The organism is Paraburkholderia sp. SEWSISQ10-3 4, from assembly GCF_030464785.1.
Taxonomy (GTDB): Bacteria; Pseudomonadota; Gammaproteobacteria; order Burkholderiales; family Burkholderiaceae; genus Paraburkholderia; species Paraburkholderia aspalathi.
Window position 1 is genome coordinate 1 of the sequence record NZ_JALPRI010000035.1, and the last position, 50,488, is coordinate 50,488.

Here is a 50,488-nt window from a genome sequence, read left to right on the forward strand (position 1 = left end):
ACAGGGGCAACGCTAATAGACCACTAACAATTCAAGGAAAGGCACCAAAGCCAGATCAAGGAAAGGCCAACGCCCTAAGAACACAGACAAAAAGCGCCGCGAAGGCTACAACACCCTCGCGATCAGCGACAAAACCATCGAAAGAACAAGCGTCGACATAAACGGAAACGGATACTCCCGCCCGAAGAGGCGCAAAGTGACATCCCCAGGCATCCGCCCAATCCCAACCTTCTTGAGCCACGGCCAGCAGGCCGACAACACCGCCACCGCAACAAACGTAGTCAACAGCCAGCGGATCATCGCCAACCCCTAAGGCAAAAAATCACAACGTATGTGACCGGTCGCCGCTCGAAAACGCCTGCAGCGTGTCATCCAGCCCGCGCGAAAACGCGATCACCTTGAACAGCTCACCCATCTCCGCCTCGGACAACAACTTCTGGACCGCATTCGCCGCCGGCAAAAACTTCGCCGTGTCCGAAGGATCGAGCGCCGATAACGTCTCGGTAATCCCCGCGTTCAACAAGAACCGCGCTTGCGAAGTGAAGCCCAACAAATCGGCGCCAGCCTCGACACCGGCTTCGGCAATGCCGGTAAATTCCACGTGCGCGGTAATGTCCTGCAATCCCGGATAAACAAACGGATCACCATGCGCCCGGTGCCGGTAATGGCACATCAACGTGCCCTGCGCACGCTGCTCATGGTAGTACTCGTGGCGCGGAAAACCATAATCGATGAAGAACGCCGCGCCACGCGCAAGCATCGTGCAAATGGTCCGCGTGAATGCCCGGGCGGCGTCGTGCGTTTCGGTCACGTAGTCGTCGCCGGCAGTCTCAATCTCAGCCAGAAGCGCAATGTCCGCAGCCTCCGATACCAACCGGTCGTCGAACGCAAAGGCCTCGTCGCGCCACGTCACGCCGCGTTCATGCCAGGCGCCGTCGGTAAATGCGAACAGCCGCACCGGCATCGCGTCCAATACCTCATTGCCGATCACCACGCCTTCGAATTGCTCCGGCAATGCGTCCAGCCAGCGCACTTTCGCGGCCAGCGCCGGTGCCGCGGCTTCGATCGTCTCGCGTTGGCGTTCGCGCAATTCACCGGACAAATCCACGATCGAGTAGCTGTCGAATTCGACGCCCAGCGCGTCGAGCGCATTCAGCAAGCCGGCGGCGAGTTTGCCCGTGCCGGCGCCGAATTCCATCAGATCGCGCGTGCCGCTCGCCTCCAGGGCCTCGGCGAGCGGGCGCGCCAGCGTCGCGGCGAAGAGAGGCGACATTTCCGGCGCGGTGACGAAGTCGCTGCCGTCGTCACCGCGCAGGCCGAATTTGCGGGCGCCGCCGCTGTAATAGCCGAGTCCCGGCGCGTAAAGCGCGCGCTCCATGTAGCGGTCGAATGGCAGCCAGCCGCCGGCTGCTTCGAGCTCCGCGCGGACCTGTGCGACCAGCGCTTCGGACTGCGCAAGCGCGCTCGGGCCGGGAGCAGGTAAACTATCGGGTTGGTGAGCTTTCGGATTCATCCCCGCATTGTAAATGACCGCCTCTATGGACAACGCCGCCGCCCGCGCGCCTGAAACGCCGCGCATCGTGCTGATTACCGGCGCCGCCCGCCGCATCGGGCGCTCGCTCGCGCTTGGCTTCGCCGCGCGTGGCTGGGACGTGGCGGTCCATTACGGCGCGTCGCGCGGGGAGGCTGACGAAGTAGTCGCGGAAATCGTCGCCATGGGCCGCCGGGCGGTGGCTTTGCACGCTGAATTGGGCGACGAGGGCCAGGTCGAGCAGCTTCTGCCCGCCTGTATGGCCGCGCTGGGTCGCCCGTCGTGTATTGTCAACAACGCCTCGCGCTTTGAGGAAGACACGGCGCAGAACGTCGGTTACGACCTGCTGCTGAAGCTGACCGCGATGAATCTCGGTGCGCCGCTCGTGCTGGCGCGTATGCTGTTCGAGGCCACGCCGGAAGCCGCGCGCACCGATGAAAGCCAGCGCGGCGTGGTCATCAATGTGCTGGACCAGAAGCTGTACAACATGAACCCGGACTACCTGTCCTACACGCTGTCGAAGGCAGCGTTGCAGACAGCGACGGTCGCGCTGGCGCAAGCCTTGGCGCCGAAAGTGCGCGTGGTCGGGCTTGCCCCTGGTCTGACGATGCAATCCGGCGATCAAACGCCGGCCGGTTTTGAAGAAGCTCACCGTGCCACACCTTTGGGCCGCGCGTCGCGGCCGGAGGATATTGTCGCCGCCGCGTTGTATCTCGCCGATGCAGCGGGCGTCACCGGAACGACGCTGGTGGTCGACGGCGGGCAGCACCTCGTGCCGCTGCCGCGCGACGTTATGTTTTTGACGGGCGCCTGAAGCGCCCACTTGAGTGCTCCGCACTCTTTTTTCGACTGGAACGAACATGTTTGCCGCTCTTTCGCATCCCCGGCTCGCCGATTGCCGCCGGCTCTTTCTGCGCAATTACGAAGTGCACATCAACATCGGCGTGCACGACTTCGAAAAGCGCGGCGAACAGCGCGTCGTGATTAACGTCGAACTGTTCGTGCCGCTCGCGCTGTCCACGCCGGTTCAGGACAAATTGAACGAAGTGGTCGACTACGACTTCATGCGCTCGACCATCGCGCGCCGCGTCGATCAAGGTCATATCCACCTGCAGGAAACCCTCTGCGATGACCTCGTCAAGGCGCTCCTCGATCATCCGCAGGTGCGCGCCGTGTGCGTGTCGACCGAAAAGCCGGACGTTTATCCCGACTGCGACGCCGTGGGCGTCGAAGTCTTCCGTATCAAAGAGGATTGAGCCATGAATGCTCAGGAAATCCTGAACGACACCGCGGCCCCAGGGGCCGCACAAGCTGCGCAGGCCTCGGCGGTAAAAGCGCCGCTCACGCGCCGCGAGCAGAAAGAAGCCTACGAGAACAACAAGCTGTTCAAGCGGCTCGCGCGCCAGGTCGGTGAGGCGATCGGCGACTTCAACATGATCGAGGAAGGCGACAAGGTGATGGCGTGCCTGTCGGGCGGCAAGGACAGCTACGCGATGCTCGAAATCCTGATGCGGCTGCGCGAACGCGCGCCGATCAACTTCGACATCGTCGCGGTGAATCTCGACCAGAAGCAGCCGGGCTTCCCGGAGCATGTGCTGCCCGAATACCTGAAGCAACTCGACATTCCGTTTCACATCGAGAACCAGGACACCTACAGCATCGTCAAGCGGCTGGTGCCGGAAGGCAAGACCACCTGCTCGCTGTGCTCGCGGCTGCGTCGCGGCATTCTGTATCGCGTGGCAGGCGAGCTCGGCGCGACCAAGATCGCGCTCGGCCATCATCGCGACGACATTCTTCAAACGCTGTTGCTGAACATGTTCTACGGCGGCAAGCTGAAGGGCATGCCGCCCAAGCTGCAATCGGACGACGGCAAGAATATCGTGATCCGTCCGCTCGCCTACGTGAAGGAAACCGATCTGGAAAAGTACGCGGAGCTGCGCGAATTTCCGATCATTCCGTGCAACCTGTGCGGCAGCCAGCCGAACCTGAAACGCACGGAAATGAAGGCGCTGATCCGCGATTGGGAGAAGCGCTTCCCGGGCCGCATCGAGAACATGTTCAACGCGTTGTCGAACATCGTGCCGTCGCATCTGATGGATCACAAGCTGTTCCCGTTCGCCGGCCTGCGTGCAAGCGGCGAGGCCGATCCGCAAGGCGATATCGCCTTCGACGAAGAGCCGTGTTCGACCGATTCCGGTGACGGCGCAACCTTCAACGGATCGAAGCCGATCTCGATCGTTCAGTTCGACGATATGTAATCAGGCCGTGAAGTGCCCTGAAATCAAAGGTTTCCGGGAGTTTCAGCAAGGTAATAAGGCCGCGTGAGCGGCCTTATTCGTTATGGCCTGCATGATAGAATCGTCGGCTCCAAACTTGTCTGATTGCCGACGCCATGAACATCGTGATTTTGGCGGCAGGCACCGGTAAGCGCATGCGGTCCGCGCTTCCCAAGGTGCTCCATCCCCTGGCCGGCCGGCCGCTCCTCGCTCATGTCATCGACACTGCTCGTGCGCTCAAGCCCACGCGTCTGGTCGTGGTGGTCGGTCATGGCGCCGAAGCCGTGCGCCAGGCGGTAGCCGCGCCGGACGTCCAGTTCGCCGCGCAGGAGCAGCAACTCGGCACGGGCCACGCGGTGCAACAGGCGCTGCCGCTGCTCGATCCGTCCGAACCTACGCTTGTGCTGTACGGCGATGTGCCGCTTACGCGCGCCAGCACGCTGCAGACGCTGACCGATCGCGCGGGCCGAGGCGGCTACGGCGTTCTCACCGTCACGCTTGACGACCCCAGCGGTTACGGGCGCATCGTGCGCGATCAGCACGGCAAGGTGTCGCGCATCGTCGAACAGAAAGACGCCACGCCCGAGCAGCTCAAGATCGCCGAGATCAACACCGGCATCATCGTCGCGCCGACCGAGCGTCTTGGCGGCTGGCTCGCTGCGTTGAAGAACGACAACGCGCAAGGCGAGTTTTATCTGACCGACGCGGTCGAGATGGCGATCGAAGCCGGACTCGAAGTCGTCACCACGCAGCCTGACGAAGAGTGGGAAACGCTCGGCGTGAATAGCAAGCAGCAGCTTGCCGAACTCGAACGGATTCATCAGCACAATGTCGCCGAGACCTTGTTGGTGGCCGGCGTAACGCTTGCCGATCCGGCTCGAATCGACGTGCGCGGCACGCTCGAATGCGGCCGCGACGTCTCGATCGACGTGAACTGCGTGTTCGAAGGCCGCGTCACGTTGGCTGACAACGTGACGGTCGGGCCGAACTGCGTGATCCGCAATGCGACGATCGGCGCCGGAACGCGCGTCGATGCGTTCACGCATATCGAAGGCGCTGAAGTCGGTGCAAACGTCGTGCTCGGCCCTTATGCGCGGCTACGTCCGGGCACGTCGTTGCAGGACGAGTCGCACGTCGGCAACTTCGTCGAGGTGAAGAACTCGGTGCTCGGTCATGGCTCGAAGGCGAACCATCTGACGTATATCGGCGATGCGGATGTCGGGGCGCGCGTGAATATCGGCGCGGGTACCATCACCTGTAACTACGACGGCGCGAACAAATTCCGTACGGTCATTGAAGACGACGTGTTTGTCGGTTCGGACACGCAACTCGTTGCGCCCGTGCGCGTCAAGCGCGGCGTGACGATCGCCGCGGGCACCACGGTCTGGAAGGATGTCGAAGAAGACATGCTGGTCCTGAACGATAAGACTCAAACAAGCAAGTCGGGCTATGTACGCCCGACCAAGAAGAAAGGTTGATGGGCGTGACGCGCACGTGAAGCGCGCTCCCTGAAACCCAGCACTGAAAAGGAATAAGCCATGTGTGGCATTGTCGGCGCGGTTGCGCAACTTAACATCGTTCCCGTCCTGATCGAAGGGCTGCGTCGTCTCGAGTATCGCGGCTACGATTCGTGCGGCGTGGCGGTACTCGGTAATGACGGGCCGCGTCGTGCGCGTAGTGTCGCGCGCGTGGCGGATCTGGACGAGCAGGTGAAGGAGAGCCACCTCGAAGGCATCACGGGTATCGCGCATACGCGCTGGGCGACACACGGCGCGCCGGTGACCGACAACGCCCACCCGATCTTCTCGAAAGACGCCCTCGCGTTGGTACACAACGGCATCATCGAGAACTACGAGTCGCTGCGTGAAATGCTGCGGGGTAAGGGTTATGTGTTTGTCTCGCAGACCGACACGGAGGTTATCGCTCACCTGATTCATAGCCTGTATCGCGGCGATCTGTTTGCCGCGGTGCGCGAAGCGGTTGGGCAATTGCACGGCGCCTACGCGATCGCGGTGCTGCATAAGGATCAGCCGCATACGGTGGTCGGCGCGCGGCAGGGTTCGCCGTTGGTAGTGGGGCTCGGCAACGGCGAGAACTTCCTCGCGTCAGATGCGCTGGCGCTTGCCGGCAGCACCGAACGTTTCATCTTCCTCGAGGAAGGCGACGTCTGCGAACTGTCGCTCGAGGGCGTACGTATCACCGATCGTGACGGCTACGATGCGCAGCGCGAAGTGCGTCAGGTCGCGGCGTATGGCGGCGCGGTCGAGCTCGGCCCGTATCGCCACTTCATGCAGAAGGAAATTTTCGAGCAGCCGCGTGCGATTACGGACACGATCCCGCAAGGCGATTCGTTCGACGCGGCGCTATTCGGCGAGGGCGCCGGCAAGGTGTTCGCCGACATCGACAACCTGCTGATTCTCGCGTGCGGCACGAGCTACTACTCGGGACTGACCGCGAAGTACTGGCTCGAGTCGGTCGCGAAGATCCCGACCCAGGTGGAAATTGCCAGCGAGTATCGCTATCGCGAGTCGGTGCCGAATCCGAAGTCGTTGGTGGTGGTGATCTCGCAGTCGGGCGAAACGGCCGATACGCTGGCGGCGCTCAAACATGCGCAGTCGTTGGGCCATAAACATACGCTGGCGGTGTGCAATGTCGGCACAAGCGCGATGGTGCGCCAGACGGAATTGTCGTTCCTCACCCATGCGGGTCGCGAGATCGGTGTGGCGTCGACCAAGGCATTCACGACGCAACTGGTCGCGCTGTTCGTGCTCGCCGCGACGCTTGGGAAGCTGCGTGGGCAGGTGAGTGCGGAACAGGAAGCCGTGTATCTGAAGCAGTTGCGCCACTTGCCTGCGGCGTTGAATAGCGTGCTGGCGCTGGAGCCGCAGATCATCGCGTGGTCGGAAGAGTTTTCGCGCAAGGAGCATGCGTTGTTCCTCGGGCGCGGGCTGCATTACCCGATCGCGCTCGAGGGCGCGTTGAAGCTCAAGGAGATTTCCTATATCCACGCGGAAGCGTATCCGGCCGGCGAGTTGAAGCATGGGCCGCTGGCGCTCGTGACTGAGGCGATGCCGGTGGTGACGGTGGCGCCGAATGACGCGCTGCTGGAGAAGCTGAAGTCGAATATCCAGGAAGTGCGTGCGCGAGGCGGTGAGCTTTATGTGTTCGCGGATGCGGATACGAAAATCGTCAATGACGAAGGCCTGCATGTGATCCGGATGCCGGAGCACTATGGCTTGCTGTCACCGATCCTGCATGTGGTGCCGCTGCAGTTGCTGGCGTATCACACGGCTTGTGCGCGAGGCACGGATGTGGATAAGCCGCGAAACCTGGCGAAGTCGGTGACGGTGGAGTGAGGGTGAAAGTCTAGCCTCACGCCAGAAAAACCGGTCGCCCGAAGGCGGCCGGTTTTTTGCCTCAACAGCTCACCTCACTTCCTCACCACCTCCACCGCAGCCGCCGACACAAACTCCGCGCGCACACTGTCCCCGACTTTCAACTGATCGAGCGGAATACTCTCCGCCGCCCTCAGTACTTGCTGATGCTTTGGCCCACGCAGCGTCACCATCCGGCTTTTGCGATCGATCTTCATCACCGTCGCGACAACCTGCACCCTATGCGCCGACGATGCGTACCCCGCTGAGGCAGGTATCGCCACGGTCGTCTCGATGCGTTCACGCACGCCTTTGGTGGTCACCTTGTCGACTTGAAGCAACAGTGCCTGCTGGTATGCAACGTTCAGTTTGTCGCCGACCCGCAGTTTCCTGACGTCGGCCAACTGGGGGTTGACGTCGACATCCGCAAGATTGCCGTGCGGACCGCGTAGCGTGACGCTGTTGGTGGCCGGATAGATCGCTAAGACATGGACCTGGGCGTGAACGACCTCGGCTTTGCCTAGCGCGGTCTGACCGGCATCGGCATCGGCGTCCGACGTCTGAGCGAAGCCGGATTGACAGAAAGCGGCCATCAGCAAAGCGGCACTTCCCACAACAGCGGCCGATGAGCCCATTTTGCGCAGACGAAGCATCCGTTGCTCCCGAAGTGATCACCTCAATTGACGATCCCGAGTAACTAACCCAAGCAACCCGCCAAAGGGACCAAAGCGCACCTGCCACGCGCCCGCGCTTACAACTCCGGACGCGCCAGGTCGCTGGTCACGATGTGCTCGCCATACACCTGCGCCGCCGCGACGGCTTCCAGCTTGGTCGCGTAAGGTCCGAGTTCCGGCGCGCCGTCGAATGGGAACAGCACGCGGCCATCGGTGGTTCGAACTACTTTCAACACGCCGAAAAAACGCCGGTAGCCGGCGAGTTTCGACGTCGCCGACACTTCGAAATCCTCCTCCGACGTCGCGGGGACGCTGGGAATGAATACGGTCTTGCTCATACCTGAAAACATCTCTTGTTCAATGGGCCGACGCCTGCTGAAAAGGTCAAGGCGCGCCCGGTTGTCCCGGGAAGACATTCACCGGAGGCCTTCATTGTCTCAAATCCCGGCGCATCGAGCCGGATGCCGGATCAGCAGGCCGCTCAGCTGGCCAACAGGTCAGGCGCCAGCACCGCTGATCGCCGCGCGCAGCATTCCCGGCAACCCGCTCGCAACATCAAGCCCCTTTGACCGCCGCTTCATGCTCGGCCGCCAGCGCAGCATCCCGCTCGCTCACCTTCACGAAGCTCGGCCGCGAGCAGACGCGCTGGGTGTACTCGAGCACGGCCGACGTCTCAGGCACCAGCTTGAACATCATCCCCCAATGCAGCGCGATGCCCCACAAAATATCCGCGGCCGACATCTTGTCGCCGAGCAAATAAGGCGACGCCTGCAACTGGCTCGTCACGGTCCCAAGCATTGAATCGAAATCGCCGTACGGCGACGTGGCGAGCGGCGCCGGTTCTCGCTTCATCGCCTTGTCGACCAGCCCCGGTTCGTAGCAGGCCGCGTAGTACACCAGCCAGCGCAGATACGGCCCGCGCGACGGATCATTGAGCGCCGGTGCGAGGCCCGCTTCGGGAAACAGGTCGGCCAGATAGATAAAGATGGCGACCTGTTCGGTGATCAGCGCGTCGCCGTGAAGAATCGCCGGCACTTTGCCGAGCGGATTGATCGCAAGATACGGCGCCTTGCGCTGCTCGCCGGCCTTCATGTTCAGCACCTTCAGCTGATACGGAGCGCCGAGTTCCTCGAGCAGCGTCAGTGCGCTGACGGAGCGGCATTGCGGCGAGTGGAACAGCGTGATCGTGCGGTCGGTGGTCATGGGGGAGCCTTTTGAGTGAGCGTCTCGTTGGAAAAGCCAGCGTCCATCTGGCGCCGGGCGTCCCCATCCTAAGCGCGCATACCTGTCAGTTTGTGTCAGGTATGACTACACTTGTCCGCATGAGAGCCAGCCGCCTCCTTTCCATCCTGATGACCCTGCAAGCGCGCGGACGCGTGACCGCGCAGTCGCTCGCTGACGAATGCGCGGTCTCCCTGCGCACGATCTATCGGGACATCGACGCCTTGAGCGCCGCGGGCGTCCCCGTCCAGAGCGAACGTGGTGCGGAAGGCGGCTATCGTCTGCTCGACGGATACCGTACGCGTCTGAACGGTCTGTCGTCGCAGGAAGCAGAGGCATTGTTCCTCGCCGGCTTGCCGGGGCCGGTGCAGGCGCTTGGGCTCGGCGCCGTCATGGCCGGCGCGCAAACCAAGTTGCTTGCCGCGCTGCCGGTCGAATTGCGTTCGACCGCGGAGCGCATGCGCTCGCGTTTTCACCTCGACGCTCCAGCATGGTTTTCCGACGCGGACCAGCCCGCGAATCTGCCGTTGATCGCGAGCGCGGTGTGGGAACAGCGTCCGCTGCAGATTCGCTATCAGAGCTGGAAGGCCGAAAAATTTCGGCGGATCGAACCGCTCGGCATCGTGCTGAAAAGCGGCGCGTGGTACGTGGTCGGGAGGGTCGGCGCGGACATCCGCATCTACCGTATTTCGCGCATCCTCGAATTGAGCATGCTGGACGAGACTTTCGAGCGGCCACCCGCCTTTGATCTGGCGGCTTACTGGCAAGACAGCACGCAGCGTCTGTCCGAAGAGATGCATGCGAGCGAGGCAACGCTGCGCCTGTCACCATGGGGCATGCAGATGCTCGAAGCCTTCACGTCGCCGTTCGCACGCTCAGCCGCGAAAATCGGCGAGCCGGATCCGTCCGACGGCTGGTGCACGGTCACGTTGCCGGTCGGTTCGATAAGACAGGCATGCGCGGAGTTGCTGCGCTTCGGCGCTGAGGCCGACGTACTGGCGCCGCCCGAATTGCGCGCCCGTTTCGCGGAAGTGGCCGCCGCCTTGCATCGCCGCTACGCGCAATGAGCGCGTCGGTTCACAGCCTGCTGTAGTTTCACCGGGTGCACTGCTGCGCAACTGGGTGGCCCGACCTGCGCTCGCAAAGCACTTGCGGACGCACCAGCCAGCCACCTTTCCTCAGACGAATTTTGGCCTTTTGGTGCCTCTTTTGGGGGCAGAGCTATAATGCGCACATCCCCTTTCTTTTCCGTCCTCCGTTATGAGCCGGTTACTTTGCCTGATCGTGCTTTCGCTCGGCCTGATGCAAACCGCAACGGCCGATGAAAACAATGACCGCATGTCCGCGTATCTGACGCAGAAATTCGGTCTGGCAAAGGAAAAGGCTCAAAAGATTTCGGACGCGGTTCAGTCCGCTGCTTCGAAATACTCACTGCCGCCAGCACTGTTGCTGGCGATCATCTCGATCGAATCCCGCTTCAAGGAAAAGGCCAAGGGCGCCAACGGCGCGACCGGGCTGATGCAGGTGGTGCCGGGCGCCCATCGGGGGATGTTGAGGAACGTCAAGGACCTCACCGAGCCGACCACCAACATCGAGGTAGGCTCGGCGATCCTGTACGGCTACATGCGTTCGGCCAACGGCGACATGAACGCCGCGCTCAAGAGTTACGGCGGATCGCAGGCGTACGCGAAGAAGGTAAGCTTGCGCGTCGAAGATTTCGCCGACGTCGCCGGGGCGCAGAACATCGCATCGCACGCAGGCGCGCAAACCAGCATGTGCGAAGCCGACCGTTGCCCGACGCCGGACAACTGGGCCGACGCTTTTACGATACCGGCCGGCAACGCCGCTGTGGCGCTGCCTGGCGCATCGCCTGCCATGCTGCACTGAGCGGCAGCTCCGTCGTATTCTCCTCGTTGTCATACTCCCGCGCCTGAAGGCGTGGAATTGAGCCGTCACGCTGTGTGAGGCGGCGCAGCGCTGCGCACTTTTTACGCACACCTTGGCAACCGCTCTACAATGCATTCCCATTCGAGCTCACGCAGCGCCTCTTCCGATCGATCATGTTCACCTCGTTTTCCAAAGCCACTGCCGCCACGCTTCTCGGCCTGCTGACACTTGCCGCTTGCAGCAGCGCCCCGCAACCGAAATTCCAGCAGGAATTATTCGAAACGGGCGCGAGCCCTTACGCCCGAAATTTCAATTCGAGCGTCACGGATACCTGTGAGGCTGCACGTCGCGCACTGCTGAGTCAGGGCTATCTGACGACGCTGACGCGTACCGATACCGTCGATGGAACGAAAAATTTCCAGCCGACCGGTGATACGCACGTCGTCGTCGAGTTCCATGTGGTGTGTACGCCGGGGGAAGAGGCGAGCGATACGAGCATCGTCTACGTCAATGCTGTGCAAAACGGCTTTGCGCTGAAGAAAAGCGATACGTCGGCGAGCGTCGGACTAAGCGTGCTGGGTTCGCTGTCGCTGCCGATCCGCTCGAACAGCGATGCGATGGTCAAGATTTCAAGCGAGACCATTCCGTCGGGCAAGTTTTACGATCGTTTCTTCGGCCTTGTCGATCACTATCTGCAAACGGTGGTGCGCACGCAGCCGGTCGTGAACAATCGCATCGAAACGCGCCTGTTGCCGTTGCCGGTCGAAGCGACAGTTCCAGCGCCGCTTCCCGACTTGCCTGATGCGATTGACAAAGCAGCTGCCGTGCAACCTGCAAGCGGACCGAGCATCGCGCCTTGATGCATATACCGATGCAACGGGTTTCGGCTGATCAAGCGCTGATCAGCCTTTGAACTCATCACGCTGCGCTACTTATCCTATGTCTTTTACTTCATACGTATACATATGTAGTAATAGTTAACAAGGGTTAACCCCGTCTGTGGATAACTATCAAATCCCCCGTCACATCAACGTCATGCGAAACCCATAACCCTGCGGAACACGACGGTAGAAAAACTACAAAGCTGGGATAACTTTGACAGGGCTTGCCCGGCGGCGCGTCTTATCAAGATTTCGCACACAGGCTGTCCGATGCGCTTTCCCGAAGTTATTCATAGGCAATTGTGGATAACTTGCCGATCCGGGCCTCAGCTGCCGGGTGGCGCCCCGGTTTTTTCGTCAACGTCATACGCTCGCCAGCGTACAGACCGCGCTTCCCCGCGCGCGCACATTGAAGCTGGAAGGTACAAAGATTGCGTCTATGTTTTTGCAAGCGCAACTGTTGCTATTTAGTCAAAATCATTTCAGCAACGCCCTATCCAGGCATAGAGTTAAAGTGTTTTCTGAGGTTATTGGTGCAGTGCGGGGGTGTGCAATGAAACGCAGAACAGCACGACAATTAGTCCGTCTTCTCTCGGACATCAGGCATGCCAGCCACTGCACGACGTTGCGGGCGGCGGCCACTAATCGGGCCATATCTCTCGCATCCACCGAGCATGATGAGGAAGGCGCCGAAAACGACGAAAGCAACGACGCCACGCGTGAGGCCAGCCAGGACAAGCCGGCCCGGAGCGGATCATGAGAGCCGCAAGCGAACAGTCGCTACGTTTTCTGGTCGAGAAATGGCTGGCGCCGGGGCCTTTGGTGCCGGTTCACGTGACCGAATTCAGCCGCACCCGTCTGGGCGGCAGGCGTTATGTGCGGGTCGAGACTTCTCAGGAAGGTGGATCGCGCGGTCTCTTTTTCTTTCGACACGACGACGGCTGCTGGTGTGTGTTTCCGCCCACTGCTGATACACCCAAACTCTTCGCGCTGCCGCGTGCTGCCTAGCGGCCGAGGCGGTCACTCGCGCGACTGGCCAAGCCCTCACGCTTCATGAGGCAAGCGATCACGTTCACTTCCGCGTCGCGAGGCTGGCCCCACCTGACACACGATCAAACCCGCGAGCATCAGCGCGCATCCGAATAGCGCGCGCGTCGTCAGCGTTTCGCCGAGCACGAGCCACCCCGCGAGCGCGGCGAACACACCCTCCATACTGAAGATCACCGCAGCATGCGCCGGCGCCGCGTACTTTTGCGCCACCACTTGAATCGTATAGGCGACGCCCACCGACAGCGCACCGCCGTACAGAATCGTCGGCGCGGCGCGCTCGATCACAGTGAGACTGACCGGCTCGATCACGAGACCGATGGCCAGACACACGAGCCCGCAAGTCACGAACTGCACGAGCGCCAGCATGAGTGTGTCGTGTCGCAGCGCGAAGCGGCCGACCAGCATCATCTGCACGGAAATCACCAGCGCGCCGGCCAGCTGATACCAGTCGCCGTACAGAATCGAGAAGTGCTCGTTGACGCTCAGAAAGTACATGCCGATCGCCGCCAGCGTCGCACCGAGCCACGTGCCGAATCCCGTCCGATGACGAAACAGCACGCCCAGCAGCGGCACGAGCACCACATACAACGAACTGATGAAGCCGGCGTTGGCGACCTTCGTGTATTGCAAACCGATCTGCTGCAACGAAATCGATGCCGATAGCACGACGCCAAGCAGTACGCCGGCACCGAGCAGTTCACGTGTGCCGCCGGGTTCGCGCTTCGTTAGCTCAGCTAGTGCGGAGCGCCGCACGCAGACGATCATCGTCAGCACGACCAGCGCGCCGAGCAGGAAACGCAGTCCGGTAAACAGGAACGGTCCGATCGCATCGAGGCTCAAGCGTTGTGCGACGAATGCGGAGCCCCAGATCATCGCCGCGATCAGCATCAGCAAATTCGCGCGAAGGTGTTGGCGTGTGTCAGGTTTCAAAGGCGGTTTTTCGAATTCGGTTGTTCTAACAAGGCGTTGTATCAGGCGCCGATTCTATCCGCGCGCACGCGTGCGGGATACGCAGCGGACATTCGCGAACACTTGAACACAATTGTGCACACATTCCCCCAACTTCAGGACAGACGCGCCGAAGCAGCATCCCTAGACTGCGGCTTCCGTCCCAAAAAAAGTCCTGACCGTGCGCAAACGCTTCGCTTGTCTGTGTGTTCCGCTGTTTGCCCTGACCTGCTCGTCGACGGTCTACGCCGAGAATTTCTACATGTTTTCGCTCGCTGGCGGCGTGGCGCCGCGCTATCAGGGCAGCCGCGACTACCGTCCGTTCGTCGCGCCGCTCATTGCCGCCGAGTTTAGCAACGGCATCTTTCTGAGCCCGATGGAGGGCCTCGGCTACAAGCGCACCTTTGCTAACGGCATGTTCGCCTCGGCGGCGCTGAGCTACGACTTCGGTCGCACCGATCGCAATCGCGCCGACTTGCCCGGCTCCGACTACCTGAAGGGCATGGGCCGGATTCCCGGTTCGGTGATGCTGTCCGTGCAGGTCGGGGCGCATCTGTTCGGTCCGTCGACCATCAGCATCACGTTGGACCAGCCGGTGACGAACACGAGTCACGGGACGAGCGGGCACGTCGATCTGACCGTGCCGGTGCTGCAAGGCGTTGACAACGAAATCAGCATCAAAGGCAGCGTGCATGCCGGTAGTGGCCGCTACACGCAGACCTTCTTTGGAGTCACCGATGCGCAAGCGGCCGCGAGCCGTTTTCAGCCGTATGCGGTGAAAGGTGGATTCGAGAGCGCGAAGGTGTCGGCTGCGTGGACGTACATGTTTTCGCCGCGCTGGTCGGTGCATACCGAAGGCGGCGTGACGCGGCTGTTGGGTACATCGGCGAACAGCCCGATCGTGCAGTCGAAGAACAACTACTTCGCGATCTCGGCGCTGACGTATCGGTATTGATGCGCTGGCTGATGCGCCTGTTGTTGACTGGTTGTCCGGATCGACACTTTGACGATCTCACGTTCCCGCAAGGAGCTCGCGATGTTTGCATGGCAAACCCCTTTGTCCAACGCCTGGCAGGACAGCCTGATATCGTCGGCGCGCGCGCAGGCGATGGGCGTCGACAGTGTGCTGCTGACCGGTGCGACCGGCTTTATCGGCGGTAATTTGCTGGTGACCCTGATCAACGCCGGCCTGATCGAGCGCATGGTGTGTCTGGTGCGCGGCGTCAGCGTGGCCGACGCGCTCGCGCGGCTGCGCGCTTCGGCGGTGCGTTGCGGGCTGCCGCATGCTCGCGCTCAGCGAATCACTGATAAGAACGTGATGGTCGGCGAACTCGGCAGCGCGTTTTCGGAAATCGATCTGGCGCGGCTCGGCAAGGCATCGCACGTGATCAACTGTGCGGGGCTCGCGTCGTTCTCGACGCATCCGCAAGTACTCGATACAAATGTGCACGATACCTTGCGCTTTGCGTCGCGTTTTGTCGGCAGCAAAACGCTGCGGCGCTTTCTGCACGTGAGCACGGCGATGGCGTGCGGCACGCAATGCGGTGCGAACGTGCAGGAATCTCCATTCGGCTATGGCGAGACGCGCCATCTCGTGCCGTACACGCAAAGCAAACGCGAAGTCGAACGTCTGTTGCGCAGCATGTATCCACGTTTGCCGTTGGTGATGGTGCGGCCGTCGAGCGTGGTCGGCCACACGGTGCTCGGCACGTTGCCGTCGGCGAGCCTGTTCTGGGTGTTTCGCGTGGTGCACGGCGCGCGACGCTTCACGGCGCGGGCGATGAACCGCATCGACGTCGTGTCCGCCGACGACTGCGCGCGTGCACTCGCGCTGTTGGCGATGAAGCCGTCGCTGGCTTTCGATACGTATCACGTGTCGGCGGGCTCGGAGGCGCCAACCATCGGTCAGATCATCAGCGCCATGGACGAAGCCACCGGCACCTCGGGCAGCCGCTATTCGATGTGCCGTGTGCGCGACTTCGGCAAGATCGCGCGCGAGGTGGTGGGCCGCGACCGTTGCGGCAGCGGCCGCCTGATCGAGCACGCGCTGCGTTTGTACGCCGGTTTCGCGGAGCTGGACTACGCGTTCGACAACCGTCGTCTGCGCGACGAGATCGGTTTCGAGCCGCTGCCCTTCACAGACTACGTGAGCGAATGTGTGCGGACCTCGCGCGGAGTGGGGATCGCCGAGCAGATGCGCTGGGACTTCAAATGAGCTTTCAGCCGGCCGCATGGCGAGCGAGTCGCGCGATAATCGCGCAACGGCCAGACGGCTCGAAACATCACTGATCCGCCGGGCAGGCCGACTTTCAGGCAGACGCAATGGACGAGAAAGACTGGATCGCTGGCGCCGCGAAGGCGCTGGCGATCATCGAAGCATTCGACGAAGAGCATGCGCGCATGACGCCGACCATGGTGGCCGCCCGCGCCGGGCTCTCGCGCACGGCGGCGCGCCGCTATCTGCTGACGCTGCGCGAACTCGGCTACGTGGATACCGACGGCAAGCTGTTCTGGCTCGCGCCGCGCGTATTGCGGCTCGGTCAGTCGTATCTGGATTCAGCGCGTTTGCCGCGCACCGTGCAGCCGTTTCTTCAGCGCATCACCGCGACGGTGCAGGAAACCGCGCTGGTCGCGATTCTCGACGAACACGACGTGGTCTACGTTGCGCGCAACGGCGTCAATCGCGCGATGGCGGTCGGCTTCGTTCTCGGCTCGCGGGCGAGTGCGCCGCTGTCCTCGGCGGGTTTGATCCTGCTGGCCTTCCAGCCGCCGGAAAGTATCGAACAATGGTTGGCGTCCTATCCGATCAAGGTATTCACGCCCCATACGTATTCGACCACGGAGCGCTTGCGCGAAGTGCTGGGTGAAATCCGCCGCGATGGTTATGTCGTCACCGATCAACAACTGGAGTTGGGCATGCGCGGCGTTGCGGTGCCGTTGCGTGACCGGCATGGCTCGGTCGTGGCGGCGATCAGCGTGAGCATGCCGATGGGCCAGGAGTCGGCGAATGCGGCGCTGCATCGGGTGCTGGCGACCCTTCAGGAAACCGCCAGTTTGCTGCGGAATCTAGTCTAGAAGGAGGCCTAGGTAATCTCCCTAATGCGGCATGCTTAATGAGTGAAAGCTTACCGAAAGCAAGCTGTCTCGCGGAAAATACATATCGAGTTTTGCGCATGACAAACCGCCTACGCTGCGTAATACTCTCCCGCGGGGAGCGGTAAGGCGCCTTAAGCCTTGTCAGCTTCACCGTTCTGCTATTTCATTCACATTGACTCAGTCGTCCAGGTTTGGGGAACAACACATGAAAAAATTCATCGTCTCGCTCGCAGCCGCATCGATCGCGCTGGTCTCCGTTCAAGCTTTCGCACAGGCATCGGACGCAGCAGCGCCGGCCGCTGCAGCTAGCGCGCCGAAGAAGCACCACATCAAGAAGCTGAAGACGCACGGCAAGCGCGCTCCGGTTTCGGCAGCAGCTTCGGCAGCCGGCACGAACGACAAGGGCGCGGCAAACTAAGCTCACGCTTGGTTTCACCGGGCGAACCCTGCCGGTTCTCCTGTGCGCGCCGCTTGTCGGCGAGTGCAGCGCAGTTCCGGTTAAATGTCGCCAGCAAAAAGGCCAGAGCTTCTGCTCTGGCCTTTTTGCATTGGACGGCGGTTTCGTGCGGTGTTTAGCCCGCGAGGCCGCGCTTGATGACCTCGTTCAGCAGCCCGCTCATGCCTTCCGGATGCGTGGCGGCCCGTTCTTTCAGTTCTGTGACCAGATCGCCATTCAGCTTGCAGGCGAATGCGACGAGGCCTTGCGCCTGATCGAGCTTGCGCTGTTCGCGACGGTCGAGCTTCGGTTCGGCGGCAGCGGCTTTGCCGAAGCGGTCGGCCGTCGACAGTTTCATTGCGTTGTTCAGCTTGAGTGCCTTGTTCTTTTCAAGGTCGGTCTTTTTCATCGCCATACGGAAGGCCTCTGCCAGATAAGTAAACCCGCATTGTACGCATCGCGCCGCGCGCCGAGCGAGCGGCGCCGAATCCGCACCCGAGCGGCGTTGGCGCGGTGCTCAGGCGTTGTAGCGTCTGATCTCATTGAGCTGCGCTCAGATCGGGCGGTTCCGGCGCGCCGGCCACGCTGTCTATCAGCGCCCGCATGCGTTGCCAGTGCGTGCCTTCCCAGAACACGCGCCGGCACACATCGCAGGTGACGAACTGGTTATGCCGTTCCAGCACGCCATCTGGCGCCCGATCGCCGACTTCATCTTTGGCGATACGCCGCAACGGCGCATTGCACATCAGACACAAACGGAACGGCTGCGCACTGCCGGCCAGATCGAGCCGTTCAAACACTTCACGCAATTGCTCACGCGGCCGCAGCGTGCGTACATAGCAGCCATGCGTGATGCTGCGGCGTTTCAATAGCTCCCGATCGCGCGTCAGGACGATGCGCTGTTGTGCTGCGGCAAGCGCTTCGATATCGGCGTCGGGATAGTGGTTGTCGTACAGCGTGTCGAAGCCCGCGAGCCGCAGCAGCGGGGCGAGACCGCCAAGATGGGCATCAGCAATGAAGCGCACCACGCGCAGCGGATATTCGCGTACGCGCAATAGCGGCTGGATGTCGAGCGCTTCAAACTTTGGATAAACGGCGATGCGATCGCCGTCGGCGAGCGGATGATTGAAACCGACCGACTCGCCGTTCACCAGAATCAGTTCGACCTCGGTATGCGGCACGCCGAGCACTTCGATCATATGTTTCGCGGTCGCGCCGCGCGCGCAGGCGCAACTGAACGTGCGCCGGCGCAGGGGCCGGGCGAGAAAATCGTTCAGCTCCTCATAGAAGCGGAATGTCGCGGTGACCATCGCATCAGTATCGCACCGTGTTTAATTGCGCGCTGTCCTGCACGTGTCGCATGGGTGTGCTTTACTTCCAGTTCTTTAGAAGACGGAGCGACAGATGGACATCGGTTTTATCGGTCTCGGCGAGATGGGCGCCGCGATGGTTGCAAACATTTTGAAAGCCGGGCATCAGGTGCGCGTGTGGAACCGCTCGCCAGAACGCGCGCAACCGCTCGCCGACGCAGGTGCGCGGATCGTCGCGACGCCGGCTGAAGCGTTTGCGGGCGACGCCGTGTTCTCGATGCTCGCCGACGATGCCGCGCTGCGCGAAGTCATCACCGCGTCGCTGCTGGAACACGCCCCGCGTGGCCTGATCCACGTGAACATGGCGACGATCTCGGTGGCGCTGGCCGAGGAGCTGGCGACGGCGCATGCGTCGCGCGGCATCCATTACGTTGCCGCACCGGTGATGGGGCGCCCCGATGTCGCGGCTGCGGGCAAGCTGACGATCGTGGCGGGCGGCCCGGCCGAGTCGATCGACCGCGTGCAGCCGATTTTCGACGCCATCGGTCAGAAAACCTGGCGCATCGGTTCGCTGCCGCAACAGGCGAACGTGATGAAACTCGCGGCTAACTTCATGCTGGGCGCGGCTGTCGAGACGCTCGGTGAGGCGGCCACGCTCGTGACCGGCCACGGCCTGGCGATGCAGGATTTCCTCGACGTCATCACGAGCGGCCTGTTCCCGGGACCGGTCTATTCGGGCTACGGCAAGTTGATCGCGGAGCAGCGCTACGAGCCGGCCCTGTTCAAGGCGCGCCTTGGACTGAAGGACCTGCGCCTTGCGCTGGCAGCCGCGGACGCGGTCAATACGCCGCTGCCGATTGCGAGTGTCGTACGTGACAGCCTGATCGAAGCAGTAGCGCATGGCGACGGCGAGAAGGACTTCGCGGTGCTGGGCCAGGTGGCGGCACGGCGGGCAGGGCGCTGAGCGGGGTGCGTGGGGCGGGCGTGCGCTTGACGGCGCACGCCGGCTTTCATAGCGGAACCGGAGCCCGGGTTCGGCCACTCGGCGGCTGGGCCGGGCGCGCGCCGCCGCGGATTCGCACGGGCGGGCATAATAGCCGTCCGATTCCTATTCGCCATGATCCCAATGAGTCTGCATACTTGGTGGCTGTTCGCCGCTACTGTTTTCGTCGTTTCCGCGATCCCCGGTCCGAACATGCTGCTCGTGATGACGCACGGCGCCCAGCACGGGCTGCGCCGTTCCAGCGCGACCATGGCTGGCTGCCTGTCGGCGCTGGTGCTGATGCTGGCGGTGTCGGCGGCGGGCCTCGGCGTCTTTCTCGCGGCGTGGCCGACGATGTTCAACGCACTGCGGATGATCGGCGCGGCCTACCTCGTCTATCTGGGCATCAAGGCGTGGCGGGCGCCGGCTGATGAAGGCGCTGCCGGCGCGGTCGACGAACTTTCCGCCAAACCGGCGCGCTCGCGCCTCACGTTGTTTCGCAACGGCTTCCTGGTGGCGAGCAGCAACCCGAAAGCCATCCTGTTCGCCGCCGCGTTGCTGCCGCAATTCATCGACGCCGCGCAGCCCAAGCTGCCGCAGTTCGGTGTGCTCGTCGCGACTTTCGCGGTCATCGAGGTGAGCTGGTACCTGGTGTACGCCGGTTTCGGCACGCGAATCGGCGCCCGACTGAAGAGCCGTAGCGTCGCGAGGATGTTCAATCGTCTGACGGGTGGCGTGTTTGTCGGCTTCGGCGCGATGATGGCGCTGGTGCGCCACTAGGCGAGCGGCCTCGGCAGGTGCGCGGCACCCAACGCCGCTCGCTCCCAAAGCGTTGTAAGAATTGTTGCGCTCGTACAACGCCGAGGGTCAACCCTAATTTGTATGTTGCGACGCACCAAACCATTTGCTATAGTTTGCCTTGTCTCCTCCATGTCTCCTCTGATATGGATTCAGCCCGCCGGATTAGGCGGGCTTTTTTTTGCCCAGAATTTCCCGCGTCCCCCAGAAAAGACAAAGCCGGCTGACCCCTCCGCGGGGCCGCCGGCTTTGTCGCATCCGCGTCGAACTCAGAACTTGTAGGAGACGGCCAGGAACGAAATGATCGGATCGGCTTTCAGCTCTGCCTTCGAGACACCCAATTCCGTGCCGTCCGCCGCCTTGATGATCACCGACGAGGTGGTCTTCAGCGGAATGTACGTGACTGATGCAACGAGGCCCCAGTGGTCGGTGATGTTGTACGAGAGCCCCGCGTTGAACACCGGCTGCCAGGACGAGGACGCCTTCGCCGACACCTGCGTCTGTCCGGGCTTGCCCGCGCCGGCTGCCAGCACCGAGCCGAGATTGTTCTGCGTCGCGGTCACGAAGTTCGGGCTCAACTGAACGTCGGAGAACCAGTTATACGACACGCCGATACCCACGAACGGCCTGAAATGGGCCGTCGGCGCATTGAAGTAATACTGGAACAGCAGCGCCGGGCTCCACTGGCGCACGCTCTTCACGATCGGATTGGCCTGCGGATCGCCCAGATCCTGCTGACCGAGTGCGCCTGCAGGCCCCGGCGGCTTGACGGTGCCGTGCCCGTAGAGCTTGAAAACCGGCGGTACGCCAGCCACTGTCGAGACGGCGATGTGATCGGTGAGGTAGTGGCTGAACACGAGGCCGACGGTGTTGGCACTACTGGTCGACAAGCCCGTGCCGGCAGACGTGAACGAACTCGGCAAACGCAGCGGCGTATTGATCGGCGTCGGCGCGACGTTGGTGGTCAGCGGCGTGCTCGAATCCTGCGGCATGACGTGGAACCAGCCGAGCACGGCGACGTTGTCGCCCGCGTGTTGCGCGTGCGCACTGGCCGACAGGCAGATGGCCAGTAGCGCGAAATAGATTTTTTTCATGTTGTTCCTCCTGAGGCGCGCGTTGCGTTCGGCGCGCGCGGCGAGCGACGGCGGCCTGGCGGCCCAACCGGTGCGCTGGATACTGGGTGGACGCCGGCTGCCGCGCTATTGCTGTGCGCAGCAGCCGGGACGCGAACGCCTCGCTGCGTGCCGGCGGCGCGTGCTGCGTCCATTACTGGACGAAGGCGCCGATCGTGAAGTACGGCGAGGCCGCGTTGGTCAGATCGAGGTAGCCGAACACGCCACCCGTGAAGATCATCTTTCCGGTCGGCGTGGTGCCTGTCGAGGCGCCCACTTGCGTCGTCGTGACAACACCCGGCACGGTCTGCGTGAAGGCCAGATTCAGCGCTGTCGCAAGCGATGCTTGCGATGCGTTGAACGGATCGAGCAGCGTGGCCTCGGTGCCTTCGAGCGCCGTGGTGCGATAGTCGAACTGACTATCCACACCGATGTACTCACCGTTTTGCGAGTTCACCGCGATCGAGGTTTGCGGCGCCAGAATCGAGATGCCCGATTCATCGTCCGCGTACGGACCGAGTTCGCCATTCACCGGCGTCGTCACCGAGGAGTTCGCTGCGCCGGTTCGCACCAGGATCGGCACCACCTGATTGCGCAGCTTGCCGACGATCATGTAGCCGCGCGCCTTCGGCGTGGTGGCGAGCGTCGGTTTGGCCTGGCCCACGAACTTGTCGGTTTCGAATGCGCCGCTGCCGTCGGATGACTGCACGAAGTTCGTACCCGGCTGCTGGCACGAGCCCGCGTTGACACCGGAGTTGTCGCACTCGGTCCACGTGCCGTCCGCATTGATCGTGATCTTCGTATCGACCGCGACCGGCGCGAAGTTCTGTGACGGAACCTGGTGATAGCCGAGCTGGTTGTAGGTGCCGACCACGTTCGCAAGGTTCGTTTCAATCGACGAGAAACCGATGAACGGGTAGTACGGGAACTTGGTGTCGGGTACTGCGCCTACGCCGAGAATCCCGCCGAACGAAATTTCCGCACCCGGAATCGTGCCGCCCGCCACGCCTTCGCCAACGAAAATACGCGCCGGACGATTCGGATCGAGACTGGCGCCGTTCAGGCGGAAGGCGCACTGGTTGAGCTTCTGCGTCGGCAGCAGAGTTTCCTGGGTCAGCGTGCCGCTGGCGGTCTGGCCGGCGCGCGTCGGTGCGACGGTGCCGGTGGTCGCCGGAATCGGCGATTCGATGTAGCTGATCTGCCAGGTCATCTTGGTCGTGTCCATCTGCAGCTTGACCAGTTCCCCGTCACCGCCGCCGCCCGTGAACACTGTGCCGTAATCGAGCGAAGCAGGGCACAGGCGAACTTCAGTCACCGGGCCGTCTCCATTACCGCCGCCACCACCACTGCACGCCCCCAGCAACGGTGCTGCAAGAGCGAGCACCGAAAGGATTCTCCATTTCATACCGCCTCCAGAATTTTCTCGTTGTGTGTGGCCGGCTCCCAGTCCAGCCACCTATTGCTCTATTTATGCCTCGAGTTGCGAACTACCGGTCCTTCGTTCGTTACTTGCTGATCTGCGCTCCGATGCCGAAGTAGGGGGCGCTGGAAGCAGTGCTGCTGAGTTGCGAGGTCGGCGCTACGCCGCCGTTCACCGTGCCCTGAATCTCGATCGCGTACAGTCCGCCGGAGGCGATCGCGAAGCCGGTTCCGCTCGGGTGCTGGACACCGACCAGTCCGGGGCTCGACAGACCGTAGCTCAGAGCGAAGTGGTCCTCCGGCGCGGAAGTCGACGGGTTGATGAAGGAGCCCACACCGCCCTGGATCAACGTTGCAGTGGATTTGAAGTTCGAATCCGCGCCGACGTAGCCACCGTTGAAGCCACCCGATGCGAGCGGCGTGGCTGCGGCGAGCATGGCGATACCGGATTCGTCGTCGACCTTGGCGTCGAGATGCAGCGGCGGCGTGCCGAGATTCACGAGACCCGTGCGGACAACCAACGGTACCGTTGCGCCGTTGATCTGACCGAGGATCATGTGCGCCGGAGCCACGGAACCGCTAGTCCCGGTAGGCAGCGTCAGTTGAGTCCCGATCTGCGGCGTGTTCTGACTGTCGAAGTAGCCGCTGCTGTTGAGCGTCCAGGCGGTGCCGGTCGTCAGGCAGCCACTTGCGCTCGGATGAAACGCCGCGTTGACCGCATTGGAGCCGGTGCAATTGCCGCTTGCGTCGAAAGTCTCAACCGTATTGGTGGCCGTTGCCGCGTAAGAGCCCGACGGCACGAGATGGTAGAGCAGGCCGTTGTAGGTGCCGGGCAACTTCGTGATGTCCGTTGTCGTGGCGGCAAACCCGAGGAACGGATAGAAATCGAAATGCCGAGCGGGAACGGCGCCGATGTTCTCGAGGCCGGGCAACGGGGCAATAGTCAGGCCGTCGTACTCGACGTCCGCGCCCGGGATTCCGCCGCCGGCCACGCCCAGGCCGACGAGGATCATCGGCGGATTCGGGTTGTTGGTGAAATCGGGTGTTGTGTAGGGCTGACCGTCGCCAACGCCAGTGCCTGTGCCCGCGCCGAGGATGAACGCGCAGCGCGTCTGTTCGGCGGTCGGCAGTGCGCCGGTCGGCGGGTGGATCACGGCGCCCTTGATCTGCGTACCCGCGCGTGTCGGTGTGACCTGACCCGTGCGCAACGGAATCGGCGACTCGAGCCACTTCAGCGTGTACGTCATCGCCGTCGCATCGATATTCACCTGCACCACTTCGCCGCTACCCGCGCCACCCAGGAACGTGGTCTTCACGATGTCAGCAGTGGCCGGACATAACGCGGTCGTACCAGCGTTCGAAGTCGGCGGACCTTGCACGCCGCAGCTCGAGCCCGAGCATTGCGGTGCGTTGATCGTGCCGGGGTTGTCCGCCTTGCCACCGCCGCAGGCGACAAGAAATGGGGCCGTGGCAATGGCCATCGCCAGGCCTCGAGTAATGGCGTGCGACATACTGCTGTCTCCCTTCCTGTAATTGTGCGGACTAATTTCGCTGCGCGATTAATGCCTGTCAATTGAATGAGCCGTCTAAAAAGACCGATTCAAACAGCGAAATGTTTGCCGGGTGCACGCCATGTGGGGCCTGGCAGCCCTTTTAAACAAAAAAGGATTTTTGGGTTCAGCAGCGACATCGTTGCTTCGCGGCACACCCTTGCCAGGCAAGCGTTGCAGCAAAATGGCTCTATGATCTTCGAACGACCGTTCGCCAAAAAATCCGGAGTTTCCCTATGCGGCAAACTATGCTGTGCGGGTCAATTCAGGGAATGAATTACCGGAGATTGGTGAGCATTCCGATTTTTCTTTTTAAAGTAATGCGGGCTACTACTGATTAACTTTTAAAGAGGGATTCTGAGTGCAGGTTTTTAAAACGAAAAAGCCGGTCTGTTAAGACCGGCTTTTTTGTGGATTGACGGCGAATTGCCGTCTGTATCTCGAACCTGTTTAACGTTTCAAGCCGGCTTCTTCGTCGGCGCCGATCGCGAGGTTCATGCACTGGATTGCTGCGCCCGATGCGCCCTTGCCCAGGTTATCGAGGCGTGCGACCGTCACAAAGCGCTCTTCATTGCCGAACACGAACAGGTCGACACGGTTGGTGTCGTTGTTCGCCTGTACGTCGAAGAAGCCGCTGTCGAGGTTTGCTTCCGCGTCGAACGGCGCGACGTTCACGAATGCCTCGCCCGCGTAGTACTCGGCGAACAGCGCCTGTACGTCTTGCGGCGTGGCCTTCTTGGCCAATTGGCTCGGCGAGAAGAACGTGGTGACCGCGAGACCCTTGTAGAAGTCGCCGACGATCGGCGTGAACACCGGCGCCGACTTCAGGCCCGTATGCGCCGCCATTTCCGGCAGATGCTTGTGCGTAAGGCCGAGCGCGTAAGGGCGCGGGCTCTTCAGCTTGTCGTTACCGCCGGCTTCGTAGTCGGCGATCATCTTCTTGCCGCCGCCGCTGTAACCGGTGATCGAGTAAGCGTGCGCAGCGAATTCCGGCGCCACGACGCCTGCTTCGACGAGCGGACGCATGGCCAGCACGAATGCCGATGCATGGCAGCCCGGCACGGCGATGCGTTTCGCGGTGCGCAGACGCTCGCGTTGCGCGTGGGCCAGTTCGGGCAGGCCGTAGGCCCAGTCCGCCGATGTGCGGAAGGCCGTGCTCGCATCGATCAGCACGGTGTGGTCGTTGTCGAGGAGGGACGCCGACTCGCGTGAGGCGACATCCGGCAGGCACAGGAACGTGACGTCCGATGCGTTGATGAGACGACGGCGCTCTTCGAGATCCTTGCGCTTCGCTTCTTCGATACGCAGGATCTCTACGTCGGCGCGTTGCGACAGGTATTCGAAAATCTTCAGGCCGGTCGTGCCTTCCTGTCCGTCGACAAAAACTTTCGTGCTCATCTCAATCTCACTGGCTTGCTGGAAACGGGGCGCGACACCGCGCCGGAACGCTATTTTAAGACCTGATAGCGGTGGGTGCGCGAAAGGGGGGCGAAAAAACGACGATGCGCGCCGAAAATGACATCGGCGTGACCGGTTACGCGACAGATGCAAGCCGATGCTGGTGGATTCGGGGCAGATTGACGGCGCTTGTCAGGCTGCGCGCAGCACGCGTTCTGACGAGCGCCGCGGCCAACTCGAGGGCGTGCGACCTAACCGCGGCTTCCCGGCGCAAGCCTTCAAACGCTGCCTTATCGAACTCCAGCGTTCCACCGCGCCGTCACGTCGGCAACGCGCTTACCGAACATCCGCGCAGTTTCCAGATCGCCGGGAGGCGGCGCTTCTTCCGGCGACGCATCCGCAGGGGATTGCGCCAGCAGGCCGGTAAAGCCGCCCACATAGTTCAGGTCGTTGCGGGTCGCCGCCTTGGTGTTCGATGGCATCATGCCGGTGCCCACCCAGATCATGCTGTGCTGCATTGCCAGCGTGACGAAGTACTGGATCGTCGAAAACTTGTCGCCGTTCATGGTCGCCGAGTTGGTGAAGCCGGCAGCGATCTTGTCCTTCCACGTCTGGCCGAACCAGGGTTTCGAGCTCGCGTCGGCGAATTTCTTGAAGTCAGCGGACGGGCCGCCCATGTAGGTCGGTGCGCCGAAGATGATGGCGTCGGCGGCCGCCAGTTCTGTCCAGCCCGCGTCGTCGATCTCGCCGACCGGCATGAGTTTCGCGTCCGCGCCGGCTTCGAGCGTGCCGGCCAGCACGGCTTCGGCGACTTTCTTCGTGTGGCCGTAGCCGCTGTGATAAACGATGACGATTTTCGACATAACACTCTCCGGCAAGGTGAAAAAGCAGAGGTAGGTACCGCAACTGTGCGCGCATGCAGCGACGCGACATCGACAAGCATCGCCCGCGTCGCCCTGTTGCACATTAGCGTGCCCGGATGACAGAAATTCCGCAGCGGCGGCAATGCGATACAAGCCGAGCGCTCATTGGCGTGTCGACCCAAGGCGCGACTTGCCCGAGCTTGGCACTCGGCGCCGTGTGAGCCGCGTTTCGGCGCGCAGGCGATGCAGTTCGAGTCAGATGTAGACGCCTGCAGCTACCGTCCGTAGTTCACCACCATTCGCGCGCTGCCGAGCGTGGCGGTGCCGATTTCGTGATCGAACATGAGCGCCGGGCGCCCTTGAGCGAGGCGCAGGTCCGCGGTGCTCAGCGCATAAACGGTGACAACATAGCGATGAGGTTTTCCGGGTGGCGGGCAGGGGCCGCCGTAGCCGTCGATATCGAAATCGTTGCGTGCTTCGACCGCGCCGAGTTTCTTCAGGAAGCCCGACGAGCTGGCGTTTTCCGGCAAGCTGTCGACGGTAGCCGGAATCGCCGCCACGGCCCAGTGCCACCAGCCGCGGCCAGGCGCGTCCGGGTCGAATACCGTGACCGCAAAGCTGCGCGTTCCAGCCGGCGCATCGTGCCACGTCAATTGCGGCGAGCGATTGCCGCCTTTGCAGTCGTCCTGATCGAAAACCTGAGCCGCATCCACGGTACCGCCCGCGCGGAAGTTGGAGCTGGTCAGCGTGAACACACCCTCGGCAGATGCGTCAGGACAATGCGCCGCGAATAGCGCGAGACCCAGCATCGCGCAGGTGAGGAACGGCATACGACGGAATGGCGAAGCAAGCGAAACAACCAGGCAACGCGAGCGCATGTGCCGGTTCTCCTGTCAGGGCGCGAGGGTTGTCCTCGCGAGGATTATTGTCCCTATTTTGTGCCCCAGGGTCGAATCAAGTCTAACATTCGCTTTGCGACGGATCATTGTTGCTGGCGACGGGCTTGGCGGACGCGAAATCGGCTATAGTCCGAGGAAATATTCGCGCGAATATAGGCGCGTGCCCGATCGGTTCAAGTACCAAGAATAGAAAGGCATGTCAGAAGTTTTGGAGAGTGGTTTATCTGTCGAGGGGAGGGCAATGCAAGATCCAGTCAGGGTCGTGGTCGCCGACGACCATCCGGTGATTCTGTTCGGCGCCGAACAAGCTTTGCTCAAGTTTCCAGGCCTGCAGGTCGTCGCGCGCGCGCGACAGTCAACCGAACTGGTGAAGGTGCTGCAAACCGTTGAGTGCGATGTGCTTGTCACGGATCTGGCCATGCCAGGCGGCCAGTACGGTGACGGTTTGCCGTTGATCGGTTATCTGCGCCGCAATTTTCCCGACCTTCCCATCGTTGTGCTGACGATGCTGGAAAACGCCGCGTTGCTCAAACGCTTGAGCGAGCTCGGCGTGACGTCGGTCGTCAACAAATCGGACGATCTGAGCCACATTGGGCTCGCGGTGCAGCACGTCAGCCGCAACCTGGAATACATGAGTCCGTCGGTCAAGGCGTCGCTCGATACGCTGCGCATGAATGCCGGCGGTAAGAACGAAGATGTGATGCTGTCGCGGCGCGAACTCGAGGTGGTGCGCCTGTTCGTGTCCGGCATGACGATCAAGGAGATTGCGGAGCAACTCAATCGCAGCATCAAGACGATCAGCACGCAGAAGAACACGGCGATGCGCAAGCTCGGCATCGATCGCGATTCGGAGTTGTTCCAGTACGCGCAGAGCAACGGCTTGCTGAATCTCTCGTCGCATTCGGTCGGCGATACCGGGAGCACATCCTAGTCGCGCTCAACTCTTCGCCCGGTTTGGGGGAGATCGATGCGAGATCAATGAAAAAGGCCGCCTGTCTTATCGACAGGCGGCCTTTTCATTCCATCCGGGTCAAGCAGTTGCGCTTACTGCGGCGTTGCGTTGGCGCCGCCGTGTGCCGCGGACCACTCAGCCGGTGCGTGCAGGAATTTTTCTACTTCGTCGAGCGTCTTGCTGTCGAAGTAGTTGTTGGCCTTGGCGACCCGCAACACATCCCACCACGTGGCGAGCGCGTGCAGATCGACGTCGATGTCTTTCAGCACCGACACGCTTTCCTTGAAGATGTTGTAGTGGAACAGCACGAAGCAATGGTTCACCGTTGCGCCGGCAGTGCGCAGCGCGTTGATGAAGTTGATCTTGCTGCGGCTGTCCGTGGTCAGGTCTTCGACCAGCAGGACGCGTTGACCTTCGGTGAGCAGACCTTCGATCTGTGCGTTGCGGCCGAAACCCTTTGGCTTCTTGCGCACGTATTGCATCGGCACCATCAGGCGGTCGGACAGCCATGCCGCGAACGGGATGCCGGCGGTTTCGCCACCGGCCACCGCGTCGATCTGCTCATAGCCGACGTCGCGCAGGATGGTGGCTTCGGCCATTTCCATCAGGCCACGGCGCACGCGCGGATACGAGATCAGCTTGCGGCAGTCGATATAAACCGGGCTCGCCCAGCCGGACGTGAAAATGTACGGTTTCTCCGCGTTGAAGTGCACTGCTTGCACTTCCAGCAGCATCTTGGCGGTCGTGTCGGAGATCGTCTGGCGATCGAAGCCTGTCATGGGCGGATCCTTGGGTGTGAGCGAGGAGAAGCGGGCGCGAGGCCCGGTGGCGCAGCAAGCTGGGTATACCGCGCCATGATGGGCGGCGCCTTGATAGGCAAATACGCAACTGGTCAGTGGAGTGCAGGCCAGTTTTTGCTGCGCGCGTAGCCCGACATTTTACCCGAAATGGGCCCTCCCGAGGAGGCCGTCGTGCGTGCCGGCAGCGAATGACGGTCATAACGGCCGCGCTGAACAGAGCGTGCGCGGTTCGTCGAGAGCCGTATTGCTGCTGCTTTCGGGGCTGTTTTTCGGTCTGCTTTTTGGCTTGCTTGTGAGCGGCCTGGCGCGCCTTTACACTCACGCGAATTTGCTGGGCGGTCTTGCCGGCTTGCCGCCTCCACGTCCTACGGAATGCTTTCAATGACTGTCGCTTCTTCTGCCACCGAGACCCGTGAACCTGCCCGGAGCGGCTATGCCGGCCGCGCGCTGATCGCGTCGGTGCTCGGTTACGCGATGGACGGCTTCGATCTGCTGATCCTCGGTTTCATGCTGCCGGTAATTGCCGCGGATCTGCATCTGAGTTCCGCGCAAGCCGGTTCGCTCGTCACCTGGACGCTGATCGGCGCGGTAGCCGGTGGCCTGATCTTCGGCGTCTTGAGCGACTATTTCGGCCGCGTGCGAATGTTGACGTGGACGATTCTGATCTTCGCCGTCTTCACCGGACTGTGCGCGCTGGCTCAGGGTTATACCGACCTGCTGGCGTATCGGACCATTGCAGGCATTGGCCTCGGCGGCGAGTTCGGTATCGGTATGACGCTGGTGGCCGAAGCGTGGCCGGCGTCGCAGCGGGCGCGCGTCTCCTCCTATGTCGGGCTGGGATGGCAACTCGGGGTGCTGGCGGCGGCGTTGCTGACGCCTTTGCTGCTTCCTGTAATCGGCTGGCGCGGCATGTTTGCGCTTGGATTGCTGCCTGCCGTGGTGTCGTTCGTCGTGCGGCGTCGCGTTGAGGAGCCGGCGCTGTTCACCGAGCGCGTCGCACGTGGAATGCGCAAGCTGCCGCTGAAATTGCTGGTGGCCGACGGACGCACTACGCGCGCCAGCGTCGGCGTCGCGATTCTCTGTTCAGTACAGAACTTCGGCTATTACGGTCTGATGATCTGGCTTCCGAGCTATCTGTCGAAGACGTTCGGTTATTCGCTGACCAAGTCCGGCGTGTGGACCGCCGTGACGGTGCTCGGCATGGCGTGCGGCATCTGGCTGTTCGGCATGGCGGCCGACCGTTTCGGCCGCAAGCCGACGTTCCTGTTCTACCAGGTGGGCGCGGTGGTGATGGTATTCGTCTACGCCCATCTGACTACACCGATGGCGCTGCTGATCGGCGGCGCGGCGATGGGCGTGTTCGTCAACGGGATGATCGGCGGCTATGGTGCACTGATCTCCGAGCTTTATCCGACCGATGCGCGCGCCACTGCGCAGAACGTGCTGTTCAACGTCGGCCGGGCGGTCGGCGGTTTTGGGCCGGTGGTCGTAGGCGCACTGGCCGCACGCTATTCGTTCGGCGCCGCGCTCGCTTTGCTCGCGTCGATCTATCTGCTCGACATCTTCGCGACCCTCTTTCTGATCCCCGAACGACGCGGCGCCGAGCTCGAATGACAGGTGCGTGACTCACGCCTGACCCATGCTTGACCTCGGCATGCGGTACGTGTGGGCAGCCGCTCAATGCCCGCCAGATGCGGCGCTGCAGCATTGCCGGCCGGTGTTTCGCCGATGGCGAGCCATGTTAACCACTCAGTGCATCGACGCATTCGGGGTGTACACTAACCGACCCGCGTAGCACTCCGCACCGTCTTGCCCTCCGCCGAGGTTCGACGCCGCGCCCAACCGGCGCATGCGAAAACCGCCGCAGTCGATTATCCATTCGATAGACGTACGCGACGCCAACGGTGCAGTGTGCCGGGCCCAATTACTTACGTCTCGCAGGCTAAAAAATGGACGAACAACTTAAGCAAAGCGCTCTCGCCTACCACCAGTTTCCGAAGCCCGGCAAGATTTCGGTCACGCCCACCAAGCCACTGTCGAACCAGCTCGACCTGTCGCTCGCGTACTCGCCGGGCGTCGCCGCGGCTTGCATGGCGATCTACGAAGACCCGCTCGATGCGCAGAAGTACACCTCGCGCGGCAACCTCGTCGGCGTGATCACGAACGGTACGGCCGTGCTCGGTCTAGGCAATATCGGCCCGCTCGCTGCGAAGCCGGTCATGGAAGGCAAGGGTTGCCTGTTCAAGAAGTTCGCCGGCATCGACGTGTTCGACATCGAACTCTCCGAGTCCGATCCGGACAAGCTGGTCGAAGCGATCGCGATGCTCGAGCCCACGCTGGGCGGTATCAATCTCGAAGACATCAAGGCGCCTGAGTGCTTCTACATCGAAAAGAAGCTGCGTGAGCGCATGAAGATTCCGGTCTTCCACGACGATCAGCACGGCACCGCGATCATCGCCTCGGCGGCAATCCTGAACGGCCTGAAAGTGGTCGGCAAGAAGCTCGACGAAGTGAAGCTGGTGTGTTCGGGCGCAGGCGCAGCGGCTATCGCGTGTCTGGATCTGCTGGTGAATCTCGGCCTGTCGAAAAAGAACGTGCTGGTCACGGACTCGAAGGGCGTGATCTACGAAGGCCGCGGCAATCTGGATCCGTCGAAGGAACGTTACGCGGCGAACACCGAAGCGCGCACGCTGGCTGACGCGATTCGCGGCGCCGACGTGTTCCTCGGTTGCTCGAGCGCTGGTGTGCTGAAGCCGGAAATGGTCGTCGAAATGGGCACCCAGCCGCTGATTCTGGCGCTCGCGAATCCGGAACCGGAAATCCGCCCGGAAGAAGCGAAGAAGGTGCGTCCGGACTGCATCATCGCGACGGGCCGTTCGGACTACCCGAACCAGGTCAACAACGTGCTGTGCTTCCCGTTCATCTTCCGCGGCGCGCTGGATGTCGGCGCAACCACGATCACGGAAGAAATGAAGCTCGCGTGCGTGCGCGCGATTGCGGAGCTGGCGGAAGAAACCGACCAGGGCGATGAAGTTGCCAAGGCATACGAAGGCCACTCGCTCGAATTCGGCCCGGAATACCTGATTCCGAAGCCGTTCGATCCGCGCCTGATCATCAAGATCGCGCCGGCTGTCGCGCAAGCCGCGATGGATTCGGGCGTCGCAACCCGTCCGATCAAGGACATGGACGCTTATCGCGAAGAACTCGGCACCACCGTGTACCGCACCGGCATGGTGATGCGTCCGGTGTTCGCTGCTGCGAAGTCGGAGCCGGCGCGTATCGTGTTCGCCGAAGGTGAAGACGAGCGTGTGCTGCGCGCCGCGCAATTCGTGCTGCTGGAAAAGATTGCCAAGCCGATTCTGGTGGGCCGTCCGTCGGTGATCGAGATGCGTCTGAAGAAGATGGGTTCGAAGCTGAAGTGCGGCGAAGACTTCGAGGTTGTCGATCCGGAAGACGATCCGCGCTATCAGCAATGCTGGCAGGCGTATCACGAACTCGGCGCCCGCGAAGGCGTGACGCCGGACGTCGCGAAGGCCGCGATGCGCAAGTTCAACACGCTGATCGGCGCGATCCTCGTGCGCCTGGGCCAGGCCGATGGCATGATTTGCGGGATGATCGGCCAGTACCACGCGCATCTGAAGTTCATCGAACAGGTGCTGGGTAAGGCAGACAACGTGCAGAACTTCGCTGCCATGAACCTGCTGATGTTGCCGGGCCGCAATCTGTTCATCTGCGATACGTACGTGAACGAAACGCCGACCGCCGAACAGCTCGCCGACATGACGATGCTGGCTTCGCGCGAAATCGAAAAGTTTGGCATCACGCCGAAGGTTGCGTTGCTGTCGAATTCGAATTTCGGCAGCGCGCCGTCTTCGTCGTCGCAACGTATGGCGGCAGCTCGCAAGCTGATCGCTGAACGTGCGCCTTCGCTCGAGATCGACGGTGAGATGCACGGCGACGCGGCGTTGTCGGAAGCAGTCCGCAAGGCTGCGTTCCCGGGCACGACGCTGACCGGCGAAGCGAATCTGCTGATCATGCCGAACGTGGAAGCGGCAAACATCACATACAACCTGCTGAAGATGATCGGCGGCGAAGGCGTGACGGTGGGTCCGTTCCTGCTGGGCGCCGAGAAGCCGGTGCATATCCTGACGCCGGCTGCGACCGTGCGCCGGATCATCAACATGACGGCGGTGGCTTCGGCAAACGCACGCAAGGGGTGAACACGCAGTAATGCGGATAGGTTGATGGTTGAAGCTGCGCCGCGTGGATTGCGGCATTTGCGGTAAGCCTGTGAGAACGCCACGGAAGTTGATTCCGTGGCGTTTTTTTATGCGCGTTCTTATGCTGATGGCCGTTGGTCTGAGAAGTTCTTAGGCATCTAAGTGGATTTTAAGAATGGTCCGATTCGATTCGCTGTGACACTTTTGTAAAGTTACTTCTGAGGCGCGGCACTACGCGATGGCAACGGAACAGTCGGCTGGTCAATCCTTTGCATCGAGTCTAGCGCTGCGTTTCCTCTCTTGTGTTGAGAAGTTTGTAGTGGCAGTAAGAGTAGTTCTGATGGTGAAGACAGTAGTACCAATGGGTTGCAGTACGGGTAGTAAGTGTGTGTTGTAGTTGGTAGCAGTAGCAGTAGCAGTAGCAGTAGCAGTAGCAGTTGGTAGTTGGTAGTTGGTAGTTGGTAGTTGGTAGTTGGTAGTTGAAGTAGCAGTGGGTAGTTGCAGCAAGATTTCGTAGTTGTAGTAGCTGTCTGGTAGTTGTTTGTTTTTGGTTGGTTGTTGTTGTGTTGTTGGAAGGAGCAGTACCGCTTGTTCTTGTACACACGCGTCACGTGTCGAAACAGGCAAAAAAAGGCGACTGTCCGCGAGGACAGCCGCCTTTTCCATTTCAGGCCTATGTCAGCCGGTCAAGCCGGCAAGATCACGCCGCGTGCTGCGACTTCCCAGCTTCCGGCGAACGCCAGCGCGTCAGCAAGTCGTTCCACTTGACCCGCACACCCTTCAGATTGTTTTCCTTCACGTGCCCGTAGCCGCGGATGCCGTCCGGTAGATTCGCCAGTTCGACGGCTAGTTCACGCTTCTGCACGGTCAGGCCGCTGATCAGCTCGCGTACCAGTGCTTCATACTCGACGATCAGAGCACGCTCCGTGCGACGCTCTTCCGTCTTGCCGAACACGTCGAGCGCCGTCCCGCGCAGGAACTTGAGTTTTGCGAGCACGTGCATGGCGCTGAACACCCAAGGGCCATACTTCTTTTTCACCAGATGACCTTGTGCGTCTTTCTTCGAGAACGTCGGCGGCGCGAGGTGAATGTGCAGCTTCCAGTCGCCTTCGAAATTCGCCTTCAGTTTTTCGATGAACGCGGGGTCACTGTAGAGCCGTGCGACTTCGTACTCGTCCTTGTAGGCCATCAGCTTGTGCAGATTCTTCGCGACTGCTTCGGTCAACGGTAACTGGCCGTCGATCGAATCGAGTGCTGATTCCGCCACGCGCACTTGCGACACCAATGCACGATAACGGTCCGCATAAGCAGCGTCCTGGTACGCGGCAAGATAGTCAGCGCGCTTGTCGATCAGCGTGTCGAGCGCCTTCGGTGTGTGCAGCGAAATGATCTTGCTGCTCGTCGTTTCCGCTGCGGCACCGCGTCCTTGCGAGTGCGCGAGTGTGCGCACCGAAGCCAGATCGTGCGCGGCACGACGGCCCCATTCGAATGCCGCACGATTCTTCTCGATCTGCACGTTGTTCAGCTCGATTGCGCGCATCAGCGATTGATACGTCAGCGGCACCCAGCCGCGCTGCCATGCGTAGCCGAGCACGAACGGATTCGTGTAGATCGCATCGCCGAGTAGCGCGACGGCGAAGTGATTCGCATCGACCATATCGACACCGTCGTCGCCCGCACCGGCACGCACGTCCGCTTCGGTGCTGCTGCCGGGGAAGCGCCAGTTCGGGTTCTTGATGAGCTCAGCCGTCGGCGTGTGCGCGCTATTGAGCACGACACGGGTGCGGCCCACCTGCATCCGCGAAACGCATTCGTCACTGGCGGTCACGATCGCGTCGCAGCCGATCACGAGACTGGCTTCGCCCATTGCGATGCGGGTCGCGTGAATATCGCCCGGGTTCTGGGCAATCTGCACGTGGCTCATCACGGCGCCGCCCTTTTGCGCGAGGCCGGTGACGTCGAGTACCGTGACGCCCTTGTTTTCCAGATGCGCGGCCATGCCGAGCAAGGCACCGATCGTTACGACACCCGTGCCGCCGACGCCCGTTACCAGTACCCCATAAGGGCGCTCGATCGACGGTAGTTCGGGTTCCGGCACCGGCGGCATCGCGTCGCCGACAATGCCAGAAGCCGCCTTCGGCTTGCGCAACTGACCCCCTTCGACGGATACGAAGCTCGGACAGAACCCGTTCACGCACGAGAAGTCTTTGTTGCAAGTCGACTGATTGATCTGGCGCTTGGTGCCGTACTCGGTATCGAGCGGCTCGACCGACAAGCAATTCGACTTCACCGAGCAATCGCCGCAGCCTTCACACACCGCTTCGTTGATCACGACACGGCGCGCCGGATCCGGATACGTGCCGCGTTTCCTGCGGCGGCGTTTCTCCGTCGCGCAGGTCTGGTCGTAGATCAGGATCGTCGTGCCGGAAATCTTGCGAAGCTGACGCTGAACTTCATCGAGTTTGTCGCGATGGTGAATGTCGATGCCGGGTGCGAGACCGACGTTCGCGTTGTACTTCTCCGGTTCATCGGTGACGATCACGATCTTCGTCGCGCCTTCGGCGGCGAGTTGATGCGTAATCTGCGGCACGGTCAGCACGCCGTCGACCGGTTGGCCGCCCGTCATCGCGACCGCGTCGTTATAGAGAATCTTGTAGGTGATGTTCGCCTTCGAGGCGATCGCAGCGCGAATCGCGAGCAGACCCGAGTGGAAGTAGGTGCCGTCCCCGAGGTTGGCGAACACGTGCTTATCGTTGGTGAAAGGCGCCTGGCCGATCCACGCGACGCCTTCGCCGCCCATCTGGCTGAAGGTGCTGGTGCTGCGGTCCATCCACACGGTCATGTAGTGGCAGCCGATACCGGCCATCGCACGCGAACCTTCCGGCACGTTCGTCGATGTGTTGTGCGGGCAGCCGGAACAGAACCACGGCTTGCGCTCGGCTTCGACGCGCGGACGCGCCAGCGCTTTTTCCTTTGCTTCGATGACCGCGATGCGTGCCGCAATGCGCGCACGCACGTCGGACGGCAGATCGAACTTGTCGAGCCGCGTGGCGATCGCCTTGGCGATGATCGCCGGCGAGAGTTCGTAGTGCGCCGGCAGCAGCCAGTTGCCCATCGGCACGGACCATTCGCCACCTGCGCCGTCCTTTTCGTCGAACTTGCCGAACACGCGCGGACGCTGTGCATCGGGCCAGTTGTACAGTTCTTCCTTGATTGCGTATTCGAGAATCTGGCGCTTTTCTTCCACCACCAGAATTTCATCGAGACCGCGTGCGAAGGCTTGCGCACCTTGCGCCTCGAGCGGCCATACACAGCCGACCTTATACAGACGGATACCGATGCGCGAGCAGGTTTCGTCGTCGAGACCGAGATCGGTCAGCGCCTGACGCACGTCGAGGTATGCCTTGCCGCCGGTCATGATGCCGAAGCGGGCATGCGGCGAATCGATTTCGACGCGGTCCAGTTTGTTCGCGCGCACATAGGCGAGCGCCGCGTACCACTTGTAATCGAGCAGACGGGCTTCCTGCACCAGCGGTGGATCCGGCCAGCGGATGTTCAGGCCGCCTTCGGGCATGGCGAAGTCGTCCGGCAGAATGATTTTCGTGCGGTGCGGATCGATGTCGACCGACGCCGATGATTCGACCACATCGGTCACACACTTCATCGCGACCCACAGTCCGGAATAGCGGCTCATCGCCCAGCCGTGCAAGCCGAAATCCAGATATTCCTGCACGTTCGATGGGAACAGCACCGGCAGGCCGCATGCCTTGAAGATGTGTTCCGACTGGTGTGCGAGTGTCGAGGACTTGGCGGCGTGGTCGTCGCCGGCGAGCACGAGAACGCCGCCGTGTTGCGCCGAGCCGGCCGAATTGCCGTGCTTGAAGACGTCACCGGAACGGTCGACGCCCGGGCCTTTGCCGTACCACATCGAGAACACGCCATCGTACTTGGCGCTCGGGTACAGATTGACCTGCTGTGAACCCCACACGGAGGTCGCCGCGAGGTCTTCGTTGACGCCGGGCTGGAACACGACCTGGTGCGCGGCGAGATGCTGCTTCGCTTTCCACAAGGATTGGTCGAGTCCGCCGAGTGGCGATCCGCGGTAACCGGAGATGAATCCGGCGGTATTGAGCCCGGCCGCCCGGTCGCGTTCCTGCTGCAGCATCGGCAGACGAACCAGCGCCTGGATGCCGCTCATGTACGCGCGGCCGCGTTCGAGGGTGTATTTGTCGTCGAGCGTGACGGAAGATAGCGCGGCTTCGAGCGAGGCTCGCTGACCTGCGTCTAGCGGGGCATTCATTATGTGTACTCCTCCAACCAGTTTGGGATCACCAAAACTTTTTTGGCCGCGGCATCTTGTGAACGCTTGGGGCCGGGGTCGCCATATTGACGTGTTTTAAGTGATGGTAGCACTGGTGAAAACCCGCCGCAGCGCGCCAGAAATACGACATCACGACATCGCAGCGCGGGACTTGCGCTGAACGCGTCGGGTGACTTACCGCAGTGCAATCCCCCTGTAACAAGCTGTAAAAACTACAAATGTGGGGAACCGCAGTTGAAATGTCTGTCTAACACCCCACCTGCGAGCAATGTCTGCGCAACGCTCCGCATTCGGTGGAGCTTCAGGACAGCAGGGCAGTTAGAAAAGGAGTACGCATGAACACTAGAAACATCCAGACCTTCCTGATGGTTTCGGCCGCATTCTTCGCCATGAGCGCGCCGGTGCGCTCGAGTACAGGCTCGAACAGCGCAGGGACGCTGTCGAACGCGATCACCAGCACGGCGCAGGTCGCGCCGGCACGCATTGCGGTGGAGCGCATTGCACGATCCACAAAGGCCGACGAGGAAGACCAGAATTCGTGATGCATCGCTGAAGCGGCGTATCGGTTGAAAATTGGCCGTCGTCTGGGCTTCGGACCGCGGCATAAACGACGAAGGGCGAGGATCGCAAGATCTTCGCCCTTTTTTATGTCTCCCAGATTCCGCGTGGCTAGTTAGCCGTTAGTCGTCAGGCCTTGTCCTGAACCACGCCACGACGGATCTGATCCAGCTCGATCGATTCGAACAGCGCCTTGAAGTTGCCCTCGCCGAATCCCTGATTGCCCTTGCGTTGAATGATCTCGAAGAAGATCGGCCCGATCTGGTTTTCGGTGAAGATCTGCAGCAGCAAATCGTCGGGTGCGCCGTCGATCAGGATCTTGCGCTTACGCAATTCGTCGAGCGGCTCGCCGTGGTTCGGCACGCGGCGATCAACGAGTTCATAGTACGTGTCGATCGTATCGAGCAGCGAGATGTTCGCCGCGCGCAAACCGTCCACCGTGCGGTAGATGTCGTTGCTGCCCAGCGCGATGTGCTGGATGCCTTCGCCGTGGTACTGGTCCAGATACTCCTGGATCTGACCGGCTACGTCTGACCCTTCCTCATTGATCGGAATGCGGATTTTGCCGCACGGCGAGGTCATTGCCTTCGATTTCACGCCGGTCACTTTGCCTTCGATGTCGAAGTAACGCACTTCCCGGAAATTAAACAGACGCTCATAGAACTCCGCCCATTCCTGCATGCGGCCGCGATGGACGTTGTGCGTCAGGTGGTCGATGTAGGTCAGACCGTGGCCGACAGGGTTTGGATTCGCGCCCGGAATCGGTTCGAAGTCGACGTCGTAAATATCGATGTTGCCGATCGTGCTCGGCTCAGCACCGTTCTTGCCGCGCCAGCGGTCGACAAAATAGATCAGCGAGTCGCCGATGCCCTTGATTGCCGGGATGTTCAGTTCCATCGGGCCGGTCTTGTTGTCGAAGCCCCAGGCGCCTTTTTCCAGAGCCTGCTGGTAAGCCTTCGCCGCGTCCTGCACACGGAACGCGATGGCGCAGATCGACGGGCCATGCAGGCGCGTGAAACGTTGCGCGAACGAATCCTGTTCCCCGTTGACGATGAAGTTGATTTCGCCCTGGCGATACAGCGTCACGTCTTTGTGACGATGCCGGGCGACGGCGGTGAAGCCCATCTGTTCGAACAGCTTGCCGAGCGCCTTCGGATCCGGTGCGGTGTATTCGATGAATTCGAAGCCGTCCGTGCCGACCGGGTTTTCCCAAGTTGAAACCTGCATTGTCTGTCTCCATTGAGCGCCGGCGCGGGGTGTGCGAGTTAGCGCGACTGAATGACGCAAGTGTAAAGGCCGGCTGGCGACGAAAACTTGCGAACTTAATCGCGTGCCGATACGCTTGGGCTATTTTCTAGCTTAATTTCGAAGAAGGACGGCAGAAAGTGGCCAAAATAGAGATAGACGCCATCGACAGGCGCATTCTGGCGATCCTTCAGGAGAATGGCCGGCTGTCGAATCAGGAGATCGCGGAGCGGATCAACCTGTCGCCGAGCCCGTGTCTACGGCGTATCCGTCGGCTGGAAGAGAGTGGGGTGATTCGCGGCTATGTCGCATTGCTCGATGCGCAAAAGCTTGGACTCGATCTGCTCGCCTACGTCAACGTGCGGCTGGAAAAGCGCAGCGGTCCGGGACTCAGTCCGCGCGGCGACACTACGCATGCCGATCTGTTTCGCGCGGCAGTGCAGACGTGGCCGGAAGTGGTCGCATGTCACGCGATGACGGGCGACATGGATTATCTGCTGCGCGTGCAGGTGGAGGATATGGCGCACTTTTCACGCTTCGTGCAGGACCAGTTGCTGCACCATCCCTCTGTCATCGACGTGAAGACGAGCTTTTCGCTCGAGAAGTTCAAGGAGACGACAGCGCTGCCGATTTTGTGAGCGCCGGGCCGGGACGAACAAAAAGGGCGGCCAGAAGGCCGCCCTTTTTGTTCTTCGCCCAAGCGCAAACCGGTTAAGCGGCCTCTGCTGCCGGCATAAACGACTCGAACAACTTCGACGCCTGACGTGCCTGGCGCTTGAGTGCGTAGTCGAACACGGCGGCTTGCTCCTGCAGCATTTCGGCGATGATGCTCGTCTGATCCGCCGGCGACAGCGTCAGATAGGCATCTGCCTCGCCGTACGCGTATTCGATCTTCATGCCGGCTTTCTTCGCGATGTGCATCATGGTCGAATTGCGCGACAGGCAATGCATGTAAAGCGTGGTGACGTGCGTATTGCGGCTGCGGATGGCGGCGCGCTCGAAGAGCTTCGAGCCAATACCTTGCCCGCGGACGCTTTCCAGCACCGACACGCCGAATTCAGCGGTGCGCTTGTCGCCTTCGGCCGGCAGATACGCCAGATGGCCGACGCCGGTGAGCTGCAACTGACTGTCGAACACGCCGAAGACCGTGTCGCGCGTGAAATCGATCGCGCGGACGTAGTTTTCAATGACGTGGTTCGGTACGACCTGGCCGAAGCGCAGAAGGCGGTCGTCTTCGCCGAGCGCGAGGAAGTGGGTCAGCAGTCGTTCGCGATCGATGGCGGTGAGCTCACGGACCAGAGCAGGCGCACGACCGCCTGGCTGCAATGGACGATCGTGTGCAACGATCGGCTCAGCGGCGCGGGGTGTAATCATGTTCATGGTCGGGTTCTCCTTTTAATCGAGCGGCATGGTGCACCGCAAAAACGATTTTAGCGGATATGCCGATTCCGCACTAGGGAAAACCCGTATCAAAAACTGAGGGCAGTGTCTAGAAAGTTAGCGCCCTATTTTTAATGCATTGATTATTAAAGAAAAATAAATTGAACGAGCGTTCGTGACAAGTTGTCGCGCCTAGACAACTCGTGGCAATTATTTCCTCTGAGCAATGCTGCCGTGCGCAATCAGCCTTGGGCAGAACTTAGTCCGTGATCCACCATATCGACCACCTGCTCGGCGAATTCCCGGTAGCCCATCCGGCCGTCCGGCTTGAGCCAGGTGAACGTCCAGTTGATCATGCCGAACACCATCATCGTTAGCGCGGTCTGGTTTTCGCGAGTGGCGCGTTCCGGATAGGCGCGCGCCAGTTGCCGCGCAAATGCCGCGACAACATCGCGCTGGCGGTTCAGGATGACTTCGCGCTGGGTATCGACCAGATACTTCACGTCGTTCAGGAGCGCGACATGCCGGCTGTGCGACGTCTCGTACTCGGAGAGAAACGCCCGGATCAGCTCGGCGAACGTGTCCCGCTCGGACAGCCCGCGGCGTTGGCTCGCGCCTTCCACCTCCGCGATGATCAGCATCAGCCGCTTCGTGTAGCGGTCCAGCAGATCGAACAGGATCGCTTCCTTGCTCGCGTAATAGTGGTACAGGCGCGCTTTCGAGGTACCGCTCGCGGCCGCGAGATCGGCCATCGAGGTGCTCGGGTAGCTGGTCTGGGCGAATTTCTCCGCTGCGAGTTCGAGAATCTGGTCGCGTTGGGTTTCGTGGTCGGGGGCTCGGGTGCGGGCCATGGTCGTCTATTTTATTAGTGTGGACAGGGGGCAAGCGCCGCAGACAGCTCCAGCGTGCGCCATGCGCTTGCGTCGCCACGCAGCTTGATGCGACGGGTTACGGCCAGTTCGCGGAAGCGCCACAGCACGATGCTGTCGCTCACCAGATAAAAGAGTTCAGCGGTCATCAGTTCCGCGGCAACGCGCGCGGCGGGCTGCCAGTCGCCCGTGGCGTGCTCGAGAATCAGCGCGTCCAGGTCGGCGAAGTTGCCGCTCGTGAACGTGTTGTCGCGCCAGCGGCGCGTTTCGCCGTTCGCGTGCTTGGCTTCCTGCCATTCGAGTGCGAGCCGGCTGATGCGCAGAACCGAAATCGGCGCTGCGTCGTCCAGACGCCCTTGCAGGACAGTCGGCGCGAACATGCCGACGGACGTCGCGCGATCTTTGCGGCTGTGCGCCCAGGCGCCCGGATCGGTTAGGTCGCGAATCGACAGGCGCACTTCGTTCAGCCGTTGCGGGCTGTTGCGCAGGTGATAGCAGACGCGGCGCAGCATCAATTGATCGGCCGCGCTTTCGCCGTGCCAGACCACCAGATTCGCGTCGCCCCGCGCGATGTTCTCCAGCGCTGCTGCCTGCTCGCGGAATTCGCGAAGGAAATCACGCCTCGTGTCCGCGCTGACACGGTCCCAGAACTCGGCTCGCACGTCGGGCCCGTCGTCGATGCCGCGCAATGGACCGACCGCCAGATCGTCGCGCAGTGCGTGCACGCGATCGTCGCGGCTTGCCTCGGCTAGCGCGGCGCGCAGTGATTCGGCGGCGACATCGCCGTTGGTGAGGTGGATGGTGCTCATCGGCAGTGGCTTGGGCTGGCAAAAAACGCAAATGACGAAAGGGGCCGCTCATCGATCGGGACAGATGTCCGATCGCGAGCGGCCCCTAGTGTAAGCGCATCGCGGACCTGCTGAAAGCGTTGCGGGTGTCGCGTGGCCACCCGGCGCGCTAGACTCAACGTTCGTCGTAACTCACCACCACCCGATCGCTGATCGGATGGCATTGGCAGGTCAGCACGAAACCGTCGCGGATTTCGTGCTCTTCCAGGGTGTAGTTCTTTTCCATCTTCACTTCGCCTTCGAGCACCTTCGCGCGGCAGGTGCAGCAGACGCCGCCCTTGCACGCGTACGGCAACGCGAGGCCGGCACGCAAGCCGACGTCGAGCACGCTCACGCCCTGATACGGCAGGCGCAGCTTGCGCCTTTTCCCGTCGAGGACGATTTCGAGGTCGGCGGCCGGGGTGTCGTCGGTGATTTCGACCGGCGGCACGCCCGCTTGCGGCAGCGGCGAACCGAAGCGCTCCACATGCACTTTCTCCGAAGGCACACCCGCGGCTTTCAGCGCGGCCTCGGCCGCATCCATCATCGGGCCGGGCCCGCAGATGAAGGCTTCGTCGATGGCATCGGCCGGCAGCAGGTTGTCGATGAAGGCGGCGCACTTCTCCTGGTCGAGTACGCCGTTGAACAGCTCAACGTCCTGCAAGTCGTCCGACAGCACGTGATAGAGCACGAAGCGGTTCATGAAGCGGTTCTTCAGATCCTCGAGCTCTTCCGCGAACATGATCTGATCGACGCTGCGGTTGCCGTACACCAGCGTGAAGGTGCTGCGCGGCTCGATTTCCAGCGTGGTCTTGATGATCGCGAGCACCGGCGTGATGCCCGAGCCGCCGGAGAATGCGATGTACTGCTGGCCCTGGTCGGCATTGAGATGCGTGAAGAAGCGGCCGTCCGGCGTCATCACGTCGATGGTGTGGCCGGGTTGCAGCGTGTCGAATGCGAAGTTCGAGAAACGCCCGCCGCGCACGCGCTTGATGCCAATGCGCAGTTCGCCGTCGCGGTCGTAATCGGTGACGCCGACGCAGATCGAGTACGAACGGCGCGTTTCCTCACCGTCGATGTGCGTTTTCAGCGTGACGAACTGGCCTTGCGTGAAGCGATAGTGGTCGCGCAGTTCGACAGGGACTTCGAAGGCGACCGAGACCGCGTCGGCGGTTTCGGGCCGCACTTCGCGGATACGCAGCGGATGAAATTGCGGGGTAGCCATATCAGTATGGTTTGAAGTAGTCGAAGGGTTCGCGGCAGTCGATGCAGCGGTACAGGGCCTTGCAGGCCGTCGAGCCGAATTGCGCGAGACGCTCGGTGTGCGCCGAGCCGCAACGGGGGCACGACGGTGCCGGCAGTGCGCGCGGCACGAAACGCAGCACTTTTTCCTGCGGCGGCGCGGCTGAACCGCAATTGCCCGTGGGCGGCGCGATGCCATAGGCGCGCAATTTCTCGCGCGCTTCCGCGGTCATCCAGTCGGTGGTCCAGGCAGGCGCCAGCACGGTGGCGATCCGATACGGCTTCAGTTCGGCCGCATCGAGCGCATGCGCGACGTCTTCGGCGATCTGCGACATCGCCGGGCAACCGGAATAGGTCGGCGTGATCACGACTTCGAGCGTGCCGTCGGCGGCGCGGCGCACGTCGCGCAGAATGCCGAGTTCACGAATCGATACCACCGGAATTTCCGGATCAGGCACCGTTTCGAGCACGGCCCATGCGCGCTCGAGCGTAGCGTCGGCGGTGGGCATGGCAGTCGAAGTCGTCATCGTAAAGTTCCGTTGGGTTCCGGTTGAGCGCTCGGGTGCGTGCTCAGGTGCGTGCTTACCAGGTGGCGCCGGGATGCTGGCGCGCGAGGCTTTGCATTTCGGCCAGCACGAAGCCCATGTGCTCCGAGTGCTCGCCATGCTTGCCGGCCGTGATGTGCTTGACCGCTTCGGAGAGCTTGAGCGTGGCCTGGTCGAGCGTGGTCTGGACGTCTTCGAGCCATGCTGCCTCGAGATCCGACGTCAGCGGCCCGATGCCGGCGGCGGTGATGGTTTCTTCCACGGCGTCCGCACTGAAAAACTCGCGCGTGTACGGCAGCAGATAGTCGAGGGCCGCTTGTGCGCGGCGATGCGATTCGTCCGTGCCGTCGCCAAAACGAATCAGCCATTCGCTCGCGTGGTGCACGTGATAGCTGGTTTCCTTGATCGACTTCGAGGCGATCGCGGCAAGCTGTTCATCCTTCGACGTAGTGAGGGCAGTCCACAGATGCGCCATCAGCGTCGAATACAGGAAATTGCGCACGATCGTAACCGCATAGTCCTTCTCGGCTTGCGCGGTGCCAGCGAGCGGACCGTAATGTGGCAACTCGGCCAGCGTGTAGTTGGCGAACTCACGTTCCGCGCGGAAGTATGCGTAGTCGTCTTCCGTGCGGCTTTTGCCTGTGAGCTGCTGTTCCAGCGAGGCGGCGTGCGTGTACAGCAGGCGCGCCTGGCCGATCAGATCCAGACTCATGTTCGACAGAGCGATGTCCTCTTCGAGGATCGGGCCGTGACCGCACCACTCGGCATTGCGCTGACCGAGGATCAGCGCGGTGTCCGCGAGGCGCAGCACGTACTGCAGATGTTGGGGCGTGATGGTCATGGCCGCGCTTACATGTGGTTGACTTCGTCGGGGAGCGTGTAGAACGTCGGGTGGCGGTAAATCTTGTCGCCAGCCGGTTCGAACAGCTCAGCCTTGTCTTCCGGCGCAGACGCCGTGATCGCCGACGACGGCACCACCCAGATACTCACGCCTTCCTGGCGGCGCGTGTAGACGTCGCGCGCCATGCGCAGCGCCATCGGCGCGTCGGCGGCATGCAGGCTGCCGCAGTGTTTATGGTCGAGTCCCTGCTTGCTGCGCACGAAGACTTCCCAAATCGGCCATTCCTTGTTCATCGCTGATCTCCTGATACTTTGTCTTGCTTGTCGCCGCCCTTAGGCAGCCTGCTGTTGTGCGCGCTGGCGCTGCTTTTCGGCGTGGGCGAGGGCTGCTTCGCGCACCCAGGCGCCGTCGTCGTGTGCTTTGACGCGGGTTGCGAGGCGTTCGCGGTTACACGGGCCGTCGCCATTCACGACGAGCCAGAATTCTTCCCAGTCGATGTCGCCGTAGTCGTGCTGGCCGCGCGCTTCGTTCCACTTCAGGTCCGGGTCCGGCAGCGTGACGCCGAGCACCTTGGCCTGATCGACGGTTGCGTCGACGAATTTCTGGCGCAGATCGTCGTTCGAGATGCGCTTGATGCCCCATTTCGACGACTGATTGCTGTGGATCGAGTCTTTGTCGCTCGGGCCGAACATCATCAGCACCGGCCACCACCAGCGGTTCACGGCTTGCTGGACTAACTCGCGTTGCGCTTCGGTGCCGCTCATCATCGACATCAGCGCGTCGAAGCCCTGGCGTTGGTGGAACGACTCTTCCTTGCAGATGCGGATCATCGCGCGGGCATAAGGGCCGTAAGTGCAGCGGCACAGCGGAATCTGATTCATGATCGCCGCGCCGTCCACCAGCCAGCCGATCACGCCGACATCCGCCCATGTGGGCGTTGGGTAGTTGAAGATGCTCGAATATTTGGCTTTGCCCGAGTGCAACGCGGCGATCAACTGATCGCGCGACACACCGAGCGTTTCGGCCGCGCTATATAGATAGAGGCCGTGGCCGGCTTCGTCCTGCACTTTGGCCAGCAGGATCGCCTTGCGCTTCAGGCTGGGCGCGCGTGAGATCCAGTTGCCTTCCGGCAGCATGCCGACGATCTCAGAATGCGCGTGCTGCGAGATCTGCCGCACCAGCGTCTTGCGGTAGGCCTCAGGCATCCAGTCCTGCGCTTCGATCTTGCCGTCGGCGGCCATGACCGCGTCGAATTGCGACTGCTCGGGCGAACTCGCTGCCGCGTCGAGCGGGGCGACATTGCCGGGGATATCCAGGGATTGCGTGTACATGGGGACGCTCTCAGCGGAAGTTGTCTGTGTGTGCGCAGTATAAACCAACCGACCGGTCGGTTAATAAATTTTTTGAGAAGAATGACTCTTTTCGATAGGGGCACCTTGGGCTCGTCACCGAGGTGTTTCGCGAGCGTCGCCGCCCCGCGCCGACACATAACCTATAAAATTGCGAATTGGCCGCGATTTGCGGCCTTCATGCATCCCCCGGTACTCATGTTACGTCTAAGCGAAATTAAACTCCCGCTCGATCACCCCGAAAGCGTTCTCGAAGCCGCCGTCCGCGCGCGCCTTGCTGAACTCGGCGTGGGCGAGGACGGGCTCATCCGATACACCGTGTTCCGCCGCGCGCACGACGCCCGCAAGCGCACCGACATCAAGCTCACTTACATCGTCGACGTCGAGGTGAAGGATGAAGCGGCCGCGCTCAAGCGGCTCGCCGACGTGCCCCACTGCGCTGTGACGCCGGACATGACGTACCGTTTTGTCGCCAAAGCGCCGGCGCAGATGACTTCACCGCGCCCGGTCGTGATCGGCATGGGGCCGTGCGGCCTGTTTGCCGGGCTGATCCTGGCCCAAATGGGCTTTCGTCCGATCATTCTCGAGCGTGGCAAGGCCGTGCGCGAGCGCACCAAGGATACTTTCGGGCTGTGGCGCAAGTCGGTGCTCAATCCGGAATCGAATGTGCAGTTCGGTGAAGGCGGCGCGGGTACGTTCTCGGACGGCAAGCTCTACAGTCAGATCAAGGATCCGAAGCACTACGGCCGCAAGGTGCTTGATGAATTCGTCCGTGCGGGAGCGCCGGAAGACATTCTCTATCTGAGCCGGCCTCATATAGGTACGTTCCGCCTCGTCAGCATGGTCGAAAAGATGCGCGCGACCATTCACGAGCTGGGCGGCGAAGTGCGTTTCGAGACGCGGGTCGAGGATATCGAAATCGAGCAGGGCAAGGTGCGCGGGCTCAAGCTGTCGACGGGCGAGCATTTGCACTGCGACCACGTGGTGCTGGCGGTCGGCCATAGCGCGCGCGATACCTTCCAGATGTTGAGCGACCGCGGCGTCTATATCGAAGCGAAGCCGTTTTCGCTCGGTTTCCGGATCGAACACCCGCAAGGCTTGATCGATCGCAGCCGTTTCGGCAAGTTCGCGGGCCACAAGCAACTGGGCGCCGCCGACTATAAGGTCGTGCACCACTGCAGCAATGGGCGCGCGGTTTATAGCTTCTGTATGTGTCCTGGCGGCACGGTGGTGGCGGCGACTTCCGAGCCGGGCCGCGTAGTGACCAACGGCATGAGCCAGTACTCACGGGCCGAGCGCAATGCCAACGCCGGGATTGTCGTCGGCATCACGCCGGAGGACTATCCGGGCGGCCCGCTCGCCGGCATTGCGTTCCAGCGCAAATGGGAAGAGCGGGCGTTCGAGCTGGGCGGCGGCAACTATATGGCGCCGGGCCAGTTGGTCGGCGACTTTATTGCCGGGCGGCCGTCTACTTCGCTGGGTTCGGTGGTGCCGTCCTACAAACCGGGCGTGCATCCCACGGATCTCAGCACGGCGCTGCCGGATTACGTGATCGAAGCGATCCGCGAAGCGTTGCCGCAGATGGATAAGAAGATTGCTGGTTTTGCCATGCACGACGCGGTGTTGACGGGTGTTGAGACGAGAACGTCGTCGCCGATTCGCGTGCGGCGCCGGGATGACTATCAGAGCATGAATGTCGAGGGCTTGTATCCGGCCGGTGAGGGCGCGGGGTATGCCGGCGGGATCTACTCGGCCGCCATCGACGGGATCGAAGTGGCCGAAGCGCTTGCGTTGAAGATGGTTGGGGTGCCGGCGGCGGTTTGATGAGTAATGGGTCTGCGCACGCACCGAATGGCTGAGGCGGTGGCGGGTTCATGTGGGCGGAGCGCTATGCATCGTCATGCGGAATGACTGTCTCGTGGAAATCGCGCCGTGAGTCCCGCTGAGTGCTCTCTAGTGCAGGGCGAGCTGAATACGTGCGGTTGTGCACGGTTCGCCAAATACCCATACCGCCGCTCGCGGTACATTCGGCGCCGCGGCCCTGCGACCAGGCGCGGGTGATCGCACGATGGCGGTCGCGCGGTCCGCCGCGACAGCGATGGCGATCGGGCACAATACACGTTTCGCCTCGAACTGACCACCCGAATGACCATTCGCACTCTGGCTGCCGCATGTAGCGCGGTGCTGCTTTGCCAATTCGCCGTTTCCCCGACTGTTTTTGCCGCCGATGCCCCGACGCACTGGGTCACCACATGGGCGACGGCGTTGCAACCCATTCCGCAACGGTCGGATTTGCCGCCCCTGTATCGCGCCCCCGAGGTCGCTGGGCGAACGGTGCGCCAGATCGTCTATCCGACGCTGTCCGGTAAAACCGCACGAGTCCATCTCAGCAACGAGTACGGCAAGACGGCGCTCGTCATCGACGAGTTGCGCATTGCGCGCTCGGCTGGCGGCGCGGCAGCGCTGGGCAGTGGGGAGGCGCGCGTCACGTTCGGCGGCAAGAGTTCAGTGAGCGTACCGCCGGGCGCCGAGTTGGACAGCGACCCGGTCGCAATCGACATCGCCGAGGGCGCACCTTACGCGATCAGTGCGTTCATGGGGCCGGAGCAGCGGATTGTGGCATGGCATCGGGTCTCGAATCAGTTGAATTACGTTTCCGCACCTGGTAATCACACCGCCGATACTTCCGCTGACTCGTTTCGTGGCCGGTTCACGCAATATGTGTGGGTGACGGGTTTGTCGGTGGATGCGCCGTCATCGGCCGCTGTTGCCGCGATCGGTGATTCGATCACCGACGGTATGCGCTCGAGCCTGAATCAGAACCGGCGCTGGCCGGACGCGCTGGCTCGCCGGTTCGCCAGCACTGGCGACCACTCGACGGCGATCGTTAATCTTGGCATCAGCGGCAATCGCTTGTTGAGCGACTCGCCCTGTTACGGCGACGCGCTTGTCCGGCGTTTCGACAAGGACGTGCTGGAGCGCCCGGGCGTCAAGACGGCGATTCTGCTGATCGGAATCAATGACATCAACTTCGCGGAGATGCCGGCGCGTAGCGGCCTCGACTGCGACTTTCCCCATACCTCGGTGACAGCCGCCGACCTGATCGCCGGCTACCAGCGAGTGATTGCCGACGCACGGCATCGTGGCGTGAAGGTGTTCGGCGCAACTTTGACGCCTGCATCGCTGCCGGCGCCGCGGGAGGCTATCCGCTTGGCGGTCAACCAATGGATTCGAAGCAGCCGTGCTTTCGACGGTGTTGTCGATTTCGACGCTGCGCTACGCGACCCGGCGCAACCGAGTCGTCTGCAGCGCGCCTTTGACAGTGGTGACCATATTCATCCCAGCGACGCTGGGTACACCGCAATGGCCGAAGCGGTTCCGGTGGCTGCTGTAGTGAATTCAACCCGGAAGTGAGTCGCCAAAAAAAGATTTTCGTCAAACCCTTGTCACATGACTGATGTTCGCCTATAGTTCGCCTCCTCGTTTGCGAACGAGGGCCGCGGCGGAAACCAGCGGCCGTAGCGTCAACAAGGTTTTAAGCGAAAGCGGAAAAATATTGTTGACAAAGCGAAAAAGAGCCTTCATAATCTCGTTTCTCTGCTGCTGATGCAGCGACGCAGAACGAAGCGGTGCC

Annotated in this window: 47 protein-coding genes; 22 read left to right on the forward strand and 25 right to left on the reverse strand. The window is 61.8% G+C overall.

The window, feature by feature from the left end; genetic code table 11:
• Positions 1-105 precede the first annotated feature (105 nt).
• Together M0D68_RS35060 and M0D68_RS35065 are read right to left on the reverse strand one after the other, a co-directional pair.
• Positions 106-300 carry a DUF2905 domain-containing protein gene (locus tag M0D68_RS35060; protein WP_256455917.1) on the reverse strand — a complete coding sequence of 65 codons (195 nt, stop codon included), beginning with the start codon at positions 298-300 and terminating at the stop codon, positions 106-108.
• Between the two features lie 22 nt (positions 301-322).
• The gene (locus M0D68_RS35065; protein ID WP_266212719.1) at positions 323-1,513 is read right to left on the reverse strand and encodes a class I SAM-dependent methyltransferase; all 1,191 of its coding nucleotides are present in this window, start codon (positions 1,511-1,513) and stop codon (positions 323-325) included.
• Between the two features lie 13 nt (positions 1,514-1,526).
• Between M0D68_RS35065 and M0D68_RS35070 the strand changes: the two genes are divergently transcribed.
• From M0D68_RS35070 to glmS, 5 genes are all read left to right on the forward strand, one after another.
• On the forward strand, positions 1,527-2,345 hold the full coding sequence (locus tag M0D68_RS35070) for an SDR family oxidoreductase (protein ID WP_211703910.1): 819 nt from the start codon (positions 1,527-1,529) through the stop codon (positions 2,343-2,345).
• 46 nt (positions 2,346-2,391) lie between these two features.
• Entirely contained in the window at positions 2,392-2,787 is a 396-nt protein-coding gene (locus tag M0D68_RS35075) for a dihydroneopterin aldolase (protein ID WP_093641011.1), read from the forward strand.
• Between the two features lie 3 nt (positions 2,788-2,790).
• The gene (ttcA, locus tag M0D68_RS35080; RefSeq protein WP_266212717.1) at positions 2,791-3,789 is read left to right on the forward strand and encodes a tRNA 2-thiocytidine(32) synthetase TtcA; all 999 of its coding nucleotides are present in this window, start codon (positions 2,791-2,793) and stop codon (positions 3,787-3,789) included.
• 134 nt (positions 3,790-3,923) lie between these two features.
• Positions 3,924-5,285 carry a bifunctional UDP-N-acetylglucosamine diphosphorylase/glucosamine-1-phosphate N-acetyltransferase GlmU gene (gene glmU / locus M0D68_RS35085; RefSeq protein ID WP_256455921.1) on the forward strand — a complete coding sequence of 454 codons (1,362 nt, stop codon included), beginning with the start codon at positions 3,924-3,926 and terminating at the stop codon, positions 5,283-5,285.
• A 60-nt stretch (positions 5,286-5,345) separates the two neighbouring features.
• The gene (glmS, locus tag M0D68_RS35090) at positions 5,346-7,163 is read left to right on the forward strand and encodes a glutamine--fructose-6-phosphate transaminase (isomerizing) (RefSeq protein ID WP_266212716.1); all 1,818 of its coding nucleotides are present in this window, start codon (positions 5,346-5,348) and stop codon (positions 7,161-7,163) included.
• Between the two features lie 74 nt (positions 7,164-7,237).
• Here glmS and M0D68_RS35095 read toward each other — a convergent pair whose 3' ends face one another.
• The 3 genes from M0D68_RS35095 to M0D68_RS35105 form a co-directional block, all read right to left on the reverse strand.
• Complete coding sequence (locus tag M0D68_RS35095) at positions 7,238-7,834, reverse strand: hypothetical protein (RefSeq protein WP_266212715.1); 597 nt, start codon at positions 7,832-7,834, stop codon at positions 7,238-7,240.
• Between the two features lie 98 nt (positions 7,835-7,932).
• The gene (locus M0D68_RS35100; protein ID WP_093641155.1) at positions 7,933-8,193 is read right to left on the reverse strand and encodes a DUF6723 family protein; all 261 of its coding nucleotides are present in this window, start codon (positions 8,191-8,193) and stop codon (positions 7,933-7,935) included.
• A 217-nt stretch (positions 8,194-8,410) separates the two neighbouring features.
• Positions 8,411-9,058, reverse strand: coding sequence for a glutathione S-transferase family protein (locus M0D68_RS35105; RefSeq protein WP_211706184.1), 648 nt, complete (start codon positions 9,056-9,058; stop codon positions 8,411-8,413).
• A gap of 101 nt (positions 9,059-9,159) precedes the next feature.
• Here M0D68_RS35105 and M0D68_RS35110 point away from each other — a divergent pair, with 101 nt between their 5' ends.
• The 4 genes from M0D68_RS35110 (at position 9,160) to M0D68_RS35125 (ending at position 12,852) form a co-directional block, all read left to right on the forward strand.
• Positions 9,160-10,143, forward strand: coding sequence for a YafY family protein (locus M0D68_RS35110; RefSeq protein WP_266212714.1), 984 nt, complete (start codon positions 9,160-9,162; stop codon positions 10,141-10,143).
• 193 nt (positions 10,144-10,336) lie between these two features.
• A complete protein-coding gene (locus M0D68_RS35115; protein ID WP_093641032.1) occupies positions 10,337-10,963 on the forward strand; it encodes a lytic transglycosylase domain-containing protein in 627 nt (208 codons plus the stop codon).
• A 173-nt stretch (positions 10,964-11,136) separates the two neighbouring features.
• Positions 11,137-11,823, forward strand: coding sequence for a DUF2242 domain-containing protein (locus M0D68_RS35120; protein WP_093641035.1), 687 nt, complete (start codon positions 11,137-11,139; stop codon positions 11,821-11,823).
• 777 nt (positions 11,824-12,600) lie between these two features.
• A complete protein-coding gene (locus M0D68_RS35125; RefSeq protein ID WP_093641038.1) occupies positions 12,601-12,852 on the forward strand; it encodes a hypothetical protein in 252 nt (83 codons plus the stop codon).
• 36 nt (positions 12,853-12,888) lie between these two features.
• On the opposite strand, the gene M0D68_RS35130 is transcribed toward M0D68_RS35125, so the two are convergent.
• Entirely contained in the window at positions 12,889-13,824 is a 936-nt protein-coding gene (locus M0D68_RS35130; RefSeq protein ID WP_266226755.1) for a DMT family transporter, read from the reverse strand.
• A 280-nt stretch (positions 13,825-14,104) separates the two neighbouring features.
• Between M0D68_RS35130 and M0D68_RS35135 the strand changes: the two genes are divergently transcribed.
• From M0D68_RS35135 to M0D68_RS35150, 4 genes are all read left to right on the forward strand, one after another.
• Complete coding sequence (locus tag M0D68_RS35135) at positions 14,105-14,797, forward strand: MipA/OmpV family protein (RefSeq protein ID WP_266226756.1); 693 nt, start codon at positions 14,105-14,107, stop codon at positions 14,795-14,797.
• Between the two features lie 81 nt (positions 14,798-14,878).
• The gene (locus M0D68_RS35140) at positions 14,879-16,057 is read left to right on the forward strand and encodes an SDR family oxidoreductase (protein ID WP_266226757.1); all 1,179 of its coding nucleotides are present in this window, start codon (positions 14,879-14,881) and stop codon (positions 16,055-16,057) included.
• 107 nt (positions 16,058-16,164) lie between these two features.
• Positions 16,165-16,917 carry an IclR family transcriptional regulator C-terminal domain-containing protein gene (locus M0D68_RS35145; RefSeq protein WP_266226758.1) on the forward strand — a complete coding sequence of 251 codons (753 nt, stop codon included), beginning with the start codon at positions 16,165-16,167 and terminating at the stop codon, positions 16,915-16,917.
• A gap of 226 nt (positions 16,918-17,143) precedes the next feature.
• On the forward strand, positions 17,144-17,356 hold the full coding sequence (locus M0D68_RS35150) for a hypothetical protein (protein ID WP_054040885.1): 213 nt from the start codon (positions 17,144-17,146) through the stop codon (positions 17,354-17,356).
• Between the two features lie 154 nt (positions 17,357-17,510).
• On the opposite strand, the gene M0D68_RS35155 is transcribed toward M0D68_RS35150, so the two are convergent.
• Together M0D68_RS35155 and M0D68_RS35160 are read right to left on the reverse strand one after the other, a co-directional pair.
• Positions 17,511-17,789, reverse strand: a complete 279-nt coding sequence (locus M0D68_RS35155) for a hypothetical protein (RefSeq protein WP_091798267.1) — start codon at positions 17,787-17,789, stop codon at positions 17,511-17,513.
• Between the two features lie 124 nt (positions 17,790-17,913).
• Complete coding sequence (locus M0D68_RS35160) at positions 17,914-18,684, reverse strand: Mut7-C RNAse domain-containing protein (RefSeq protein WP_266226759.1); 771 nt, start codon at positions 18,682-18,684, stop codon at positions 17,914-17,916.
• Between the two features lie 94 nt (positions 18,685-18,778).
• Here M0D68_RS35160 and M0D68_RS35165 point away from each other — a divergent pair, with 94 nt between their 5' ends.
• Both M0D68_RS35165 and M0D68_RS35170 read left to right on the forward strand, forming a co-directional pair.
• Positions 18,779-19,648, forward strand: coding sequence for an NAD(P)-dependent oxidoreductase (locus M0D68_RS35165; protein ID WP_200620583.1), 870 nt, complete (start codon positions 18,779-18,781; stop codon positions 19,646-19,648).
• A gap of 162 nt (positions 19,649-19,810) precedes the next feature.
• Entirely contained in the window at positions 19,811-20,446 is a 636-nt protein-coding gene (locus tag M0D68_RS35170; RefSeq protein WP_200661105.1) for a LysE family translocator, read from the forward strand.
• Between the two features lie 287 nt (positions 20,447-20,733).
• Here the strand turns inward: M0D68_RS35170 and M0D68_RS35175 are convergent, their stop codons facing one another.
• The 6 genes from M0D68_RS35175 to M0D68_RS35200 form a co-directional block, all read right to left on the reverse strand.
• A complete protein-coding gene (locus M0D68_RS35175; protein ID WP_093641061.1) occupies positions 20,734-21,558 on the reverse strand; it encodes an OmpW family protein in 825 nt (274 codons plus the stop codon).
• 172 nt (positions 21,559-21,730) lie between these two features.
• Positions 21,731-22,981: a DUF2957 domain-containing protein gene (locus M0D68_RS35180; RefSeq protein ID WP_093641064.1), complete on the reverse strand. Its 1,251-nt coding sequence runs from the start codon at positions 22,979-22,981 to the stop codon at positions 21,731-21,733.
• 100 nt (positions 22,982-23,081) lie between these two features.
• Entirely contained in the window at positions 23,082-24,506 is a 1,425-nt protein-coding gene (locus M0D68_RS35185; protein WP_266226760.1) for a DUF2957 domain-containing protein, read from the reverse strand.
• Between the two features lie 489 nt (positions 24,507-24,995).
• Positions 24,996-25,943, reverse strand: a complete 948-nt coding sequence (argC, locus tag M0D68_RS35190; protein ID WP_200620580.1) for an N-acetyl-gamma-glutamyl-phosphate reductase — start codon at positions 25,941-25,943, stop codon at positions 24,996-24,998.
• Between the two features lie 290 nt (positions 25,944-26,233).
• The gene (locus M0D68_RS35195; protein WP_093641076.1) at positions 26,234-26,806 is read right to left on the reverse strand and encodes a flavodoxin family protein; all 573 of its coding nucleotides are present in this window, start codon (positions 26,804-26,806) and stop codon (positions 26,234-26,236) included.
• A 275-nt stretch (positions 26,807-27,081) separates the two neighbouring features.
• A complete protein-coding gene (locus M0D68_RS35200) occupies positions 27,082-27,684 on the reverse strand; it encodes a YbhB/YbcL family Raf kinase inhibitor-like protein (protein ID WP_266226762.1) in 603 nt (200 codons plus the stop codon).
• 262 nt (positions 27,685-27,946) lie between these two features.
• Between M0D68_RS35200 and M0D68_RS35205 the strand changes: the two genes are divergently transcribed.
• Positions 27,947-28,636, forward strand: coding sequence for a response regulator (locus M0D68_RS35205; protein WP_266226765.1), 690 nt, complete (start codon positions 27,947-27,949; stop codon positions 28,634-28,636).
• A gap of 113 nt (positions 28,637-28,749) precedes the next feature.
• On the opposite strand, the gene M0D68_RS35210 is transcribed toward M0D68_RS35205, so the two are convergent.
• Positions 28,750-29,436 carry an orotate phosphoribosyltransferase gene (locus M0D68_RS35210; RefSeq protein ID WP_054043249.1) on the reverse strand — a complete coding sequence of 229 codons (687 nt, stop codon included), beginning with the start codon at positions 29,434-29,436 and terminating at the stop codon, positions 28,750-28,752.
• 402 nt (positions 29,437-29,838) lie between these two features.
• On the opposite strand from M0D68_RS35210, the gene M0D68_RS35215 reads away from it, so the two are divergent.
• Positions 29,839-31,071 carry an MFS transporter gene (locus M0D68_RS35215; RefSeq protein WP_266226767.1) on the forward strand — a complete coding sequence of 411 codons (1,233 nt, stop codon included), beginning with the start codon at positions 29,839-29,841 and terminating at the stop codon, positions 31,069-31,071.
• 335 nt (positions 31,072-31,406) lie between these two features.
• Positions 31,407-33,677, forward strand: coding sequence for an NADP-dependent malic enzyme (locus M0D68_RS35220; RefSeq protein WP_175053929.1), 2,271 nt, complete (start codon positions 31,407-31,409; stop codon positions 33,675-33,677).
• Between the two features lie 700 nt (positions 33,678-34,377).
• Here the strand turns inward: M0D68_RS35220 and M0D68_RS35225 are convergent.
• Complete coding sequence (locus M0D68_RS35225; protein WP_266226768.1) at positions 34,378-37,977, reverse strand: indolepyruvate ferredoxin oxidoreductase family protein; 3,600 nt, start codon at positions 37,975-37,977, stop codon at positions 34,378-34,380.
• Positions 37,978-38,333: 356 nt separating this feature from the next.
• Between M0D68_RS35225 and M0D68_RS35230 the strand changes: the two genes are divergently transcribed.
• Entirely contained in the window at positions 38,334-38,540 is a 207-nt protein-coding gene (locus M0D68_RS35230; protein ID WP_093641101.1) for a hypothetical protein, read from the forward strand.
• Positions 38,541-38,685: 145 nt separating this feature from the next.
• On the opposite strand, the gene hppD is transcribed toward M0D68_RS35230, so the two are convergent.
• On the reverse strand, positions 38,686-39,783 hold the full coding sequence (gene hppD, locus M0D68_RS35235) for a 4-hydroxyphenylpyruvate dioxygenase (protein ID WP_093641104.1): 1,098 nt from the start codon (positions 39,781-39,783) through the stop codon (positions 38,686-38,688).
• A gap of 158 nt (positions 39,784-39,941) precedes the next feature.
• On the opposite strand from hppD, the gene M0D68_RS35240 reads away from it, so the two are divergent.
• A complete protein-coding gene (locus M0D68_RS35240; protein ID WP_054043236.1) occupies positions 39,942-40,439 on the forward strand; it encodes an Lrp/AsnC family transcriptional regulator in 498 nt (165 codons plus the stop codon).
• Positions 40,440-40,512: 73 nt separating this feature from the next.
• On the opposite strand, the gene M0D68_RS35245 is transcribed toward M0D68_RS35240, so the two are convergent.
• The 8 genes from M0D68_RS35245 to paaA all read right to left on the reverse strand — a co-directional run bounded on the left by M0D68_RS35245 (position 40,513) and on the right by paaA (position 46,836).
• A complete protein-coding gene (locus M0D68_RS35245; protein WP_093641109.1) occupies positions 40,513-41,181 on the reverse strand; it encodes a GNAT family N-acetyltransferase in 669 nt (222 codons plus the stop codon).
• 242 nt (positions 41,182-41,423) lie between these two features.
• On the reverse strand, positions 41,424-42,032 hold the full coding sequence (locus M0D68_RS35250) for a TetR/AcrR family transcriptional regulator (RefSeq protein ID WP_093641112.1): 609 nt from the start codon (positions 42,030-42,032) through the stop codon (positions 41,424-41,426).
• Between the two features lie 14 nt (positions 42,033-42,046).
• Entirely contained in the window at positions 42,047-42,859 is an 813-nt protein-coding gene (locus M0D68_RS35255; protein ID WP_266226769.1) for a DUF1835 domain-containing protein, read from the reverse strand.
• Between the two features lie 154 nt (positions 42,860-43,013).
• Positions 43,014-44,102, reverse strand: a complete 1,089-nt coding sequence (paaE, locus tag M0D68_RS35260) for a 1,2-phenylacetyl-CoA epoxidase subunit PaaE (protein ID WP_175053923.1) — start codon at positions 44,100-44,102, stop codon at positions 43,014-43,016.
• Between the two features lies 1 nt (position 44,103).
• Positions 44,104-44,646, reverse strand: coding sequence for a 1,2-phenylacetyl-CoA epoxidase subunit PaaD (gene paaD / locus M0D68_RS35265; protein ID WP_211703923.1), 543 nt, complete (start codon positions 44,644-44,646; stop codon positions 44,104-44,106).
• Positions 44,647-44,701: 55 nt separating this feature from the next.
• Positions 44,702-45,505, reverse strand: a complete 804-nt coding sequence (gene paaC, locus M0D68_RS35270) for a 1,2-phenylacetyl-CoA epoxidase subunit PaaC (protein ID WP_266226770.1) — start codon at positions 45,503-45,505, stop codon at positions 44,702-44,704.
• Between the two features lie 8 nt (positions 45,506-45,513).
• Positions 45,514-45,798, reverse strand: coding sequence for a 1,2-phenylacetyl-CoA epoxidase subunit PaaB (gene paaB, locus M0D68_RS35275; RefSeq protein WP_007179854.1), 285 nt, complete (start codon positions 45,796-45,798; stop codon positions 45,514-45,516).
• Positions 45,799-45,837: 39 nt separating this feature from the next.
• The gene (gene paaA, locus M0D68_RS35280) at positions 45,838-46,836 is read right to left on the reverse strand and encodes a 1,2-phenylacetyl-CoA epoxidase subunit PaaA (protein ID WP_266226772.1); all 999 of its coding nucleotides are present in this window, start codon (positions 46,834-46,836) and stop codon (positions 45,838-45,840) included.
• Positions 46,837-47,052: 216 nt separating this feature from the next.
• Between paaA and M0D68_RS35285 the strand changes: the two genes are divergently transcribed.
• Together M0D68_RS35285 and M0D68_RS35290 are read left to right on the forward strand one after the other, a co-directional pair.
• A complete protein-coding gene (locus M0D68_RS35285) occupies positions 47,053-48,678 on the forward strand; it encodes an NAD(P)/FAD-dependent oxidoreductase (protein ID WP_211706199.1) in 1,626 nt (541 codons plus the stop codon).
• A gap of 321 nt (positions 48,679-48,999) precedes the next feature.
• Positions 49,000-50,268 carry an SGNH/GDSL hydrolase family protein gene (locus M0D68_RS35290; RefSeq protein ID WP_211706200.1) on the forward strand — a complete coding sequence of 423 codons (1,269 nt, stop codon included), beginning with the start codon at positions 49,000-49,002 and terminating at the stop codon, positions 50,266-50,268.
• Positions 50,269-50,488 lie beyond the last annotated feature (220 nt).

Excerpts from the sequence above, each read along its gene's own strand:
- M0D68_RS35060 (WP_256455917.1), bottom strand. The coding sequence starts at position 300 with ATGATCCGCTGGCTGTTGACTACGTTTGTTGCGGTGGCGGTGTTGTCG.
- M0D68_RS35065 (WP_266212719.1), bottom strand. The coding sequence starts at position 1,513 with ATGAATCCGAAAGCTCACCAACCCGATAGTTTACCTGCTCCCGGCCCG.
- M0D68_RS35070 (WP_211703910.1), top strand. The coding sequence starts at position 1,527 with ATGACCGCCTCTATGGACAACGCCGCCGCCCGCGCGCCTGAAACGCCG.
- M0D68_RS35075 (WP_093641011.1), top strand. The coding sequence starts at position 2,392 with ATGTTTGCCGCTCTTTCGCATCCCCGGCTCGCCGATTGCCGCCGGCTC.
- ttcA (WP_266212717.1), top strand. The coding sequence starts at position 2,791 with ATGAATGCTCAGGAAATCCTGAACGACACCGCGGCCCCAGGGGCCGCA.
- glmU (WP_256455921.1), top strand. The coding sequence starts at position 3,924 with ATGAACATCGTGATTTTGGCGGCAGGCACCGGTAAGCGCATGCGGTCC.
- glmS (WP_266212716.1), top strand. The coding sequence starts at position 5,346 with ATGTGTGGCATTGTCGGCGCGGTTGCGCAACTTAACATCGTTCCCGTC.
- M0D68_RS35095 (WP_266212715.1), bottom strand. The coding sequence starts at position 7,834 with ATGCTTCGTCTGCGCAAAATGGGCTCATCGGCCGCTGTTGTGGGAAGT.
- M0D68_RS35100 (WP_093641155.1), bottom strand. The coding sequence starts at position 8,193 with ATGAGCAAGACCGTATTCATTCCCAGCGTCCCCGCGACGTCGGAGGAG.
- M0D68_RS35105 (WP_211706184.1), bottom strand. The coding sequence starts at position 9,058 with ATGACCACCGACCGCACGATCACGCTGTTCCACTCGCCGCAATGCCGC.
- M0D68_RS35110 (WP_266212714.1), top strand. The coding sequence starts at position 9,160 with ATGACTACACTTGTCCGCATGAGAGCCAGCCGCCTCCTTTCCATCCTG.
- M0D68_RS35115 (WP_093641032.1), top strand. The coding sequence starts at position 10,337 with ATGAGCCGGTTACTTTGCCTGATCGTGCTTTCGCTCGGCCTGATGCAA.
- M0D68_RS35120 (WP_093641035.1), top strand. The coding sequence starts at position 11,137 with ATGTTCACCTCGTTTTCCAAAGCCACTGCCGCCACGCTTCTCGGCCTG.
- M0D68_RS35125 (WP_093641038.1), top strand. The coding sequence starts at position 12,601 with ATGAGAGCCGCAAGCGAACAGTCGCTACGTTTTCTGGTCGAGAAATGG.
- M0D68_RS35135 (WP_266226756.1), top strand. The coding sequence starts at position 14,105 with ATGTTTTCGCTCGCTGGCGGCGTGGCGCCGCGCTATCAGGGCAGCCGC.
- M0D68_RS35140 (WP_266226757.1), top strand. The coding sequence starts at position 14,879 with ATGTTTGCATGGCAAACCCCTTTGTCCAACGCCTGGCAGGACAGCCTG.
- M0D68_RS35145 (WP_266226758.1), top strand. The coding sequence starts at position 16,165 with ATGGACGAGAAAGACTGGATCGCTGGCGCCGCGAAGGCGCTGGCGATC.
- M0D68_RS35150 (WP_054040885.1), top strand. The coding sequence starts at position 17,144 with ATGAAAAAATTCATCGTCTCGCTCGCAGCCGCATCGATCGCGCTGGTC.
- M0D68_RS35155 (WP_091798267.1), bottom strand. The coding sequence starts at position 17,789 with ATGGCGATGAAAAAGACCGACCTTGAAAAGAACAAGGCACTCAAGCTG.
- M0D68_RS35160 (WP_266226759.1), bottom strand. The coding sequence starts at position 18,684 with ATGGTCACCGCGACATTCCGCTTCTATGAGGAGCTGAACGATTTTCTC.
- M0D68_RS35165 (WP_200620583.1), top strand. The coding sequence starts at position 18,779 with ATGGACATCGGTTTTATCGGTCTCGGCGAGATGGGCGCCGCGATGGTT.
- M0D68_RS35170 (WP_200661105.1), top strand. The coding sequence starts at position 19,811 with ATGAGTCTGCATACTTGGTGGCTGTTCGCCGCTACTGTTTTCGTCGTT.
- M0D68_RS35175 (WP_093641061.1), bottom strand. The coding sequence starts at position 21,558 with ATGAAAAAAATCTATTTCGCGCTACTGGCCATCTGCCTGTCGGCCAGT.
- M0D68_RS35180 (WP_093641064.1), bottom strand. The coding sequence starts at position 22,981 with ATGAAATGGAGAATCCTTTCGGTGCTCGCTCTTGCAGCACCGTTGCTG.
- M0D68_RS35185 (WP_266226760.1), bottom strand. The coding sequence starts at position 24,506 with ATGTCGCACGCCATTACTCGAGGCCTGGCGATGGCCATTGCCACGGCC.
- argC (WP_200620580.1), bottom strand. The coding sequence starts at position 25,943 with ATGAGCACGAAAGTTTTTGTCGACGGACAGGAAGGCACGACCGGCCTG.
- M0D68_RS35195 (WP_093641076.1), bottom strand. The coding sequence starts at position 26,806 with ATGTCGAAAATCGTCATCGTTTATCACAGCGGCTACGGCCACACGAAG.
- M0D68_RS35200 (WP_266226762.1), bottom strand. The coding sequence starts at position 27,684 with ATGCGCTCGCGTTGCCTGGTTGTTTCGCTTGCTTCGCCATTCCGTCGT.
- M0D68_RS35205 (WP_266226765.1), top strand. The coding sequence starts at position 27,947 with ATGCAAGATCCAGTCAGGGTCGTGGTCGCCGACGACCATCCGGTGATT.
- M0D68_RS35210 (WP_054043249.1), bottom strand. The coding sequence starts at position 29,436 with ATGACAGGCTTCGATCGCCAGACGATCTCCGACACGACCGCCAAGATG.
- M0D68_RS35215 (WP_266226767.1), top strand. The coding sequence starts at position 29,839 with ATGACTGTCGCTTCTTCTGCCACCGAGACCCGTGAACCTGCCCGGAGC.
- M0D68_RS35220 (WP_175053929.1), top strand. The coding sequence starts at position 31,407 with ATGGACGAACAACTTAAGCAAAGCGCTCTCGCCTACCACCAGTTTCCG.
- M0D68_RS35225 (WP_266226768.1), bottom strand. The coding sequence starts at position 37,977 with ATGAATGCCCCGCTAGACGCAGGTCAGCGAGCCTCGCTCGAAGCCGCG.
- M0D68_RS35230 (WP_093641101.1), top strand. The coding sequence starts at position 38,334 with ATGAACACTAGAAACATCCAGACCTTCCTGATGGTTTCGGCCGCATTC.
- hppD (WP_093641104.1), bottom strand. The coding sequence starts at position 39,783 with ATGCAGGTTTCAACTTGGGAAAACCCGGTCGGCACGGACGGCTTCGAA.
- M0D68_RS35245 (WP_093641109.1), bottom strand. The coding sequence starts at position 41,181 with ATGAACATGATTACACCCCGCGCCGCTGAGCCGATCGTTGCACACGAT.
- M0D68_RS35250 (WP_093641112.1), bottom strand. The coding sequence starts at position 42,032 with ATGGCCCGCACCCGAGCCCCCGACCACGAAACCCAACGCGACCAGATT.
- M0D68_RS35255 (WP_266226769.1), bottom strand. The coding sequence starts at position 42,859 with ATGAGCACCATCCACCTCACCAACGGCGATGTCGCCGCCGAATCACTG.
- paaE (WP_175053923.1), bottom strand. The coding sequence starts at position 44,102 with ATGGCTACCCCGCAATTTCATCCGCTGCGTATCCGCGAAGTGCGGCCC.
- paaD (WP_211703923.1), bottom strand. The coding sequence starts at position 44,646 with ATGACGACTTCGACTGCCATGCCCACCGCCGACGCTACGCTCGAGCGC.
- paaC (WP_266226770.1), bottom strand. The coding sequence starts at position 45,505 with ATGACCATCACGCCCCAACATCTGCAGTACGTGCTGCGCCTCGCGGAC.
- paaB (WP_007179854.1), bottom strand. The coding sequence starts at position 45,798 with ATGAACAAGGAATGGCCGATTTGGGAAGTCTTCGTGCGCAGCAAGCAG.
- paaA (WP_266226772.1), bottom strand. The coding sequence starts at position 46,836 with ATGTACACGCAATCCCTGGATATCCCCGGCAATGTCGCCCCGCTCGAC.
- M0D68_RS35285 (WP_211706199.1), top strand. The coding sequence starts at position 47,053 with ATGTTACGTCTAAGCGAAATTAAACTCCCGCTCGATCACCCCGAAAGC.
- M0D68_RS35290 (WP_211706200.1), top strand. The coding sequence starts at position 49,000 with ATGACCATTCGCACTCTGGCTGCCGCATGTAGCGCGGTGCTGCTTTGC.